53 protein-coding genes, 1 tRNA gene and 1 riboswitch (1 of these 55 cut by a window edge) are annotated in these 56113 nt (G+C 66.7%); of the genes, 20 read left to right on the forward strand and 34 right to left on the reverse strand.

The annotated features are described in order from the left end of the window. The 5 genes from CHB77_RS02640 to CHB77_RS02660 form a co-directional block, all read right to left on the reverse strand. Nucleotides 1–18, reverse strand: the start of a protein-coding gene (locus CHB77_RS02640) for an ABC transporter ATP-binding protein (protein WP_089386604.1). It extends 1065 nt beyond the left edge of the window; the window shows 18 of its 1083 coding nt (coding positions 1–18); the start codon lies at nt 16–18; its stop codon lies beyond the left edge, outside the window. Next, nucleotides 15–839, reverse strand: coding sequence for an ABC transporter permease (locus tag CHB77_RS02645; protein ID WP_089386605.1), 825 nt, complete (start codon nt 837–839; stop codon nt 15–17). The genes CHB77_RS02640 and CHB77_RS02645 overlap by 4 nt, the downstream gene beginning before the upstream one ends. After that, the gene (locus CHB77_RS02650) at nt 836–1678 is read right to left on the reverse strand and encodes an ABC transporter permease (RefSeq protein ID WP_089386720.1); all 843 of its coding nucleotides are present in this window, start codon (nt 1676–1678) and stop codon (nt 836–838) included. The genes CHB77_RS02645 and CHB77_RS02650 overlap by 4 nt, the downstream gene beginning before the upstream one ends. 83 nt (nt 1679–1761) lie before the next feature. After that, nucleotides 1762–2886, reverse strand: a complete 1125-nt coding sequence (locus CHB77_RS02655) for a polyamine ABC transporter substrate-binding protein (RefSeq protein WP_089386606.1) — start codon at nt 2884–2886, stop codon at nt 1762–1764. Between the two features lie 106 nt (nt 2887–2992). Further along, nucleotides 2993–3886 carry a LysR substrate-binding domain-containing protein gene (locus CHB77_RS02660; protein WP_089386721.1) on the reverse strand — a complete coding sequence of 298 codons (894 nt, stop codon included), beginning with the start codon at nt 3884–3886 and terminating at the stop codon, nt 2993–2995. Nucleotides 3887–3983: 97 nt separating this feature from the next. Here CHB77_RS02660 and CHB77_RS02665 point away from each other — a divergent pair, with 97 nt between their 5' ends. Beyond that, entirely contained in the window at nt 3984–4757 is a 774-nt protein-coding gene (locus tag CHB77_RS02665; RefSeq protein WP_089386607.1) for a creatininase, read from the forward strand. 46 nt (nt 4758–4803) lie between these two features. On the opposite strand, the gene CHB77_RS02670 is transcribed toward CHB77_RS02665, so the two are convergent. The 4 genes from CHB77_RS02670 to CHB77_RS02685 form a co-directional block, all read right to left on the reverse strand. Then, a complete protein-coding gene (locus CHB77_RS02670; RefSeq protein WP_089386608.1) occupies nt 4804–6018 on the reverse strand; it encodes a M24 family metallopeptidase in 1215 nt (404 codons plus the stop codon). 109 nt (nt 6019–6127) lie between these two features. Beyond that, nucleotides 6128–6682, reverse strand: coding sequence for a nucleotidyltransferase family protein (locus tag CHB77_RS02675; protein ID WP_089386609.1), 555 nt, complete (start codon nt 6680–6682; stop codon nt 6128–6130). After that, complete coding sequence (locus CHB77_RS02680) at nt 6679–7638, reverse strand: XdhC family protein (protein ID WP_242626485.1); 960 nt, start codon at nt 7636–7638, stop codon at nt 6679–6681. Before CHB77_RS02680 ends, CHB77_RS02675 begins: the two co-directional genes overlap by 4 nt. A 64-nt stretch (nt 7639–7702) precedes the next feature. Beyond that, nucleotides 7703–8380, reverse strand: coding sequence for an SOS response-associated peptidase (locus tag CHB77_RS02685; RefSeq protein ID WP_089386611.1), 678 nt, complete (start codon nt 8378–8380; stop codon nt 7703–7705). Nucleotides 8381–8489: 109 nt separating this feature from the next. On the opposite strand from CHB77_RS02685, the gene CHB77_RS02690 reads away from it, so the two are divergent. Beyond that, on the forward strand, nt 8490–8885 hold the full coding sequence (locus tag CHB77_RS02690; RefSeq protein ID WP_165456164.1) for a DUF2147 domain-containing protein: 396 nt from the start codon (nt 8490–8492) through the stop codon (nt 8883–8885). Here CHB77_RS02690 and CHB77_RS02695 read toward each other — a convergent pair. Genes CHB77_RS02695 through gatC form a run of 4 tightly spaced genes read right to left on the reverse strand, consistent with a single transcriptional unit; the run spans nt 8882 to nt 11679 of the window. Continuing rightward, entirely contained in the window at nt 8882–9529 is a 648-nt protein-coding gene (locus CHB77_RS02695; RefSeq protein ID WP_089386612.1) for an N-acetylmuramoyl-L-alanine amidase, read from the reverse strand. The genes CHB77_RS02690 and CHB77_RS02695 overlap by 4 nt on opposite strands. Beyond that, entirely contained in the window at nt 9526–9882 is a 357-nt protein-coding gene (locus tag CHB77_RS02700) for a hypothetical protein (RefSeq protein WP_089386613.1), read from the reverse strand. The genes CHB77_RS02695 and CHB77_RS02700 overlap by 4 nt, the downstream gene beginning before the upstream one ends. Before the next feature lie 31 nt (nt 9883–9913). Then, the gene (gene gatA, locus CHB77_RS02705; protein ID WP_089386614.1) at nt 9914–11395 is read right to left on the reverse strand and encodes an Asp-tRNA(Asn)/Glu-tRNA(Gln) amidotransferase subunit GatA; all 1482 of its coding nucleotides are present in this window, start codon (nt 11393–11395) and stop codon (nt 9914–9916) included. Further along, nucleotides 11392–11679 carry an Asp-tRNA(Asn)/Glu-tRNA(Gln) amidotransferase subunit GatC gene (gene gatC, locus CHB77_RS02710; protein WP_089386615.1) on the reverse strand — a complete coding sequence of 96 codons (288 nt, stop codon included), beginning with the start codon at nt 11677–11679 and terminating at the stop codon, nt 11392–11394. The genes gatA and gatC overlap by 4 nt, the downstream gene beginning before the upstream one ends. A gap of 199 nt (nt 11680–11878) precedes the next feature. Here gatC and CHB77_RS02715 point away from each other — a divergent pair. Then, nucleotides 11879–11953 (forward strand) — tRNA-Glu (locus CHB77_RS02715). 12 nt (nt 11954–11965) lie between these two features. Here CHB77_RS02715 and CHB77_RS02720 read toward each other — a convergent pair. The 6 genes from CHB77_RS02720 to CHB77_RS02745 all read right to left on the reverse strand — a co-directional run bounded on the left by CHB77_RS02720 (nt 11966) and on the right by CHB77_RS02745 (nt 20060). Then, entirely contained in the window at nt 11966–12622 is a 657-nt protein-coding gene (locus CHB77_RS02720) for a hypothetical protein (RefSeq protein WP_089386616.1), read from the reverse strand. Nucleotides 12623–12805: 183 nt separating this feature from the next. After that, nucleotides 12806–16393, reverse strand: coding sequence for a vitamin B12-dependent ribonucleotide reductase (locus tag CHB77_RS02725; RefSeq protein ID WP_089386617.1), 3588 nt, complete (start codon nt 16391–16393; stop codon nt 12806–12808). A gap of 455 nt (nt 16394–16848) precedes the next feature. After that, a complete protein-coding gene (locus tag CHB77_RS02730; RefSeq protein WP_089386618.1) occupies nt 16849–17394 on the reverse strand; it encodes a 5-formyltetrahydrofolate cyclo-ligase in 546 nt (181 codons plus the stop codon). Then, the gene (gene mgtE / locus CHB77_RS02735; protein WP_089386619.1) at nt 17391–18779 is read right to left on the reverse strand and encodes a magnesium transporter; all 1389 of its coding nucleotides are present in this window, start codon (nt 18777–18779) and stop codon (nt 17391–17393) included. Before mgtE ends, CHB77_RS02730 begins: the two co-directional genes overlap by 4 nt. After that, the gene (locus tag CHB77_RS02740; RefSeq protein WP_089386620.1) at nt 18776–19570 is read right to left on the reverse strand and encodes an inositol monophosphatase family protein; all 795 of its coding nucleotides are present in this window, start codon (nt 19568–19570) and stop codon (nt 18776–18778) included. Before CHB77_RS02740 ends, mgtE begins: the two co-directional genes overlap by 4 nt. A gap of 130 nt (nt 19571–19700) precedes the next feature. Continuing rightward, entirely contained in the window at nt 19701–20060 is a 360-nt protein-coding gene (locus CHB77_RS02745; protein ID WP_089386621.1) for a helix-turn-helix domain-containing protein, read from the reverse strand. A gap of 144 nt (nt 20061–20204) precedes the next feature. Here CHB77_RS02745 and CHB77_RS02750 point away from each other — a divergent pair, with 144 nt between their 5' ends. Then, a complete protein-coding gene (locus CHB77_RS02750) occupies nt 20205–21197 on the forward strand; it encodes an NADPH:quinone oxidoreductase family protein (protein WP_242626484.1) in 993 nt (330 codons plus the stop codon). Between the two features lie 117 nt (nt 21198–21314). Further along, a complete protein-coding gene (locus tag CHB77_RS02755; protein ID WP_089386623.1) occupies nt 21315–22061 on the forward strand; it encodes a Bax inhibitor-1/YccA family protein in 747 nt (248 codons plus the stop codon). Between the two features lie 52 nt (nt 22062–22113). Here CHB77_RS02755 and CHB77_RS02760 read toward each other — a convergent pair whose 3' ends face one another. From CHB77_RS02760 to CHB77_RS02775, 4 genes are all read right to left on the reverse strand, one after another. Beyond that, nucleotides 22114–23259, reverse strand: a complete 1146-nt coding sequence (locus tag CHB77_RS02760; protein ID WP_089386624.1) for a CaiB/BaiF CoA transferase family protein — start codon at nt 23257–23259, stop codon at nt 22114–22116. Next, nucleotides 23252–24451 carry an acyl-CoA dehydrogenase gene (locus CHB77_RS02765; protein ID WP_089386625.1) on the reverse strand — a complete coding sequence of 400 codons (1200 nt, stop codon included), beginning with the start codon at nt 24449–24451 and terminating at the stop codon, nt 23252–23254. Before CHB77_RS02765 ends, CHB77_RS02760 begins: the two co-directional genes overlap by 8 nt. Before the next feature lie 43 nt (nt 24452–24494). Next, nucleotides 24495–25766, reverse strand: coding sequence for a hemolysin family protein (locus tag CHB77_RS02770; RefSeq protein WP_089386626.1), 1272 nt, complete (start codon nt 25764–25766; stop codon nt 24495–24497). A 138-nt stretch (nt 25767–25904) separates the two neighbouring features. Then, a complete protein-coding gene (locus CHB77_RS02775; RefSeq protein ID WP_207303004.1) occupies nt 25905–26906 on the reverse strand; it encodes a TerC family protein in 1002 nt (333 codons plus the stop codon). 193 nt (nt 26907–27099) lie between these two features. Between CHB77_RS02775 and CHB77_RS02780 the strand changes: the two genes are divergently transcribed. Together CHB77_RS02780 and CHB77_RS02785 are read left to right on the forward strand one after the other, a co-directional pair. Then, a complete protein-coding gene (locus CHB77_RS02780; RefSeq protein ID WP_089386724.1) occupies nt 27100–28341 on the forward strand; it encodes an AGE family epimerase/isomerase in 1242 nt (413 codons plus the stop codon). Between the two features lie 68 nt (nt 28342–28409). Further along, nucleotides 28410–29828, forward strand: coding sequence for an alkaline phosphatase D family protein (locus CHB77_RS02785; RefSeq protein ID WP_089386627.1), 1419 nt, complete (start codon nt 28410–28412; stop codon nt 29826–29828). On the opposite strand, the gene CHB77_RS02790 is transcribed toward CHB77_RS02785, so the two are convergent. Together CHB77_RS02790 and CHB77_RS02795 are read right to left on the reverse strand one after the other, a co-directional pair. Then, a complete protein-coding gene (locus tag CHB77_RS02790; protein ID WP_089386628.1) occupies nt 29825–30394 on the reverse strand; it encodes a retropepsin-like aspartic protease family protein in 570 nt (189 codons plus the stop codon). The two genes, CHB77_RS02785 and CHB77_RS02790, sit on opposite strands and share 4 nt — an antisense overlap. Continuing rightward, on the reverse strand, nt 30391–31011 hold the full coding sequence (locus CHB77_RS02795; protein WP_089386629.1) for a MarC family protein: 621 nt from the start codon (nt 31009–31011) through the stop codon (nt 30391–30393). The genes CHB77_RS02790 and CHB77_RS02795 overlap by 4 nt, the downstream gene beginning before the upstream one ends. Before the next feature lie 150 nt (nt 31012–31161). Between CHB77_RS02795 and CHB77_RS02800 the strand changes: the two genes are divergently transcribed. From CHB77_RS02800 to CHB77_RS02815, 4 genes are read left to right on the forward strand one after another with little or no spacing between them, the layout of a single operon-like run. After that, nucleotides 31162–31461, forward strand: coding sequence for a twin-arginine translocase TatA/TatE family subunit (locus CHB77_RS02800; protein ID WP_089386630.1), 300 nt, complete (start codon nt 31162–31164; stop codon nt 31459–31461). Nucleotides 31462–31471: 10 nt separating this feature from the next. Next, nucleotides 31472–31954, forward strand: a complete 483-nt coding sequence (gene tatB, locus CHB77_RS02805; protein ID WP_089386631.1) for a Sec-independent protein translocase protein TatB — start codon at nt 31472–31474, stop codon at nt 31952–31954. A 1-nt stretch (nt 31955) separates the two neighbouring features. Then, complete coding sequence (gene tatC / locus CHB77_RS02810; RefSeq protein WP_089386632.1) at nt 31956–32798, forward strand: twin-arginine translocase subunit TatC; 843 nt, start codon at nt 31956–31958, stop codon at nt 32796–32798. Next, nucleotides 32791–33630 carry an ATP-binding protein gene (locus tag CHB77_RS02815; RefSeq protein ID WP_089386633.1) on the forward strand — a complete coding sequence of 280 codons (840 nt, stop codon included), beginning with the start codon at nt 32791–32793 and terminating at the stop codon, nt 33628–33630. Before tatC ends, CHB77_RS02815 begins: the two co-directional genes overlap by 8 nt. On the opposite strand, the gene CHB77_RS02820 is transcribed toward CHB77_RS02815, so the two are convergent. From CHB77_RS02820 to CHB77_RS02835, 4 genes are read right to left on the reverse strand one after another with little or no spacing between them, the layout of a single operon-like run. After that, a complete protein-coding gene (locus CHB77_RS02820; protein ID WP_089386634.1) occupies nt 33627–35291 on the reverse strand; it encodes a thiamine pyrophosphate-dependent enzyme in 1665 nt (554 codons plus the stop codon). The genes CHB77_RS02815 and CHB77_RS02820 overlap by 4 nt on opposite strands. Nucleotides 35292–35322: 31 nt before the next feature. Beyond that, the gene (locus CHB77_RS02825) at nt 35323–36678 is read right to left on the reverse strand and encodes a sensor histidine kinase (protein WP_089386635.1); all 1356 of its coding nucleotides are present in this window, start codon (nt 36676–36678) and stop codon (nt 35323–35325) included. After that, the gene (locus CHB77_RS02830; protein ID WP_089386636.1) at nt 36678–37340 is read right to left on the reverse strand and encodes a response regulator; all 663 of its coding nucleotides are present in this window, start codon (nt 37338–37340) and stop codon (nt 36678–36680) included. The genes CHB77_RS02825 and CHB77_RS02830 overlap by 1 nt, the downstream gene beginning before the upstream one ends. Continuing rightward, nucleotides 37340–37648, reverse strand: coding sequence for a PepSY domain-containing protein (locus tag CHB77_RS02835; RefSeq protein WP_089386637.1), 309 nt, complete (start codon nt 37646–37648; stop codon nt 37340–37342). The genes CHB77_RS02830 and CHB77_RS02835 overlap by 1 nt, the downstream gene beginning before the upstream one ends. A 168-nt stretch (nt 37649–37816) precedes the next feature. Here CHB77_RS02835 and CHB77_RS02840 point away from each other — a divergent pair, with 168 nt between their 5' ends. From CHB77_RS02840 to CHB77_RS02850, 3 genes are all read left to right on the forward strand, one after another. After that, the gene (locus CHB77_RS02840; protein WP_089386638.1) at nt 37817–38398 is read left to right on the forward strand and encodes a calcium-binding protein; all 582 of its coding nucleotides are present in this window, start codon (nt 37817–37819) and stop codon (nt 38396–38398) included. A 161-nt stretch (nt 38399–38559) separates the two neighbouring features. Continuing rightward, the gene (locus tag CHB77_RS02845; protein ID WP_089386639.1) at nt 38560–41526 is read left to right on the forward strand and encodes a hybrid sensor histidine kinase/response regulator; all 2967 of its coding nucleotides are present in this window, start codon (nt 38560–38562) and stop codon (nt 41524–41526) included. 41 nt (nt 41527–41567) lie between these two features. Then, nucleotides 41568–41700, forward strand: a riboswitch (FMN riboswitch). A 76-nt stretch (nt 41701–41776) separates the two neighbouring features. Beyond that, a complete protein-coding gene (locus CHB77_RS02850; protein WP_089386640.1) occupies nt 41777–42250 on the forward strand; it encodes a 6,7-dimethyl-8-ribityllumazine synthase in 474 nt (157 codons plus the stop codon). 15 nt (nt 42251–42265) lie between these two features. Here CHB77_RS02850 and glmS read toward each other — a convergent pair whose 3' ends face one another. Together glmS and glmU are read right to left on the reverse strand one after the other, a co-directional pair. Continuing rightward, nucleotides 42266–44083 carry a glutamine--fructose-6-phosphate transaminase (isomerizing) gene (gene glmS / locus CHB77_RS02855; RefSeq protein WP_089386641.1) on the reverse strand — a complete coding sequence of 606 codons (1818 nt, stop codon included), beginning with the start codon at nt 44081–44083 and terminating at the stop codon, nt 42266–42268. Then, entirely contained in the window at nt 44083–45426 is a 1344-nt protein-coding gene (glmU, locus tag CHB77_RS02860) for a bifunctional UDP-N-acetylglucosamine diphosphorylase/glucosamine-1-phosphate N-acetyltransferase GlmU (protein WP_089386642.1), read from the reverse strand. The genes glmS and glmU overlap by 1 nt, the downstream gene beginning before the upstream one ends. 113 nt (nt 45427–45539) lie before the next feature. On the opposite strand from glmU, the gene CHB77_RS02865 reads away from it, so the two are divergent. After that, nucleotides 45540–46214, forward strand: a complete 675-nt coding sequence (locus tag CHB77_RS02865) for an HAD hydrolase-like protein (protein ID WP_089386643.1) — start codon at nt 45540–45542, stop codon at nt 46212–46214. A gap of 2 nt (nt 46215–46216) precedes the next feature. On the opposite strand, the gene bfr is transcribed toward CHB77_RS02865, so the two are convergent. Then, nucleotides 46217–46702 carry a bacterioferritin gene (gene bfr / locus CHB77_RS02870; protein ID WP_089386644.1) on the reverse strand — a complete coding sequence of 162 codons (486 nt, stop codon included), beginning with the start codon at nt 46700–46702 and terminating at the stop codon, nt 46217–46219. Beyond that, complete coding sequence (locus CHB77_RS02875; protein ID WP_089386645.1) at nt 46650–46943, reverse strand: (2Fe-2S)-binding protein; 294 nt, start codon at nt 46941–46943, stop codon at nt 46650–46652. The genes bfr and CHB77_RS02875 overlap by 53 nt, the downstream gene beginning before the upstream one ends. 118 nt (nt 46944–47061) lie before the next feature. On the opposite strand from CHB77_RS02875, the gene queA reads away from it, so the two are divergent. The 4 genes from queA to CHB77_RS02895 all read left to right on the forward strand — a co-directional run bounded on the left by queA (nt 47062) and on the right by CHB77_RS02895 (nt 53316). Next, entirely contained in the window at nt 47062–48108 is a 1047-nt protein-coding gene (queA, locus tag CHB77_RS02880) for a tRNA preQ1(34) S-adenosylmethionine ribosyltransferase-isomerase QueA (protein ID WP_089386646.1), read from the forward strand. A gap of 77 nt (nt 48109–48185) precedes the next feature. Continuing rightward, nucleotides 48186–49448 carry an MFS transporter gene (locus CHB77_RS02885; protein ID WP_089386647.1) on the forward strand — a complete coding sequence of 421 codons (1263 nt, stop codon included), beginning with the start codon at nt 48186–48188 and terminating at the stop codon, nt 49446–49448. Nucleotides 49449–49516: 68 nt separating this feature from the next. Beyond that, on the forward strand, nt 49517–50908 hold the full coding sequence (gene lpdA / locus CHB77_RS02890; protein ID WP_089386648.1) for a dihydrolipoyl dehydrogenase: 1392 nt from the start codon (nt 49517–49519) through the stop codon (nt 50906–50908). A 113-nt stretch (nt 50909–51021) separates the two neighbouring features. Beyond that, nucleotides 51022–53316 carry a glycosyl hydrolase family 28-related protein gene (locus CHB77_RS02895; protein WP_089386649.1) on the forward strand — a complete coding sequence of 765 codons (2295 nt, stop codon included), beginning with the start codon at nt 51022–51024 and terminating at the stop codon, nt 53314–53316. A 50-nt stretch (nt 53317–53366) separates the two neighbouring features. Here CHB77_RS02895 and CHB77_RS02900 read toward each other — a convergent pair whose 3' ends face one another. Next, nucleotides 53367–53843 (reverse strand): pyridoxamine 5-phosphate oxidase, encoded by a 477-nt coding sequence (locus CHB77_RS02900; protein WP_089386650.1) that lies wholly within the window; start codon nt 53841–53843, stop codon nt 53367–53369. A gap of 225 nt (nt 53844–54068) precedes the next feature. Here CHB77_RS02900 and acs point away from each other — a divergent pair, with 225 nt between their 5' ends. After that, nucleotides 54069–56024: an acetate--CoA ligase gene (gene acs / locus CHB77_RS02905; RefSeq protein ID WP_089386651.1), complete on the forward strand. Its 1956-nt coding sequence runs from the start codon at nt 54069–54071 to the stop codon at nt 56022–56024. Nucleotides 56025–56113 lie beyond the last annotated feature (89 nt).

Consider the following 56113-nt stretch of genomic DNA (forward strand, 5'->3'; position numbering starts at 1 on the left):
CAGGGGATCTTGGGTCACGATGCGTTTTCCTTTTTGGTGGCGTCCGGGCGGCCCAGCAGCAGTTGCGCCAGGATCAGCAGCGTCATGGTGGTCACGAACACGAAGCTGCCGATGGCATTGATGCGCGGGCTGACCTGGCCTTGCAGGAACCCCAGCACCTTGACGGGCAGCGTCTCGTTCAGGCCCGACACGAACCAGGCGATGGCGAATTCGTCAAAGGACACAGCCATGGTGACGAACAGCGCCCCGAGGATCGCGGGCCGGCAAAAGGGGATGACCACATGGCGCATCGCCGCCCATTCCGACGCGCCCAGGTTCCAGGCGGCCGGTTCCAGCGACGGGTCCATCTGCGACAGCCGCAGCCGGATCACCGCCATGGCGAAGGGCGAGCAGATCACCACATGGGCGATGATGACGGCCAGCGCGTCGCCCGACAGGTTCACCCGCGACAGGAACGCCAGCATCGCCAGCCCCATGATGACCACCGGAATCGTCGGCGGCAGCAGCGCCAGCGCCAGATAGATCTGCTTGCCCAGGAAGTTGTAGCGGTAATCGGTATAGGCCGCGCCAAAGCCAAGCACGGTCGAGATCACGCTCACCACGACGCCCACCAGCAGCGTGTTGCGCAAACCTTCCCAGACCAGCGGGTCCGACGCCACCGCGCGATACCATTCGGTCGAGAAACCGCCCAGCGGGATCGACGGAAAGCGGTCCGCGTTGAACGAGAACACGAAGCTGGCCAGGATCGGTGCAAAGACGAACAGATAGGCCAGCACGACATACAGCTTCAGCGCGCCGTTGACGACCGGATTGCGGTTGGCCGGATTTTCCGTGCTCATTTGCGCCCCCGATAGGCAAAGCGGATCGACAGGAAGGCGACCGCCATCAGCGTGACGATCATGGTCAGCGCGATCACCGCCGCCCGCGGCCATTGCTGGCCCGATTTGGTGGTGTCGGTAATCAGGATCGACAGCGTGGTCGGATCGCCGCCGCCCAGATAGATCGGACTGACGAAATCGCCGAAGGACAGGATAAAGGCGAACAGCGCGGCGATCACCAGCCCCACGCGGGCGGACGGGATCACCACGGCGAACACCGTGCGCAACCTGCCGCAGCGCATGTTGTGCGCGGCTTCGATCAGGGTGCGGTCGATGAAGATCAGGCTGAACAGTTGCAGCAGCACCACCAGAGGAAAAGCCAGCGTGACGAACCCCAGCAGCGTGGCGCCCGGCGTGTTCAAAAGCCCATAGGGGCCAAGGCCGATCCAGCCCAGCATCACGTTGATGATGCCAGCGTCCGACAAAAACACCTGCCAGGAATAGATCCGCACCAGATAGCTGGTGAAGAACGGGATCACCATCAGCATGATCGCCCAGCGGCGGGCGCGGTCCGACAGCTTGAAGGAAATGGCATAGGCCACGGGAAAGGCCAGCAGGCTGGTCAGCACCGCCGCGCCCGCGGCAAGCGCCAGCGTGGTCCCGTAGGCCTGCCAGAAAATCGCCCGGCCGTACATGGTGGTCCAGTTGACGGTGTCGAAATCCGGCTGCATCCGAAAGTTGCGCACCGTCCAGAAGCTGAGCGCGATCAGGAAGACCAGCGGAAAGACGAAGAACAGAAGCTGCCAGATCAGCATCGGCAGCGAAAAGGTCAGCCCATAGGCCGAAATTCGGCGTCCCATGAATGCCTCCGGGCCGTGCGCGCGGCGGGTGGACAGCCCCCGCCGCGTCGGGGCGCCGTGCGCCCCCTGGGATACCGCGCCGCTCATGCGCCCTTGTAATCCGACCAGAAGTCGTTCCAGTCTTCCAGCGACTGCTGGACGGGCAGCTGGCGATACTGGATGCGGCCGGTGCGGATCAGGTCGATGGCGCTGCCCGGCCCATCGACCATGCCCTGCCGTTTCGCCTCGGCCGGATTTTCGGCATTCAGCACCTCCCACCCCTTCTGGTTGGGGATCAGGGCCGGATAGGCGGCCATCTGCGCCGATTTCGCCTGACCCTGGGCCGAGGTGACGTACTGGATCCACGCGCGGGCCAGATCCGCCTTGGCCGACCCCTTGCCGATGGAAAAACTTTCCGTCCATTGCAGGCCGCCCTGTTCGGGGATCACGCTGCGGACCTTGGCGCCGCTGCGTTCCAGCGTGCCGGTGATCCAGTCGCCGATGCCCGCGAAGGCCAGCATCTGCCCGTTGTCCAGCGACGAAAACGTGCCGCCATAATCGAAAAAGCCGCCGACCTGCGGGCGCAGGGTCAGGGTCTTTTCCTTCACCGCCTCCCACGCCGCCTCGTCGATGTCATAGGGGCTGGGGTTGCCGTTCAGCAGGCTCATCTGGCCCAGGTTCGGCAGGTGCCAGTCGAAATGGCCGACCTTGGCGGTCAGGCGCGGATCCCAGAACACGTCATAGGTGGATGCCTCGGCCTCGGTCAGGGCATCGGTGTTGTAGGCCACGCCCAAGAACCCGAAGCGGGTGATGACCGAATACAGTGTGTCGCCGTCCCAATGGCCGGGGAATTTCTGGAATTCCGGGAAGAATTCGTCGAAGGCGTAATCGGCTGGGTCCAGCGGCTCGATATAGCCCGCCGCGTTCAGCTGCTGGACGTATTCCGCGTCCGACAGGATCACGTCGAAGGTGCCCGGCGGGGATTGCGAGATCAGGCCCAGCATGTTGTCGCCGCCGGTATAGTATTTGGGCACGAACTTGACGTTGTTGGCGGCCTCGAATTCCGCCACCATGTCGGGTTCCGCGTGCCCGTACCAGGCCAGCATGGTCAGTTCCGTGGGGGCCGCGAAGGCGCGCCGCGACAGCATGGGCGTGGCCAGCGCCGCCGCCCCCAGTGCCAGTGCCGCGCGCCGCGAAAAGCCGGCGCCGGACGTGTGCGTCAATGTCATGTCATCACCCTGTCAGATTGTCTTTTGTTCTGTGGCACAGGCTAGGAGAGGCCGTCGCCCACACAAAATCGGTTCTTCCAATCCGCCCATTTGCGGGCGTTATCCGTCATGCCGGAACGGCGTGGACACCCGACCCGACGCGTTCCAGATCGGCCACCAGGTCGCTGACCAGTTGCAGCCCCGCCGCCGATAGGCGCGGATGCTTGTAGAACAGGCCGATGCGCAGGGGTTCCAGCGGCGGGAAGCCATCGGATTCGTCCAGCAGCCGCATTCCCGGCAGCAGCGTGGCCCGCGTCAGCGCCGTGACGCACAGCCCGTTGACCACCGCGCTTTGCAGGCCGGAAATCCCCGGCCCGGTATAGACGATGCGCCAGCGCCGTTCGATCGCGTCAAGCGCCTGGATCATCCGGGCGCGGTAATCGCAGCCCTCGGGGTGGGCGCCCAGGGGGACCGGGGAATGGGCGGGCAGGTCGAAGCCTTCGGCGGCGGCCCAGATCGGCTGTTCGGTCCACATCCGCGACAGGTATGGCATGGTGGCGGCCGTCATCACCGCCACGATGATGTCCAGGTCGTCCGACCGCAGATGCTGGTGCAGTTCGCGCGACAGGTCGCAATGCACCTCCAGTTCGACATCCGCATGGCCGTGGATGTAATGGGTCAGGGTGCCTTGCAGAAAGGCGACCGCGTAATCGGTGGGCAGGCCGATGCGCAGCACGCCGGTCTTGTCGGACCGGTGGAAATAGCGCACGGCCTCGTCGTTGATGCGCACCATCTCGCGGGCATAGCTCAGCAGCGCCTCGCCCGCCGGGGTGGGCAGGATGGCGCGGCCCTCCTGGACCAGCAGGGGGGCGCGGACCAGTTCCTCGAGCCGGCGGATTTGCAGCGAAATCGCGGGCTGGCTGCGGCCCAGGGCGGCACCGGCGCGCGAATGGCCGCCCAGTTCCACCACGGCGATGAAGGTGCGCAGCAGATCGGTTGGAAGATTGGTCAGCCCGGCCATGGATTTGCCCCCGTAATGCAAGGATTGCGACTTTATATTTCATTTCTTTTCAATCGAAAACTCTAGTCGGGGAAGCGTCAACAGACAGGGTTGCCCCATGCCGAAAAAGACAGCATTCGCCTCGGAACTGGCCTGGCCGGATTATCACGAGGCGGTCAGGGACGGCGCCACGCCGATCCTGATCCCCATCGGATCGATGGAACAGCACGGCCATCACATGCCGCTGCACGTCGATGTGCTGCTGCCCACGGAATTCGCGCGCCGCGCGGCGCTGGACATCGGCGGGCTGGTGGCGCCGCCCTTCACCTATGGCTACAAGTCGCACCAGAAATCGGGGGGCGGCAACCATCTGCCCGGCACCACCAGCCTGGACGGCGCGACCCTGGTGGCGGCCTTGCGCGACGTGATCCGCGAATTCGCCCGCCACGGCGTGCGCAAGATCTGCCTGGTGAACGGGCATTACGAAAATTCCTGGTTCATCATCGAAGGGATCGACCTGGCGCTGCGCGAATTGCGGTGGGATGGGATCACCGACATGAAGATCGTCGTGCTGTCCTATTGGGATTTCGTCGGCGAGGACGATATCGCCCGGCTCTATCCCGACGGCTTTCCCGGCTGGGCGCTGGAACATGGCGGCGTGCTGGAAACGTCCCTGATGCTGGCGTTGTATCCGCATTTCGTCGATCTGGCCCGCGCCGTCGACGTGACGCCCGCGACCTTTCCGCCCTATGACGTGTATCCGGTCAAGCCCGAATGGACGCCCGCGGCCGGCACGCTGTCGTCGCCCAAGGACGCGACGGCGGAAAAGGGCGAACTGCTGCTGGAGGTTTGCACGCGCGGCATCGCGGAGGCGCTGCGGGCCGAATTCTGACCAAAACGGGCCTGCAAACAGCAGGCCCGTTCGTCGTCGCCTCGGGTCAGTTCCGGATGATGTTGTGTTCGGGACCGAAGGGGAAACCGGTGATGTTCTCGGCCCCGTCCTCGGTCACGATCAGGATGTCGTGCTCGCGGTATCCGCCCGCGCCGGGCATTCCCTCGGGCAGCATCACCATCGGCTCCATCGACACGACCATGCCGGGCTTCAGTTCCGTCTCGATGTCCTCGCGCAGCTCCACGCCCGCCTCGCGGCCATAGTAATGCGACAGCACGCCGAAGCTGTGGCCGTAACCGAAGCTGCGGTATTTCAGCAGATCCCAGCCGCGATACATCTCGTTCAGTTCCAGCGCGATCTCGTTGCACTTGGCGCCGGGCTTGATGAGGTCCAGCCCGCGCCGATGCACGGCCACGTTCTTTTCCCAGATGTCCAGGCTGGCGTCGTCCACATGGTCGCAGAACAGCGTCCGTTCCAGCGCGGTGTAATAGCCGAAGATCATCGGGAATGTGTTCAGCGACAGGATCTCGCCCGACTGGATCTTTTTGTTCGTGACCGGGTTGTGGGCGCCGTCGGTGTTGATCCCCGACTGGAACCAGGTCCAGGTGTCCATCAGTTCGACAAAGGGAAAGGAATTGGCGATTTCCCGGATCATGGCATTGGTCGAAGCGATGGCGACCTCGTGTTCGGGCACGCCCGCCTTGACCGCGCCCGCGCAGGCGGCCCCGCCCACGTCGCAGACGCGCGCGCCTTCGCGGATCAGCTTGTGCTCCTCGGCCGACTTGATCGACCGCATCCACATCGACGGCTGGGCGATGTCCACGAATTCCACGCCGGGCAGCGCGGCCTCAAGCTGGCGGCGGTAATCCAGCGACACATGGTCGAATTCGATCCCCAGCCGCTTGACGCCCGGCGTCAGCTGCCGCACCGCGCGATAGAAATTGTCGCGCCGCCAGTCCGTATAGGTGACGTTGCCGCCGAAACTGCGCCGCCAGGGCTGGCCCCCGTCGATGCCCGCGCTGATCGTGGTCGCGGCGTTCGGCGTGATGACCATGCCGTATTTCCGCCCGAAATAGCAGTAGAGCCAGCCCGAATAGTAATTGATGCAGTGATAGGACGTGAACAACGCCGCATCGACGTTGTTCTTGTCCATCCAGCCGCGCACGTCGTCCTGACGCCGCTTCATTTCGGCATCCGAAAAGGGCGAGAAATCCTTGTCGCCGTTGTGCCATTCCATGACATGCAGCATGTCGTCGGCCATCTGTCGAATCCTCCCGTTGCAAATCTTCGGGCAACGGTAGCCATTCGCGGCACGGGGCAGAAATTTGTTTTGGTTATCCGCAGATTTGCGCGGGATTGCCAGAAAAGGCTTATCGCGGCCCGTCCAGATCGCGGGGGCGGTCGATGTCGTGTGCCATGGCGGCGGTGACGGGGATCAGACGGTGGGTGGGCAGGGCGGCGATCAGGGGGCGGGCGCCGTGATCGCCGTCCGGCAGGTTCAGCAGAGAATCAAAATCCCCCGCCGCGATCACGGCCGGGGGCAGGCGGCGGCCACCCTGGACACAGGCGCCGCTGCCCGGCAGGGCCAGCAAGGCCCGCAGCAGATCCGGGGTGATGCCGGGCATGTCGCCCAGGCACAGCAGCAGGCCCCCCGCCCGCCGGTCGCGCGCCACCCGCAGCGCCGCGCGCAGCGATTGCGACATCGGCAGGCCGGGGGCGACGTGATGCAGAGCGAACCCCGAAGGCAGGGCCGCGCCAATCGCCGGGGACGACACGACGGCCAGCAGTCCGTCGCAGCCCGCATCGCGCAGCGCCCCGGCGGCCCAGGCGATCAGGGGCCGTCCCCGCCACGGCGCCAGCAGTTTGTCGTCCGTCCCGAAGCGGGTTGACCGCCCGGCAGCCAGCAGCACGCCCAGATGCCTCATGCGGTGATCGGGACGACGACCTGATCGCCCGCCGCCATCACCACCTCGGCCAGGACCGAGATCGCCAGCAGACGCGGATCGCGTGCCGACGGAATCACGCCGACGGGTCCGCGCACCCGGTCGCGCGCGGCGGACGGAACACCCAAGGCGGCCAGCCGGTCCAGCCGGGCGGCCTGGGTCGCGCGGCTGCCCTGCGCGCCGATATAGAAGGCCGGGCGGTCCAGCAGCCGTTGCAGGATCTGGGGTTCGTAGTCGTGGTCGTGATAGAACAGCAGCGCGGCGCAGCGGTCGTCGGGCACAAGGTCCGTGAAATCGGGCAGTTCGCCCAGCCTGCGGGTCGTGCAGCCTATCGCCTGGGCCGCGCCCAGCGTTCGATCCTCGTGCGACACAAGCACATGGTCATAGCCCAGCGACTGGACCAGATCGGCAAAGACCGTGGCCTCTGGTCCCGCACCAAAGACCACGAACCGGATCGGCGCCCTGAAGGTCACGGCAAAGCCGTCCGCGTCGTCGCCCTGGTCCAGCGACAGGCGGCCCGCCTGCGACAGATGCAGCGTCGCGGGCCGGCGCGCGGCGCGGGCGCGGGACAGATCGGCCAGAACGTCGCGGTCGCGCACACGAAACAGCATGACCTCGATCGCGCCGCCGCAGGGCAGGCGCAGGTCGATGAAAGGCGAGTCCTGGCCATAGCGCAGGCGCATGGGCGTTCCGTCGGCGCGCACCGTGGCGGCGTGCAGGATCAGGTCCGCCTCGATGCAACCGGAACTGAGCGCACCGGCAAAACCGCCGTCCGGGGCGATCGCCATGGCCGTGCCGGGATTGCGATAGGCCGGGCCGTCGGTCGCGGTCAGCACCGCCATGACCGTGCCCGGTCCCATCGCCAAGGCCGATTCCCACGGATCGGCCAACGCGGGATGGCGCGGGGGCGCCAATGGCGCCGGGGGATGCTGGGTCAAGTAAACCTCCGGGGGGATGGGTCTTGAAGATAGGGGCGGCAGGGGCGGGGGCGCAAGGTGCGGGTCAGGCGCCATCGTCCCGACGGCCTTCAGCGACGATGTGCAGCAGTCCGTCATCCAGGGGGCGTTGCAGCGTCAGGGCCAGGGGCGTGGGGGCGGTCAGCCAGCGGCGCCATTCGTCGGGCCGGGTCAGGATCACGGGCATAGCCTTGGGGTGAACGGGCGCCACCGTCGCATCGGGATCGCAGGTCAGGAAACCATACAGATCAGCCGTCACCTCGCCTTCCTTCAGCTTTCTGACCGAGGTCCACCGCGTCCACAGGCCGGCAAAGAAGGCCAGCGGGCGGTCGTGGTCCAGGGCGAACCAGACCGGATGGTTGCGCGGCGCGCCGGGGCGGGCGTCCAGTTCGGAAAAGCTGGTGAAGGGCACCAGGCAGCGATGCTGCACCCCCAGCCACCGCCGCCAGTGGGCCGATCCGGTGTTGCGGATATTCGTCACACCCGGATCGGTGCGCTTGCCCTTCAGCGCAAAGGCGGGCGAGGGCATTCCCCAGCGGGCGCGTATCAGGTCATACCCGTCGGGGCTGTTTCGGATGATCGGGGCGGCGTAATCGCGAAAAATGCCGGGCTGCGGCGGCAGATTGCCCGTCCTGTCGCGCAGATCCCCGCCATCCCGCAGAACGGGGGCAAAGATGCGGCGGATGGCGTCTTGGCCTTGGGTCAGGGAATACAGGTTGCACATGGCGATCCGGTGTCGATGGCAACAGAACGCCGGCGCGGATCGGACGTTCCCCGTGCGGGCGCCGCGTGCGCCCCTTGCCAAGATGCGTCTTCCGATTATGGTTGCACGCATGAGGATCGCCACGCTTGCCGCTTTCAGCTTTGTCCTTGCCGGTCAGCCGGCGGTGGCCGCCGACCCGTTGGCGGGGATCTGGCGGACCCAGCCCGGCCGCGACGGCGGCTTCGGCCATGTGGAGATCAAGCCCTGCGGGGGCGGGCTGTGCGGGACGGTGGTGCGGACCTTCGATGCATCGGGCCAAGCCGTCGCGGCGGACGATCTGGGCGCCAGCATTCTGGTCGATGTGCAGGCGGCGGGCGACGGAACCTATGGCAAGGGCCGGATCGTCAATCCCGAAACCGGGCGCGGCTATACCGCGCGTCTGCGGCTGCGCGGCGATCGGTTGGAGGTGGGCGGCTGCATCATGATGATCTGCCGGAACGCGGGAACCTGGACACGGGTCCGCTAGGGCAGGACTGCTGCGATGTGGGCGGCGATGCGGCGGTCGGATTCGGATTCGGGACCATCCGCCCAGGGGCAAAAGCGCAGTCGGAACGCGGCAAGACGGGCCGCCGGATCGGCGGGGGGATAGCCGATCCGGGTCAGGCTGGCTTCCAGCGGCGTGTCGTGGCCTTGCTGCGCCGCCACCGCCACCGCCAGCCCTTCGCGCGCCAGCCGCTGCCAGTCGAAACGGGGGCCGGGGTCGATCTTGCGATCCGGGGCCATGTCCGAATGGGCGATCACCGCATGAGGACCGATCCGCCAGCGGGCCATGACCTGTCGCAGCAGGAAAACCAGGGCATCCATCTGGCGCATGGGAAAGGGGCGGTCGCCGGGATTGGCGATCTCGATTCCGATGCTGCGGGAATTCACGTCGTCGCGGCCCTGCCAGGATCCGGCGCCCGCGTGCCAGGCGCGGCGATCCTCGGGGACCAGGGCCTCGGTCAGGCCGTCCTCGTGGATCAGCCAATGGGCGCTGACCTGGGCCGCCGGGTCGCACAGGCGGGCACGGGCCTCGGCCGTGTCGGCCATGCCGGTGTAGTGCAGGACGATCAGTTCCGGGCGCGCGCCGCGCCGGTCGCCGTGGTTGGGGCTTGGATGGTCCCCGGTCACAGCGGCGGCTGGTCGCCCGCGCGCATGGCCGGGGGCACGATCACGACCGGCGCATTGGCGGGCCGCGTCGGGGTCGCGGCCTGCGCAGGCCGGATGGCCCGCGCCTGCCCGACGCCCATGGTCGCCGGAACCGGCACCGGATTTTGCCCGGCGATCTGGACGGCGGTGGGCGCGTAAAGAGGCCGGGCGACCGGGATGGTCTTGGGCGATTCCGCGCCCGTGACCAGGGCCGCCTCGCGCGTGGCGCGGTATTCGCCGTATCGGGTGGCCGCGAAATTGTAGTTCGGGTTCCAGCCCAGATGTTCGCCACAGCCGGCAAGCGCCAGCACCGAAAGGATCAGACAGCCGCGCATCGTGCCTCCATGACCTGCCACCGGGCCGACCCTACCACCAGCGGTCGGGCTTGGCCACAAATCCGGCGGCGCGTTCCAGAACAAGCGCGTGGTTCAACAGATCGCCTTCCTCGAACGGCCTGCCGACCAGTTGCAGGCCCAGCGGCAGACCCTGCGCGTCCTGACCCACCGGAACTGCGATGCCCGGCAGACCGGCCAGGTTCAGCGTCACGGTGAACACGTCGTTCAGATAGGCCTGCACGGGATCGGACTGATCCAGCGACCCCAGCGGGAATGCCGCGGACGGCGTGGTCGGCGCCAGGATCGCGTCGATGCCATCGGCAAAGGCCTTGTCGAAGTCGCGCTTTATCAGCGCGCGGACCTTGCGGGCGCGGTTGTAATAGGCGTCGTAAAAGCCCGCCGACAGCACATAGGTGCCGATCATCACGCGACGCTGCACCTCGGGGCCAAACCCCTCGGCGCGGGTCTTTTCGTACATCTCGGTGATGCCGTCGCCCTGGCCCAGGCGCGCCCGGCGGCCATAGCGCACGCCGTCATAGCGGGCGAGGTTCGAGGACGCTTCGGCCGGGGCGATCACGTAATAGGCGGGCAGGGCGTATTTCGTGTGCGGCAGGCTGATGTCCACGATTTCCGCTCCGGCGTCGCGCAGCATGTCCGCGCCCTTGCGCCACAAGGCGTCGATGTCGGCGGGCATCCCGTCCACGCGGTATTCGCGCGGGACGCCGATGCGCTTGCCCCGGATGTCGCCGGTCAGCGCCGCCTCGTAATCGGGGACCGGATGGTCGGCGCTGGTCGAATCCTGCGGGTCCACCGATGCCATCGCGCCCAGCATGATCGCGGCGTCGCGCACCGTCTTGGTCATCGGCCCGGCCTGGTCCAGGGATGACGCATAGGCGATCACCCCCCAGCGGCTGACCCGGCCATAGGTGGGCTTCAGACCGACAATCCCGGTAAAGGCCGCGGGCTGGCGGATCGATCCGCCGGTATCCGTCCCGGTCGCGGCCAGGCACAGGTCGGCCGCCACCGCCGCCGCCGATCCCCCCGACGATCCGCCCGGCGTCAGGTGCCGGTCATCGACCTTCCACGGGTTCACAGCGGGGCCATAGCAGCTGGATTCGTTGGCCGAACCCATGGCGAATTCGTCCTGGTTCAGCTTGCCCAGCATCACCGCGCCCGCGTTCCACAGGTTCCGGGTGACGGTCGATTCGTATTCCGGGCGAAACCCTTGCAGGATGCGGCTGGCGGCCTGGGACGGCACGCCCCGCACGCAGAACACGTCCTTGATGCCCAGCGGAATACCGGTCATGGCGGTCGCGTCGCCTGCCTTGATGCGGGCATCGGCGGCTGCGGCCATGTCGCGCGCCATGTCGGGGGTGTGATGGACAAAGGCGTTCAGCGCGTCCGCGCCGTCGATGGCGGTCAGGCAGGCTTCGGTCAGGTCGGCGGCGGTCGTGTCGCCCTTGCGCAGGGCGTCGCGCGCGTCGGCGATGGTCAGTCGGTTCAGATCGGTCATTCCACCACCTTCGGCACGGCAAAGAACCCCTCGCGCGTGTCGGGGGCGTTCGACAGGATCCGGTCTGCCATGCCGCCCGCCGTCACCACATCCTGCCGCCGTTTCAGCCGCATGGGGGTGACGCCGGTCATCGGCTCGACGCCATCCACATCGACCTCGTTCAACTGTTCCATGAAATGCAGGATGCCGTTCAATTCGCGCGCAAGGGCGGGCAAGGCGGCGTCATCGACCGCGATGCGCGCCAGATGGGCAACCTTGCGGGCCTGATCCTCGGTGATCGACATGGGCGGTGTCCTTTCGTTGGTCGGCGGTTTACAGCCCCCGCTGCGCCCCTGCAAGAACCGCAGGGGCGACAGGTCCGGCCGGGGTCCGCCTGAACGCAAGAATTTTGGCGAAGGGGCGGATTTTTCCCCTTGCGCCCCTGCGCGGCTTTCCCTAAACACCGCCCCACGCCGCCGGTCGTGACCAGTCGCGTTGCAAAGTGGCCCGTTCGTCTATCGGTTAGGACGTCAGGTTTTCAACCTGAAAAGAGGGGTTCGACTCCCCTACGGGCTGCCATTTTCCCTTCGATCACGACGACTTGCGCTTGCGCAAGCGGACAATCAGCAGGGTGCCGCTGGCCAGCAGCAGCCCTGCGGGCGGCAGGGGAACCGGGGCCGGGGCCGGCGTGATCGACAGGGCTGAAATGCCATATCCGTCAAAGCCGGGCCTTACCTTCGTGGAAAACAGGAACGCCACCTCGGTCATGGCCTGTCCGAAATCGACGGAAAGCCAGTACAGATTGGCGTTGTCCCGGCGCGCGGCGATGTCCCAGATCGGGGTCCAGTTTCCGCCACCGTCGAACGACATGGTGAAAAAGCTGTCCAGCTGGTCATGCGCGTCGGTCAGCGCAAAGGACAAGGCGGTGAACGCCGTCGGCGACCGCACCGTCCATTTCAATTCGTTGATGTCCTGGCTGTCGATCCAGTAGTCGCCCAAGGGGTCAAAGCGGCCGAAGGCGTCGGGTGCAGCCGGATCGGTCTTGACGAGGGCCGCGCAGCCATCGCCGACGACCGATCCGCCGCCGCCGCAATTCCCGATGCGTTCGAAATCGCCGACGGTCAGGTCAATGGGGCTGCCCCCGGCCGGGGCGCCCGGCAATACCGTGACGGTCGCGCTCCATGCGGGCGCCGCAAGGATGCTGGCGGACAACAGGGCGCTGCCGATGAACGAAAAAACTGTCACCATTGGAACTATCCTTCATGCGACAATGAGGCGCTTGACTTTGCCAAGCACCTGTCAATAATTATAAGTTTTTTTTGGATATGGGTCGAGTTGTCGATTCGACAGGTTCCGCCTGGAGGCGATACCTGCCGTTCTTTCAATATGTTGGGGCGCAAATCGGTCGGTTTCGCGCCCCCGCCGCTGTCATCAGCTACAGCCGCTTGTTCCCCCGCAGGTGTTGCACTTCATGCAGGTGCCGTTGCGCACGAGGGTATAGTTCCCGCATTCGCCGCAGGGATCGCCCTCGTATCCCTGCATCCGGGCCTTGGCGCGCAGGTCCAGGGCGGCAGGCTCGGCCGTCGCGATCGCGGTGGCCGATACCCCCGCCTGCAAGACCATCAGATCCTGCGGCAGGCGCTTGCGCAGGTATCCGGCGCTGCTGATCTGTTTCAGCATGGTCAGGGATTTCAATTCGGCCTGTTCGCTGACCGGGGCGACGTTCAGCCCCTCGCGCTCGCCGCCGCCCAGGTCGTCGAAGCGCGCGCCCTCGGGTTTGACATGCGCCAGGTCGGTGCGGTCCAGATAGCTGACGGCCAGTTCGCGGAACACGTAATCCAGGATCGAGGTCGCGTTCTTGATGCTGTCGTTGCCCTGGACCATGCCCGCCGGCTCGAACCGGGTGAAGGTGAAGGCGTCCACGAACTCCTCCAGCGGCACGCCGTATTGCAGGCCCACGGACACGGCGATGGCGAAATTGTTCATCATCGCCCGGAAACCCGCGCCTTCCTTGTGCATGTCAATGAAGATTTCGCCCAGTTTGCCGTCGTCGTATTCGCCGGTGCGCAGATAGACCTTGTGGCCCCCCACGACCGCCTTTTGCGTGTATCCCTTGCGGCGCTGCGGCAGCTTTTCGCGGGCGTGGCGCACGGCCTCCTTGACGATGATCCGTTCGACGATCTTTTCGGCGATGACGGTGGCCTTTTCCTGGGCGCTGCCGGTGGCAAGGATTTCCTCGGCCTCCTCGTCGTCCTCGATCAGGGCGGATGCCAGGGGCTGGGACAGCTTGGAGCCGTCGCGATAGAGCGCGTTGGCCTTGATCCCCAGCGACCAGGACAGCTCGTATGCCGCAAGCGCGTCGGCGATGGTGGCGCTGTTGGGCATGTTGATCGTCTTGCTGATCGCGCCCGAGATGAAGGACTGCGCCGCCGCCATCATGCGGATGTGGCTGTCCACCGACAGATAGCGCGTCCCGGTCTTGCCGCAGGCGTTGGCGCAATCGAAGACGGGCAGGTGTTCGGCCCGTAGATGCGGTGCGCCTTCCAGGGTCATGGTGCCGCAGACATGGTCGTTTGCCGCGTCGATCTGGGCCTTGGTGAACCCCAGGTGGCGCAGCAGGTCGAAGGTCGGATCGGCCAGCTTGCCCGCCGGGATGCCCAGCGTGCCCTTGCAGAAATCCTCGCCCAGGGTCCACTGGTTGAAGACGAAGCGGATGTCGAAGGCCGTCGCCAGCGAGGCCTCGATCTTGTCGATCTCGGCCAGGCCGAAGCCGTGACCGGCAAGGGCGGTGTGGTTGATAAAGGGCGCATTGCCCAGGGACGCATGCCCAACGGCATGGGCCACGATCTCCTCGACCTGCGCGGGGGCATAGCCAAGGGTCGCCAGGGCGGCGGGCACGGACTGGTTGATGATCTTGAAGTAGCCGCCGCCCGCCAGCTTCTTGAACTTGACCAGGGCAAAGTCCGGCTCGATCCCGGTGGTGTCGCAATCCATGACCAGACCGATGGTGCCGGTCGGCGCGATCACCGTGACCTGGGCATTGCGGAACCCGTGATCCTCGCCCAGGGACAGCGCCTCGTCCCAGGCCTGGCGCGCGATGGCGACAAGACGGGCGTCGGGGCAGTTGTCGCCGTCCAGATCCACGGGGGCCACGTTCACCGCCTGATAGGCGCCGGTGCCGTGGGCGGCTGCGCGGTGGTTGCGGATCACCCGCAGCATGTGATGGGCGTTTTTGGCATAGCCGGGGAAGGCCCCGAGTTCCGCTGCCATCCGGGCGCTGGTCGCATAGGCTACGCCGGTCATGATCGCCGTCAGCGCGCCGCACAGCGCGCGGCCCCGGTCGCTGTCGTAACCCAGGCCCATGTTCATCAGAAGCCCGCCGATATTGGCGTAACCCAGGCCCAGCGTGCGGAAGTCATAGCTGCGTTGCGCGATCTCCTTGCTGGGGAACTGCGCCATCAGCACGCTGATTTCCAGCGTCACCGTCCACAGCCGGGTGGCATGGACATAGGCGTCGGCGTCGAAGCGGCCATCTGCGAAGAAGGTCAGCAGGTTCATCGACGCCAGGTTGCAGGCGGTGTCGTCCAGGAACATGTATTCGCTGCACGGATTGCTGCCGCGGATCGGCCCATCCTCGGGGCAGGTGTGCCAGGCGTTCACCGTGTCGTGGAACTGGATGCCGGGATCGGCGCAGGCCCAGGCGGCATGGCCGACCTGATCCCACAAGTCGCGGGCGCTGACGGTCTTGGCGACCGTGCCGTCGGTGCGGCGCAGCAGTTCCCAGGGCGCATCGTCGCGCACGGCTTGCAGGAAGGCATCCGTCACCCGGACCGAGTTGTTCGAATTCTGGCCCGAGACGCTGACATAGGCCTCGGAGTCCCAGTCGGTGTCATAGGTCGGGAATTCGATGCTGTCGAAACCCTGGCGCGCGTATTGCAGCACGCGGTTGACATAGGTTTCCGGGATCATCGCCCGCTTGGCGGCGCGGATTGCGGCTTTCAGCCCGTCGTTCTTCGCCGGGTCCGTCTCGCCGTCGCCCGCGCGGATCGCGGCAAAGATGTCGTTCAGCCGCGCCTCGTGCGCCTTGGACCCGGCGACAAGGCTGGCAACCTTCTGTTCCTCGATGACCTTCCAGTTGATGAACTGTTCGATGTCGGGGTGATCCATGTCGCAGATCACCATCTTGGCCGCGCGGCGCGTGGTGCCGCCCGATTTGATGGCGCCCGCCGCCCGGTCGCCGATCTTCAAAAACCCCATCAGCCCGCTGGACTTGCCGCCGCCGGACAGCTTTTCCCCCTCGCCGCGCAGCGAGGAAAAGTTGGTGCCGGTGCCCGAGCCGTATTTGAACAGGCGCGCCTCACGGACCCACAGGTCCATGATGCCGCCCTCGTTCACCAGATCGTCGCTGACCGACTGGATGAAGCACGCATGGGGCTGGGGATGTTCATAGGCGCTGTCGGATTTCACCAGCGTGCCGGTCTGGTGATCGACGTAGAAATGGCCCTGCGACGGGCCGTCGATGCCATAGGCCCAGTGCAGCCCGGTGTTGAACCACTGCGGGCTGTTCGGGGCGGCCATCTGCCGGGCCAGCATGAAGCGCATCTCGTCGTGATAGGCACGGGCATCGGCTTCGCTGGTGAAGTATCCGCCCTTCCAGCCCCAATAGGTCCAGGCCCCGGCCAGCCGGTCGAAGACCTGCCGGGCGCTGGTTTCGCCGCCGAACCGCTGGTCGGCGGGCAAATCCGCCAAGGCCGCGTCGTCGGCCACGCCGCGCCACAGGAATTCGGGGACGCCCTTTTCCTTGACGCGCTTCAAACGGGCCGGGACGCCGGCCCGGCGAAAGTATTTCTGGGCGATCACGTCGCTGGCGACCTGGCTCCACCCCTTGGGAATTTCCACGCGGTCGTTGCGAAAGACGACCGTGCCGTCCGGGTTGCGGATTTCGCTGGTGGTGGTGGCGAAGGCGATATCGCCATACGCGCCGCCTGCGGGGGTGGTGAAACGCCGTTCGATCTTCATGGCCGTTGCCCTTTTCCGTTCGTCCCTCGGGTTCCGCGACTTGCGCCACGCGGCCATCAGCCGCCCCATGCGCCGCAGCGATGGGTTCGGACGGCCAGGCCGCCCGCTGGTTCAAATCACGAAGCGACGGGTCTTGGTGATTATCGCTCACCTGTCACCACATCTGGTATGACCAACGCCGCAGACCACAAAATTGATCCTGTTGGTCCGCCGATGCAACGATTTTATTTGGGGATAAATCGGCAGATTCCGGTTGACTCGGGCGGTGCAGAGGGGCGGAAGGATTCGTTCACAGACGCTTGCAAGGACGGATCGTCAACAGGGCGGGATCCGCGATATTCGTGGGGGTGACAGGGGGTTGGAATGGCCCGTCCCACGGTTATCCACAGCCTTGTCCCCCGACTTGGACAGGGGTTTTGCACAACCGATGCAAACTTGTCACAATCGCCATGCGCTCACCCGAACGGACGGATCGGGCCTTGGTCGGTGACGATCAGGTCCAGCGGCTGATCGAACGGCTCGGCCGGAATTTCGGCCAGTTCCTGCACCGCGAACGCCAGACCGATGGCGGTGGCATGGCCCGAATCCCGCAGCAATTGCAGGGTCCGGTCGTAATAGCCGCCGCCATAGCCGATGCGATTGCCGCCCCGGTCAAAGCCCGCCAGCGGCACGATCAGGACGGCGGGCACCAGGACGGGCTGCGAATCATCGGGATGCGCCGTCCCGAAAGGACCGGGCACCAGCGGCTGTCCTCTCCACTGGCGAAACACCAGCGGCACCGCCTTGCCGGGAACCACCGGCAGGCACAGGGGGCCGTCATGGGCATCCATGGCCGGGCGGGGATCGGCCTCGTTGCGCATGGGCCAATATCCCGCCAGAACCTGCCCACGATGCGGCGCCAGGGCGGCGATCAGGTGGCGGGTCAGCGCATCCTGGTCGCCGCCTTGGTCGCGGGCCGCCAGGGCACGGGCGCGCAGCGCGGATTTGTCCGCATCGCTCACAGCAGCATCACCGTCGCAAGTCCCAGAAAGGCAAAGAATCCCACCACGTCGGTCACCGTCGTCACGAAGGTGGGCGAGGCGAGCGCCGGATCCGCGCCCAGCTTGTTCAGGGTCAGCGGCACCAGGATCCCCGCCAGGGCGGCGATGGTCAGGTTGATAATCATCGCCAGCCCGATCACCGCGCCCAGGCCGAAGCTGCCGAACCACAGATAGGTCACGGTTCCGATGGCCAGTCCGAAGATCGCGCCGTTCAACAGGCCCACGACCGCCTCGCGCCGGATCACGCGAACCGAATTGTCCTTGGTCAGCCCCTTGGTGGCCAGCCCGCGCACGGCGACGGTCAGCGTCTGGGTGCCCGCGTTGCCGCCCATCGACGCCACGATCGGCATCAGCACCGCCAAGGCGACCAGCTGCGCGATCGACCCTTCGAACAGCCCGATCACGGATGCCGCCGCCACGGCCGTCAGGATGTTGGTGGCCAGCCAGGGCACCCGCTGCCGTGCGGTCTGCATCACGCTGTCGGTCAGGCTGGATTCGTCGCCGACCCCGGCCAGGCGCAGGATGTCCTCCTCGTGCTCTTCGTCCAGGACGGCCATGGCGTCGTCGATGGTGATGATGCCCACCAGCCGGTCGTCGCGGTCCACCACGGGGGCGGAAATCAGGTGGTACTGGTTGAAGGCATAAGCCACGTCCGCTTCCTCGGCAAAGGCGCTGACGGTGCGGAAGCTGTCTTCGGTGATGTCGCGCAGCAGCGTCGCATGGGCGGATGCCAGCAGCCGGCCCAGCGTGACATAGCCCAGCGGATGGCGGCGCGGATCGACCAGGACGATGTGATAGAACTGTTCGGGCAGCCAGTCCTCGGATTGCAGAAAGGCCACGGCCTCGCCCACGGTCCAGTGCTCGGGCGCGGTCACGACCTCGGACTGCATCAGGCGGCCCGCGGAATATTCGGGATAGGCCAGCGACTGCTGGACGGCGGCGCGGTCGGTGGCGTCCAGGGCGGCCAGGATTTCCTGCCGGTCCGGCTCGTCCATGTCCTCGACCAGATCGACCACGTCGTCGCTGTCCATCTCTCGGACGGCTTCGGCGACGACCTCGGGCGGAAGCTGGTCGATCACCTCGTCGCGGATGGAATCGGCGATCTCGGACAGGATCTCGCCGTCGATCTCGCCAGAGTAGAGGGTCAGGAAGACGCGCCGCCGGGCGGGAACAAGCCGTTCGATGATGTCGGCGATGTCGGCGCCGTGCATCGGCTCCAGCAGGGCGTTCAGCAGGCCCGCATCGCCGGCGTCGATGGCCGCGTCGATCCGGTCCAGCAATTCGCGGCGGGGCAGGAATTCGTCATCGTCGGTGTGATTGTCCGGGGCGGGCGTCTGGTCGGTCATGCCGCGCCCCCGTTCAGCAATTCCAGCGCCGCGCGGTGCAGCTCGGGCGTGGCGGCGGCGATCACCCGGCCGCCACCCTGCGCGGGGCCGCCCTGCCAGTCGGTGACGATGCCGCCCGCCGCCCGGACCACCGCCAGCGGCCCGGCGATGTCATAGGGCTGCAAGCCGGCCTCGATCACCAGATCGACCTGGCCCAGGGCCAGCAGCGCATAGGCATAGCAGTCCAGGCCGTATCGCGTCAGCCGCGCCCGTGCCGCCACGCGGCGAAAGGCCGCGGCTTCCTCGGCCGTGCCGACCTCGGGATAGGTGGTCAGCAGCGTGGCCTGCGCCAGATCGACGCCGCTGCGCACGGCCAGGGCACGGCTGGCCCCGTCCGTGACCAGATGCGCCCGGCCCAGACCGCCTTCGAACCGTTCGCGGGTGAAAGGCTGGTCGATCAGGCCATAGCGGATGTCCCGCCCGTCCGACAGCCCGATCAGCACCCCCCAGCTGGCCGCGCCGCACAGAAAGGCGCGGGTGCCGTCGATGGGATCCAGAATCCAGGTCAGGCCGCTGGTGCCGTGGGTCGCGCCGAACTCCTCGCCCAGGATGGCGTCGTGGGGGCGCAGCCGCGCCAGCACCCCGCGCATGGCGCGTTCGGCGGCGCGGTCGGCCTCGGTCACGGGGTCAAAGCCGGTCTGCCACTTGTTCTCGGCGGCCAGGCCGGCGATGCGGAAGAACGGCAGGATCGCCGCGCCCGCGGCGTCGGCCATCTGGTGCGCCGCATTGATGATGTCCTGCGCGTCCTGCATGATTGTTCCCGTGGCCCGATCCAAGGCAGGACTAACCCGAACGGGATCGTCCTGCCAGTGGCGACAGGACGGATTTGACACCCGGATCGTGTCGGGCGCGCGACACCCTTGTGCCGCGCGCCTGGAACGATCAGGCGGCGTCGGACAGGACGCGGGCCAGTTCGAAGATCTGGCGGCGCTGCGCGACGGGCATCGTGTAATAGGCGCGGACCAGTTGCAGCGCCTCCTTGTCGGCCAGGATGTCGCCCGCAATGTCGTGGGGCATGTCGCCTTCGTGCAGCCCTTCGAAGAAGAAGCTGACCGGCACATCGACGGCGCGCGCGATGTCCCACAGCCGCGAGGCCGAGACGCGGTTCATGCCGGTTTCGTATTTCTGGATCTGCTGGAACTTGATACCAACCTTGTCGGCCAGCTGTTGTTGGGTCATTCCGATCATCCAGCGACGATGGCGGATCCGCTTGCCAACATGAACATCAACACCGTGTTTCATCGTTACCACCTCTTGCAATCTAAGGAAGCACTAACCCAGGGCTTCTCAATTTTCGAGTGTTAAACTGGTTAACGCGCCCGCTTCTGACCAAAAAGACAGGTTCTGGATGGCCGTTGCGGGTCCGCACATAAGGGGATGACAGATTTGACGAAAACTTCCGTGTCCTCGGCTTCGGCTTTCATGCGAATCGCGCAGGTCGAACAACTGGGGGGCGAGCCGGTGCTGCGCAGCGTTCCGGCGCCGCTGGGGGCGGCGGACCGGGTTCTGGTGCGCATCCGGGCGGCCGCGCTGAACTTTGCCGACCTGCTGAAGGCCAGGGGCGAATATCAGGAACGCCAGGAGCCGCCCTTCGTCCCCGGTCTCGAGGGCGCCGGAGAGGTGATCGAGGCGCCGCAGGACAGCGGATTCTCGCCGGGCGACCGGATCGCGGTGCTGGCGGCGGGCACCATGGCCGAACGGATGGCCGTGCCCGTCGCGGCCTGCCGGCCCTTGCCCGCGGCGATGCGCTTTGAACAGGCCGCCGGGTTCCAGATCGCCTATGGGACCAGCCATCTGGCGCTGACCGCGCGCGCCGCCCTGCGCGAGGGCGAAACCCTGGCGGTGCTGGGCGCGGCGGGGGGCGTCGGGCTGACCGCGGTCGAGATCGGGCGGGCCATGGGGGCGCGCGTCATCGGCGTGGCGCGGGGGCCGGACCGGCTGGATGCGGTGCGCGCGGCGGGGGCCGATCACGTCGTCGACAGCGCCGACTGTCCCGACCTCAGATCCGCGCTGCGGGATCTGGGCGGGGCCGACGTGGTCTATGACGCCGTGGGCGACAGCGCCGGCGAGGCCGCATTTCGCGCCCTGAAGCCCGGCGGGCGGTTCCTGGCCATCGGCTTTGCGGGCGGCAGGCCGCCGATGCTGCCGCTGAACCATGCCCTGGTCAAGAACATCGCCATTCACGGGTTCTATTGGGGCGGCTATGCCGGACTGGATCCGCAGGCCCTGTCAGCCAGCATGGAAAGCCTGTTCCGAATGTTCGCGGACGGCCGCATCGCCCCGGCTGCGGGGCAGGTCATGGACATCGACCAGATCGCCGAGGCGTTCGCGCTGCTGCGCAGCCGCCGGTCGGTCGGCAAGATCGTCCTGACCCTGTGACATCCTTGTGAAACCGCGCCGATTTGACGCGCCTTCGGCATTGAATGAATCGCGTATCGTGCCAATATGGACCGCATATGTCGGTCACCATCCGACAGCCTTTCAGGGGAGAGATTGATGGCAGATTACAACACGTACCGCACCACGCAGCGCGTCGGCACCCGGCAGGCGGTCGTTGACGAGGGACTGCGGGCCTACATGAGCAAGGTTTATGGGCTGATGGCGGTCGGCATGGGTGTAACCGCCGTCGCAGCCTACGGAATCAGCGCCGCCGCGGTCGATGCGTCGGGGCAGCTGACGCAGTTGGGCACGGCGATCTATGCCTCGCCGCTGAAATGGGTCATCATGTTCGCGCCGCTGCTGGTCGTCTTTGCCTTCGGGGCGGCGATCAACCGGCTGTCGGTGTCGGCCGCCACGATGCTGTTCTATGGTTTTGCCGCGCTGATGGGTCTGTCGATCAGCTCGATCTTCCTGGTCTATACCGGCACCTCGATCGTGCAGACCTTCCTGGTGACGGCCATCGCCTTCGCGGGCCTGTCGCTGTGGGGCTATACCACGAAAAAGGACATCTCGGGGTGGGGCAGCTTCCTCATCATGGGGGTGATCGGCCTGATCGTGGCGTCGATCGTGAACATCTTCCTGCAATCGTCGGGGATGCAGTTTGCGATTTCCATCCTGGGCGTGCTGATCTTTGCGGGCCTGACCGCCTATGACACGCAGAACATCAAGAACACCTATCTGCAACTGGCCGGGTCGGACCGGGATTTCCTGGGCAAGACCGCCATCATGGGCGCCTTGCAGCTGTATCTGGACTTCCTGAACCTGTTCATGTTCCTGCTGTCCTTCATGGGCAACCGCGAATGATCCGCAGCGCAGCCTGACAACATCCAGCCCCCGCCCTTTCGGCGGGGGTTTTTCATTGCGTGAACCGCCATTCCCCTTGTCCCAGGGCGGGGGCGGCGCGGTCGTGGGTCAGGGGGCTGCGGCCAAGGCGGATCGGCGTGCGCAGGCCCGCGATGCCTTCCGGGGCGATCCGCAGGCCGCGCGCGGCGACCTGGGGGTCGGACAGCGCCTCGCCCACGTCGTTGACCGGGCCTGCGGGAACGCCTGCGGCCTCCAGAGCGGCGATCAGGGCGGCGCGGCTGCGACGCGCGGTGGCGGCCGCCAGCATCGGCGCCAGCCGGTCGCGATGGGCCACGCGGGCGGGGTTGGTGGCAAAGGCGGGGTCATCGGGCAGGTCGGGCAGATCCAGCACCCGGCACAGCGCCGCGAATTGCCGGTCGTTGCCGCAGGCCACGATCAGGTGGCCGTCGCAGGCCGGAAACAACTGATAGGGCACGATGTTGGGATGCGCGTTGCCCAGCCGGTGCGGCACCGTCCCGCCCAGCAGGTAATTGGTGGCCTGATTGGCCAGCACCGCCACTCCGCAATCCAGCAGCGACACATCCAGATGCTGTCCGCGTCCCGACCGCGCGCGTTCCGCAAGCGCCGCCTGCACGGCGATCACGCCGTAAAGCCCGGTGAAGATGTCGATCCAGGCCACGCCGACCTTTTGCGGCTCTCCCCCTGGATCGCCGGTCAGGTCCATGATGCCGCTCATGCCCTGGATCAGGAAATCGTAACCCGGCTGCGACGCCCGCGGCCCGTCCTGCCCGAAGCCGGTGATCGAGGCATAGACCAGCCGGGGATGGCGCGCCGACAGCGTGCCGTAGTCCAGCCCGAAACGGGCCAGCCCGCCGACCTTGAAATTTTCGACCACCACATCCGCCTGGGCGATCAGCCCATGCAGCCGGTCCAGGTCGGCCGGGTCGTTGAAGTCGCAGACCACCGAGGTCTTGCCCCGGTTCGCCGCGTGGAAATAGGCGGCGACCCGTTCGGTGGTCCCATCCGCGCGGGTTCGGTCGATGAAGGGCGGTCCCCAGCGGCGGGTATCGTCGCCCTCGGGCGATTCCACCTTGACGACCTCGGCCCCCAGGTCGGCCAGCGTCTGTCCGATCCATGGCCCGGCCAGGATGCGCGCCAGTTCGACGACCCGCAGGCCCTTCAGCGGCGGTTCAGCCAAAGGCCTGGATCCCCGTCTGCGCGCGCCCCAGGATCAGCGCGTGGACGTCATGGGTGCCTTCGTAAGTGTTCACGGTTTCCAGGTTCTGCGCGTGGCGGATGACGTGGTATTCGCTGGAAATGCCGTTGCCGCCGTGCATGTCGCGGGCCATCCGCGCGATATCCAGGGCCTTGCCGCAGTTGTTGCGCTTGACGATGGAAATCATTTCCGGCGCAAAGCGGCCCTCGTCGAATAACCGGCCCACGCGCAGGCTGGCTTGCAGACCCAGGGCGATTTCCGTCTGCATGTCGGCCAGCTTTTTCTGGAACAGCTGGGTCGCCGCCAGCGGGCGGTCGAACTGGCGACGGTCCAGCCCGTACTGGCGGGCGCGGAACCAGCAATCCTCGGCCGCCCCCATCGCCCCCCAGGAAATGCCGTAGCGCGCGCGGTTGAGGCAGCCGAACGGCCCGCCCATCCCCTCGGCGCCGGGCAGAAGGGCGTCCTCGGGAACCTCGACATCCTCCAACACGATCTCTCCGGTGACGGAGGCGCGCAGGCTCAGCTTGCCCTCGATCCTGGGCGCGGACAGGCCCCTCGTGCCCTTGTCCAGCACGAAGCCGCGCACTTTGCCGCCATGGGCGTCAGATTTCGCCCAGACCACGAAGACATCGGCGATAGGGCTGTTGCTGATCCAGGTCTTGGCGCCGTTCAGCACATAGCCGCCGTCGACCTTGCGGGCGCGGGTCTTCATTCCAGCGGGATCGGATCCGGCATCCGGTTCGGTCAGACCGAAACAGCCGATGAATTCGCCCGTCGCCAGCCGGGGCAGATAACGTCGCTTCTGGTCCTCGCTGCCATAGGCCTCGATCGGGAACATCACCAGCGACGACTGGACCGAGGCCATGCTGCGATAGCCGGAATCGATCCGCTCGATTTCCCGCGCGACCAGGCCATAGGCCACATAGGACGCGCCGACGCCGCCGTATGCGTCGTCCACGGTGACGCCCAGCAGCCCCGCCGCGCCCATCTCGCGAAAGATCTCGGGGTCGGTCGTTTCGTTCAGATAGGCGTCGGTGACGCGCGGGGCCAGCCGGTCGGCGGCAAAGGCCGCCGCGCTGTCGCGGATCATCCGTTCCTCTTGGGTCAACTGGTCATCCAGCAGGAACGGATCGGCCCAGTCGAAGGCCGCGCCCTTGTGCGAGGTGGTGGACATCCGCTTCTCCTCTCGGCGTTGGTCTTGTTTGCCGGGTTCCCCGTCACGCCTCGGACAGAGGAGAAACCAGCAGCTTGTCGATTCGGCGGCCGTCCAGGTCCACGACCTCGATCTGCCAGCCGCTCCAGGTGACGCGGGCGCCGACATCGGGCAGCACGCCCGCGCGTTCCAGCACCAGGCCCGCGACGGACTGGTAATCGCGATCCTCGGGCAAGGATACGCCCAGCATTTCGGCGAATTCGTCGGCGGGCATCCAGCCCGCGACCAGCCAGCTGCCGTCGTCGCGCTGCACGGCCTTGGGTTCGTCGTCGCCCGGTTCGGGAAAATCGCCCGCGATCGCCTCCAGCAGGTCCATCGCGGTAATCATGCCCTCGAAATGGCCGTATTCGTCATAGACCAGCAGCATGTGGGCCGGGCTGGCCTTCAATTCCTCGATGACGTTCAGGGCGGGCAGGCCTTCGCGGATGACCGGCACCTCCTGCACCAGGGGGCGCAGGTCGGCGACATCGGTCGACAGCAGGTCGCGCAGGGTGATGACGCCGATGATCTCGTCGTCGGTGCCGTCGCGGACCAGCAGGCGCGACCGGCGGCTGTCGCGGAACTTTTGCAGCACATCGGCAGGGGTATCGGCGACATCGACGGCCTCGACCTCGTGGCGCGGCGTCATCAGCCCGCGGGCAGAGCGGTCGGCGATGCGCATGACGCCCGCGATCATCTCGGTCTCGGCCGGTTCGATCACGCCGGCGGTGCGGGCTTCGGACAGCATGACCCGGATTTCCTCGTCCGAGATGCCGCGGTCGGATTCGCCTGACTGGCCCAGCAGCGCCAGCAGGGCCTTGCCGGACTTGTCCAGGATCCAGACGATGGGCGCGGCGATGCGGGAAATGAACAGGATCAGCGGCGAGATGCGGCTGGCCACGCCTTCGGGTGCCCGCAGGGCGATCTGCTTGGGCACCAGTTCGCCCACGATCAGCGACAGATAGGTAATCAGCACGACCACCCCACCCACCCCCAGCGTCCGGGCCATGGCAGGGGACAGCCCGGCCTCCATCAGCGCCTGCGCCAGCCGCGTGCCCAGCGTGGCGCCGGAAAAGGCCCCCGACAGCACGCCGACCAGGGTGATGCCGATCTGCACGCTGGACAGGAACCGGCCCGGTTCGGTGCCCAGGTCAAGGGCGATTTCCGCGCCGCGGCTGCCCTCGGCCGCCATGACCTTCAGCCGGGCGGGCCGGGCGGACACAATGGCCAGTTCCGACATGGCCAGGACGCCATTGAACATCGTCAGAAGCAGGACAATCAGGATTTCAAGAAACATCGAGCGATTGGGTCCAACACGTCGGGCTGTGTGGCAATGTGCACGAAGCGGGCGCCGGTGCAAAGGCATGAAGACCGCTTTGCCGGACATAAACGGGAAAGGGGCGCCCCGGCGGGCGCCCCGTGATCGGTGGGCGGGTTATTCACCCGGCGAATGCGACCCGATCGGCTCGGGCTTCTTGCCGTTGGTCTTCCACAGCGAAAAGGCGACGCCTGCGCCCAGGATCGCGAAGGTGATGCCCAGCGACCAGGTGGGCGGAAACTTTTCCCAGCCCATCGCATCGGCGATGAAAATCTTGGATCCGATGAACACCAACAGCAGCGACAGCGCGTATTTCAGATAGGCAAAGCGGTGCAGGATCGCGGCCAGGGCGAAATACAGCGCCCGCAGGCCCAGGATCGCGAAGATGTTCGACGTATAGACGATGAACGGATCCGTGGTGATCGTGAACACCGCCGGGACCGAATCCACGGCGAAGACCAGATCCGCGATCTCGATCATCACCAGCGCCAGCAGCAGCGGCGTGGCGAAACGCACGACCTTGCCGGTCCGGGGATGGGTTTTTTTCACGATGAACGCGTTGCCGTGCAGTTCGTCCGTAACGCGGAACCGCTTGCGCATGAACCGCACCAGCTTGTTGCCGCTGAGGTCGTGGGACGCCTCGTTCACGAACAGCATCTTGATGCCGGTGAAGATCAGGAACACCGCGAACAGGTACAGGATCCAGGCATAGTGTTCGACCAGCGTGGCACCCAGGCCGATCATGATGCCGCGCAGCACGATCACGCCCAGGATGCCCCAGAACAGCACCCGGTGCTGGTATTCGCGGGGAATCGCGAAAAAGCCGAAGATCAGCGCGATGACGAAGATGTTGTCCATCGCCAGGGTCTTTTCGACCACGAAAGCGGTCAGGTACTGGGCCATAGGCTCGGTGCCCATCTGCCAGAAGATGAAACCCGAAAAAGCCAGGCCCAGGATGATGTACATGGCCGACATGCGCAGGCTTTCCGCGACGCCGATTTCGTGGTTGTCCTTGTGCAGGATGCCCAGGTCGAACGCCAGAAGCGCGATGACCAGGGTGATGAACACCAGCCACATCCACAGCGGCGTGCCCAGAAATGTCAGAAGAAGAAGTTCCAATTTGCCCTCATCGTTGCTGTGGTGCATCGATGCCAAAGGGCTGAAGGACAGGTCCATTTGCATCGAGCACGCTCGATGCGGTCCGACATCACGGCATTGCTGCCGTCAGAGGGGCCCGGTCCCGCTGGGCGCAGACATGGCAGGGTCGGGTGGCGATTTCAAGAGGGGACCGGGGGAAAGAATGGAAAACGGAATGGAGCGCACGGATTTGGGCGATGCGGACGGTTGCCGGCCGGAGGATCCGGCCCACCGCCGGTTTTTGATCCGCGACGCCTTGGCGGCACTGGAATTCTTTGACGCAAGCGTCGGGAATGACGGCGATTTCCGGACACTGGGCCTGGCGGGGCGGCCGCTGGGGGACGGCCCGCTGGAATTGCACACCACGACGCGGCTGGTCCATTCCTATGGCCTTGCGCATCTGGCGGGGCGGGCGGACCGCGCGGGCGTCATCGACCGGGGGATGGACCTGCTGTGGCGGCGGCATCGCGATGCGCGGCACGGCGGCTATGTCTGGTCCGTGCAGGGCGATGCGGTGGCCGACGGCACGAAACTGGCCTATGGCCATGTCTTCGTGCTGCTGGCGGCATCGACCGCGAAACTGGCGGGCCATCCCGACGCGGACCGTCTGCTGGCCGATGTCGCGCAGGTGCTGGAGGATCGGTTCTGGGACAAGGGGGCAGGGCTGCTGCGCGATGAATTCACCCGCGACTGGCAGCCTTTTTCCGCCTATCGCGGCATGAACGCCAACATGCACGGGGCCGAGGCGCTGCTGGCCGCGCACGAAGCCACCGGCGGCGGTGAATACCTGGGCCGGGCCGGCGGGATTCTGGCGTTCTTCATCGGCGGACAGGCGGCCCGGAACGGCTGGCGCATCCCCGAACATTACGATGCCGCCTGGCGCCCCGATCCGGGATACGAGGGCGATCCGATGTTCCGCCCGGCGGGCACCACGCCGGGCCATTCGTTCGAGATGGCGCGGTTGCTGCTGCACTGGTGGGATCTGGCGGGGCGGCCGGGCACGGATGCCCCCGTGCAGGCGCGGCACCTGGTGGACACCGCGCTTGCCGATGCCTGGCTGCCGGGGGGCGGGCTGGCCTATACGCTGGATTTCGATGGCCGCGTGGCCCGACCCGACCGCTATTGGTGGCCCGTGACCGAGGCGATCGGCGCCCTGGCCGCGTTGCTGAAACTGGACCCCCGGCCCTGCGATCAGGACTGGTATCGCCGCCTGTGGCGCTTTGCCGACGCGCATCTGATCGACCATGGCCGGGGCGGCTGGTTCCCCGAGCCGGGGGCCGGCGACCGCCCGGCCACCGGGCAATTCCAGGGCAAGCCCGACATCTATCACGCCTTGCAGGCCGATCTGTTCCCGCTGGTCCCCGGCCTGTCGCGCCATGCGCAAGGTTTGGCCGGGGCAAGACCGCTGAAATCCTGATCGGGGGATGCAATTCCCGCCAAAGCGCATATCTGGCATCCTGACACAAAAGCGGGAATCCACCTTTCATGGCTGCACAAGACGGTTTCGCGGGTCCGATCCTGCATTTTCGGGGCTGCGACGCCAGTGGGGTGCGCCTTGCCGCCGTGACGGTCCGGCCCGAGGGCGCGGCCCCGCCCGGTCCGTTGGAAGCCGGGTCGGGGGCGGTGGCGCCGGTCCTGCTGGCGGGGGTGGCGGGCCTGTCGGTCTGGCGCCATGATTTCGCCTTGCGCGCGGACGAGGCGGGCTATCGCCTGGACGGCCGCGATCATTCCGTCGTGACGCGCCTGGACGGCGACATCCGCATCGCCTTCGTGTCCTGCAACGGCGAGGAGAACGGCGACCTGGACCGCGATTCCGCCGAACGCAACCTGATGTGGGCGCGGCTGCGGGACGACCACGCCCGCGCGCCTTTCGCCCTGCTGCTGCAAGGCGGCGACCAGATCTATGCCGATGAGGCGACGCAGGGCCATCCCCTGTCCGAAGGTTGGCCGAAGAATGTTCCCGACCACCCCTCGGGCGCCGATCTGGACGACCTGACGCGCCATCTGCAACGCCGGTTCGCCGAACGCTATCTGATGGTGCTGGCGGCCGAGGGTTGCGCGGATCTGTTCGCCAGCGTTCCGTCGCTGTCGGTCTGGGACGACCACGACATCTGCGACGGCTGGGGATCGCTGCCGGAATCCTGCACGCGGTCGGCGGTGGGGCAGGCGCTGTTCGCGGTGGCGCGGCAGATGTATCTGCTGTTCCAGCATGGCGCGACGGATGCCGACGTGCCCGCGCTGTTCCTGGATCCCGCGGGCGGAAACCTGGGCTGGCGGCGCGACCTGCCGGGCGTCACGCTGTGGGCGCCCGACCTGCGGTCAGAACGCTGCCGCGACCGGGTGATGGGACCGGCGGGCTGGACAGCGGTCGAATCGCTGCAACCCACCGGCGATCATGTCTTCATGGTGTCCAGCGTGCCGTTGCTGGGTCCGCGCCTGTCGCTGATGGAAACCCTGATGATGGCGATCCCCCGGATGCAGCATTACGAGGACGACCTGCGCGACCAATGGCAAAGCCACGCCCATCGCGACGAATGGCGGCGGATGCTGGAACAGGTGCTGCGGATGCGCCAAGCCGCCCCGGTCACGATCCTGTCGGGGGAAATCCACCTGGCCACCCGCGCCGACATGGGACCGGACGCGACGCTGATCCGGCAGCTTGTCGCCTCGGGCATCTCGCACCGGGCGCCGCCCAAGGGCTATGCCCGCGCGCTGGGGCTGTTCGCGGGCCTGGGCGATGCGCCGCTGCCGGGCCATCCGATCCGCATCCGGCCGCTGCCGGGACAGCGCCACCGCTATGTGGCGGAACGCAATTTCCTGACGCTGGATCGCCGCGACGGGCAATGGCAGGCGGTCTGGCATCTGGAGCACAGCGGATCGACCCCGCCGCTGGCGCTGGACTAGCGTTCCAGGATCAGCAGGTCGCCCTCGAAGCTGACGCGGGCGAAGGTGCGCAGATAGGACATGCCCAGCAGCGATCCGTCCAGGTCGCCGCCGATCACCCAGGCGCGGACGTTGCGGTCCACGATGTCGCCGATGGCGATCTCGTCGATGGTGACGGGGGCGGTCTGCACCCGTCCATTCGCCGTGACGGCGGTTCCGACATAGGCCAGGTCGTCGGGGTCCAGCCCGATGCGCCGGGCGTCCGCCGGGCCAAGCGCGATGGACGACGCGCCCGTATCGACCATGAAGCGCACGGCCTGCCCGTTCACCTGGGCATCCAGGTGGAAATGGCCGTCGCGGCCCACCGGGATCTCGATCCGCCCGCCGTCCAGCACCTGCTGACGCGGGGCGTTGTTGTCCATCCACCATTGGGCGGCAAGCGCCGCGCCCGCAAAGATCACTAGCCACAGCATGACCTGGCGCAGCACCTGCCCGCCCCGGCCCGCCAGCTCAAAGACCATCGCCCCGCCGATGACCACCAGCAGGACGCCGTAAAAGGCCAGTTGCATGGTGTCGTCGCCGGTCATGGAAACAATCCCGATCCTTTCAGCCCGTCGATCACGAACTGCACCGACAACGCGGCCAGCAGCATCCCCAACAGCCGGGTGACGACCATCACCCCCGTCCGGCCCAGCGCATGGGCCAGGGGCGTCGCCAGGACGAACAGCGCCATGGCGATGGCCAGCACCGCCAGCATCATCAGGTTCACCAGGATCATGTGGCCGATGCCCGGCGCCTCGCCCATCAGCAGGATCATGGCGGCCAGCGCGCCGGGACCGGCCAGCAGCGGCAGGGCCAGCGGAAAGACCGACGGATCGTGGCGCAGGGCATCGCCGTCGCCCTGATTTTCGCGCCGTTCGGTGCGTCGTTCGAACAGCATGTCCAGGGCGGTCAGGAACAGCAGCAACCCCCCCGCGATGCGGAACGCGGAAATCGAGATTCCAATGCCCCCCAGGATCGATTCGCCCGCCAGTCCGAAGATCGTCAGCAGGATCCCCGCGATCACCAGCGACCGGAATCCGATGCGGCGCCGCTGCGCGGCGTCCATGCCCGGCGTCAGCGCGATGAACACCGGCGCCAGCCCGATCGGGTCGATCACCACGAAAAGGGTAACAAAGGCGGTGACATACAGCGACAGGTCCATGGCGCCTTATCGCCCGCCCGGCGCGTCCTGCCAAGGCAACGGAATCGTGACCCGAGCCGGCCTCTCACGGAAACGGGCTTTGCAATCGCCGGGCGCAAGGAATAGATATCGGGCGCGGGCGGTCATTGCCGCGCGACTAGGGAGTTTCTGATGCTGAACAATATCGGCCTTCCCGGCCTTCTTCTGATTGCGGTTGTCGTGCTCGTGCTGTTCGGCCGCGGCAAGGTGTCCTCGCTGATGGGGGAAGTCGGCAAGGGAATCACGGCCTTCAAGCGCGGCGTGAACGACGGGGCCAAGGATGTGGATGACAGCGCGCAGATCCCGCGCGCCGTGCCCGGCGAAACCGTCCGTCCTACCGTGGCGGACCCCCTGCGTCCCGAACCCTTGCGTCCCGTGCCCGGCGAAACCGCGCGCGACGTGACGCCGCCCCGCACCACCGAGCGCGGCTGAGGCAAGGCCCATGCTGGATGTCGGCTGGTCCGAACTGCTGCTGATCGGCGTCGTCGCGCTGATCGTCGTCGGACCCAAGGATCTGCCGCATCTGTTCCATTCGCTGGGGCGGTTCACCGCCAAGGCGCGGTCCATGGCGCGCGAATTCACAAGCGCCATGGAGGATGCCGCGCGCAATTCCGGGATCGACGATGCCGCCAAGACATTGCGCGACGTCCAGTCCCTGACATCGAAAAAGGCGCTGGGCCTGGACGCCCTGGACCGCGCCGCCGACCGGTTCGAGAAATGGGATCCCAAGCTGCCCGACGGCCGGGCGCGCATCCAGCCCGACCCGGCCTCGCCCGCCGGTCCGGTTGCGACTCCAGAGGCCGCGCCGGTCCTTGTTGCGGAACCTGCGCAGGCGGCCGCGCCATCGGCGGATCCCGCCGAACCGGTCCAGCCCCGCGCGCGGCGGCTGCGCGCGGTGCGCCGCAGCGACATGAAAGACGACTGACGTGGCTGCCAAGACCGAAGACGACATCGACGACAGTTCGGCCCCCCTGATCGAACACCTGATCGAGCTGCGCACGCGGATCATCTGGTCCATCGTGGCTTTTGTGGTGGCGATGGTGCTGTGCTACACGGTCTGGAATTCGATCTACAACATCCTGACCCAGCCCATCTGCAACGCCCTGGCCGAACGCGGGCAGAACTGCCAGCTTCAGATCATCAAGTTGCAGGAAGGGTTCTTCACCGCCATCAACATCAGCTTTTTCGGCGGCTTCGTGCTGGCCTTTCCGGTGATCGGCTATCAGCTGTGGCGTTTCGTCGCGCCGGGGCTGTATCGGTCGGAAAAGGCGGCGTTCCTGCCGTTCCTGGCGGCATCGCCGATCATGTTCGCGATCGGCGCATCCTTTGCCTATTACATCATCCTGCCGATGGCCTACGACTTCTTCCTTAGCTTCCAGCAGGCCCCCGTGGTCGCCACGGTCAAGGAGGTGACGACCACCGAGAACGTCGCGGGCATCGCGTTCCAGGGGTCGATGCAGGAATACCTGACCCTGACGATGAAATTCCTGCTGGCCTTCGGTCTGTCGTTCCAGTTGCCGGTGGCGCTGACGCTGATGGGCAAGGCGGGACTGGTGTCGGCGGCGGGCCTGGGATCGGTGCGGCGCTATGCCGTGGTGGCGATCCTGGTGCTGGCGGCGGTGGCGACGCCGCCCGACGTCATCTCTCAGATGGTGCTGTTCACCGTCATCTATGGCCTTTACGAGGTGTCCATCCAGATCGTCCGCTGGATCGAAAAGAAACGCGACGCCGAACTGCGTGCCGAAGGGCTGCTGGACGAGGATGCCTGACACCCTGCGCCGCATCGCCGAGGCGTTGGAGCGTCTGGCCCCACCCCCTGTTCCCGTGCCCGATTTTTCCGACGCCGGCGCCTATGTCTGGCATCCCGACCCCGACCGGCTGGAACCCGTGGATACGGTGGCCCGCGTCGATCTGGTCCAGTTGATCGGCATCGACCGGGCCAAGCGGATCCTGCTGGACAACACCTTGCAATTCGCGCGCGGCTTTGGCGCCAACAACGCGTTGTTGTGGGGCGCGCGGGGGATGGGCAAGTCGTCTTTGGTCAAGGCCGTCCATGCCGAGGCCGTGGCCCTGGGCCTGCCGCTGGTGCTGGTGGAAATCGCCCGCGACGATCTGGGATCCGTGGGGCGGCTGCTGGCGATCCTGGGGAACGCCAGCGACAAGAGGTTTCTGCTGTTTTCCGATGACCTGTCCTTCAGCCACGACGACACGCAGTACAAGTCGCTCAAGGCCGTGCTGGACGGGGGCATCAGCGGGCGGCCGGGCAACGTGATCCTGTATGCCACGTCGAACCGCCGCCACCTGATGCCGCGCGACATGATCGACAACGAACGCGCCACCGCCATTCATCCTGGCGAGGCGGTCGAGGAAAAGGTGTCGCTGTCCGACCGATTCGGCCTGTGGCTGGGTTTCCACCCCTGTTCGCAGGACGAATACCTGGCGATGATCGACGGCTATTGCGCGGCCTATGGCCTGTCCATCGACCCGGCCGTGCTGCGGGCCGAGGCGGTCGAATGGCAGGCCACGCGCGGCGGCCGGTCGGGCCGGGTGGCCTGGCAGTTCTTCACCGACCTGGCGGGGCGGCACGGCGTCGCGGTCTAGCCCGGCTGCTTGGCCAATGCGGCCTCGCGCATCTGGGTCAGGGTCTGGCGCGGGGTCAGCGCCTCGGGCGAGATGTCCAGGTCCAGCAGGGCGCCGGTCGTCGATTGCAGCGCCCGGTCGAAAGCGGCGGCGAAATCGGCGGTCGCGCCAACCCGTTCGGCGTGAAAGCCATAGGCCTTTGCCAAGGCCACGAAGTCGGGATTGACCATGGTGGTCCCCGATACGCGGGCGGGAAAATGGCGTTCCTGATGGGCGCGGATCGTGCCGTAGATGCCGTTGTTCAAAACCAGCACGATGGGCTGGGCGCCCGCCTGCATCGCGGTCGCAAGCTCGGAACAGGTCATCTGGAAATCGCCATCGCCCGCGAAGCAGACGACGGTGCGCGCGGGATTGGCGATCTTGGCGGCAATGGCGGCGGGCAGGCCGTAACCCATCGCCCCCGACTGAGGCGCCAGAAGGCGTGCGGCGGGGCCATAGGCCAGAAACTTGTCTGGCCAGACCGCGAAATTTCCGGCGCCATGGGTGATGACCGCATCCTCGGGCAGGCGGGTGCGCAGGTGGTCCATCACCGCCACCATGTCCACGGGCGAGGGTTGGGCCGGCGCCTGCATCGATGCGCGATACCCCGCGCGCGCCGCCTTGCGCCAATCGGCCCACTGACCGGCCGCGGGCCGCAGCGCCTGGGCAAAGGCGTTCGGTCCCGCCTGGATGCCCAGGCGAGGCTGATAGACCTTGCCGATTTCCCCGTCCGAGGCATGGACATGGATCAGCGCCTGTTCCGGCTGGGGCACCCGCAGCAGGGTATAGCCGTCGGTGGTCATTTCCCCGAACCGCACATTGACGGCCAGCATCACGTCGCATTCCGCGATCAGGCGCCGGACATGGGTCGGCATGCCCACCCCCGCCTCGCCCGCATAGACGGGCGAGGTGTTGTCGAAGCGGTCCTGGAACCGGAAGGCGGCCAGCACGGGAATATCGGATGCCTCGGCAAACCGCTGCAACGCCGCCATGCCGTCCGGCGTCCAGGTGCAGCCGCCCGTCAGGATCAGCGGCCGCCGCGCCTTGCCCAGCATGGCAAGCGCGCGGTCCAGGGCCGCGGGCAGGGGGGCAGGCTCGGCGATTTCGGCCGGGCCGGTCAGGGGCGGGGCCTCGGTAGTGCCGGACAGCATATCCTCGGGCAGGGCGATCACCACGGGGCCGGGGCGCCCGGTGGTGGCGGTCTTCCAGGCACGGGCGATGATTTCGGGAATCCGTTCCACCCGGTCGATTTCCACCGCCCATTTCGCCATGCTGCCGAAGACGGCGGGATAATCGATTTCCTGGAACGCCTCGCGCCCCTTCATGCCGGTCCCGACCTGCCCCACGAACACCAGCATCGGCGCGCTGTCCTGCATCGCGGTATGGATGCCGATGGCGGCGTTGGTGACGCCCGGCCCCCGCGTGACCATGCAGATGCCGGGCTGGCCCGTCAGCTTGCCCCAGGCGGCGGCCATGAAGGACGCGCCGCCTTCGTTGCGGCACAGCACGAAATCCAGCCGCCCCTGCGTGTCGTGCAGCGCGTCCAGAACGGCCAGATAGCTTTCGCCGGGTATACCAAAGGCCTTGGTCGCGCCAAGCGCCATCAGGCAATCCACCAGCAACCCGCCGCCATTCCGTGCCATGTCGTTCCCCCGTTCATGTCAGGGGGCCAGCTTATCGCCCGGCCGGCACGGCTGCCAGTGTCAGGCGGACACACAGTCCGGGATCGGCGTTCGAAACGTCCATCCGCCCGTTGGCGGCATCCATGATGTCGCTGACGAGGGCCAAGCCGATTCCCTGGCCTTCGCCGCCTTCGTCCAGGCGCATCCCGCGTTGCGACAGCCGCGCCAGCGATTCTGCCGGTACGCCGGGACCGTCGTCGCGGATGGTCAGGATCACCCGGTCGGTTTGCGGGGCCACGACGATGTCCACCCGGCTGGCGGCGTGCTGCATGGCGTTTTCCAGAAGGGCGCCAAGCGCCTCGGTCAGGTCGTCGGGGTCGATGCGGGCGCGGGGGGCGGGGCCGGGCGCCCGGATGTCCCAGACGATTCCGGCACCCCGAGGTGTCCGGCGCAGCACCCGGATCAGGCGAGCCACGATCGCGGCAGGGTCGGCCTGGGCCGTGTGGTGATCGGACTGGATCCGGGCGCGGGCCAGTTCCCGATCGACCAGCCGCCGCATCGCGGTGACGACGATCTCGACGCTGGCCGCGATGTCCGCCTGGCCCCGGTCCCGCAGGGTGTCCGCGTCGCCCAGCAGCGCCTGAAGGGGCGTCTTGAAACCGTGGGCCAGATCGCCCGCCCGGTGCCGCGCCCGCAACAGTTCGGCATCGCGGGCATCCAGCAGCGTATCCATCTGCCGCGCCAAGGGCAGCATCTCGTCGGGCAGGTCGGTGCCGATGCGCGACCGCCGCCCGTGGGTCAGCGCCTGCACGCGAAACGCGACCTCGGCCAGGGGGGACAGGCCGACGCGGATTTGCAGCCAGGATCCGCCCACCAGCAAAAGGCCCAGAAAGGCCAGATAGGGGATCAGGTCGCCTAGAAAACCGCGCCGCGCGGCGGTCAGGGCCGCGCGGTCGGTGGCCATCAGGATGCGCAGGCGGCGCGTGTCCTGCCCGCGCCCCACCAGCAGGCTTTGTTCCACGGCCAGCAGCGGTTCGCCCTGCGGTCCCGGCAGGCCCAGCACCTCGGTTCGGCCGGGCGGCGGGGCGGGCCTGTCCATCGGCAGGGTGTAATCCCACAGCGACCGCGACCGGCGGACCTCGCCGTCCAGGGCCACCTGCCAGTAATGGCCGGAAAAGGGTTGCTGATACAGCCTGTCCGCCGGCGGCGCGGGCAGGCGGGGCATCCCCTTTGCGTCGTATTCGACGATCCCGGCAAGGGTCAGGGCGCGGGCCTCCAGATCGCCCACCGCCACCCGTTCGACATGGCGTTCGAACAGCAGCGCCAGCCCAAGCGCGGCAAGGCCCAGCGTCGCCACGATGGCAAATGCGCCGATCACCAGCAGCCGCAGCCGCAACGACCGGCGCATCAGTCCTGCGGTCCCAGATCGTAACCGAAGCCGCGCCGGGTGCGGATCATCCCTGCGCCCACCTTGCGGCGCAGGCGGGCAATGACGGCTTCCAGCGCGTTGGCGTCGCGGGCGTCGTCGTCGCCGTACAGGTGTTCCAGCAGTTCGGACGGCGTCACCGTGCGGTCGCGGTGCAGCGTCAGATAGGCCAGCAGGCGGTATTCCAGCGGCGTGACCGGCACCGGAACGCCTGAAACGGCGACCGACATCCGGTTCAGGTCCACCGCCATCTGCCCGACCTGCTGGACCGACGCGCCGCGCCCGCCCGACCGGCGCACAAGCGCGCGGGCGCGGGCGATCAGTTCCTCCATCCGAAAGGGCTTGGGCAGATAGTCGTCGGCGCCCGCGTCGATCCCCTCGACCCGTTCGGTCCAGGCGCCGCGCGCCGTCAGGACCAGCACCGGGCTGTCGCAGCCCTCGGACCGCCAGCGTTTCAGGATGGTCAGGCCGTCCAGGCGGGGCAGGCCCAGATCCAGCACGATCAGGTCATAACGTTCGGTGCCGCCGCGAAACCACGCTGTTTCCCCGTCCGCGACCATTTCCACCCGGAACCCCGCCGAGGCCAGGGCCTGCACCAGATCGGCCGCAATGCGGCGATCATCCTCGACCACAAGGGCGCGCATCAATCGTCCGTTTCGTCTTCAATGCCAAGGATCGCCCCGGTGGCCGCGTCCATGTCCACCTCGATCAGGCGGCCCTGGGCGGTAATCAGTTCGACCTCATAAACGCGCAGGCCGCGGCTGTATTCAAGCTCGACCTCGACGACCTGGCCGGGATGCTCTCCCTCCAGGCGTCGCAGGATGTCCGCCAGAGGCAGGATCTCGCCCCGTTCGACGGCACCCTGGGCCAGTTCGAAGTCGGGCATGGCGCCCGGCTGCCCGCCGGCGGGAAGGGGAAGGATCAAGGCGGCGATGGCGAACAGATGTTTCATGGCGATGGTCCGTATCGAAGATGGGCTGACATTCCGCTGACAGATCCGTCCTGACATTCGCCTGACACGCCGCGTCAGAGATCTGTCAGCGTGCCTGGGTTAGATCGATTCGCACCGAAACCCAGGCGGTCCCCGTCGGGCCGCACCTCAACGACGAAGGAAAGTCACATGGCACGCAAGATCGGCACGAACGGCGCGGACAGCATCGGGGGCACCTCGCTGTCCGATTGGCTGGCGGGGCTGCGCGGCAATGATGTCATCAACGGCTATCGCGGCAATGATGACATTTACGGCGGCGACGGCAACGACCGGCTGTACGGCGGCGACGGCAATGACGAAATCGAGGGCGGCGCCGGGGACGACCGGCTGTGGGGCCAGCAGGGTCACGACGAACTGGACGGCGATGGCGGCGACGACAGCATTTCGGCGGGCGGCGGCAACGATGACCTGGACGGCGGCAGCGGCAACGACGTGATGCATGCCGGCAGCGGCAACGACATCCTGACGGGCGGCTCCGGGGCGGACGAATTCGAATTCGAACGCGGCGACGGGCGCGACACCCTGGCCGATTTCCAGAACGGTCTGGACCGCATCGATCTGGACGATTTCAGCGCGGCGCAGGTGGCCCAGATCATCGGCGCGGCCCGCCAGCAGGGCGGCGACCTGGTGCTGACCCTGGACAGCGCCACGTCGATCACCCTCGAGGATATGCAGCGCGCCCAGCTGGATCTGAGCGACTTTTCCTTCTGATCCGCCGATTCGCGTCGGAAGAACGGCGGCGGCACCCTGCAAGGTGCCGCCTTTTTCACGCAGCGTTGCGGATTGTGCAAGACAATGGCCTTGGCCAGCTTGAAGCGACAGGGTTCCCCGCCTAGGTTCCGGCGACACTTTTCTGGATTCTGCGGTGCGACATGACGACTGAGGTGCTTTCCCGTGCGTGGCCGACCGGCAACAGCGTCTGCGGTGAGCTTGTGCGCCGGTTCGACTGGTCGCGGACCTCTCTGGGACCGATCGACCAATGGCCGCAGAATCTGCGCATCAAGGTCAATTCGCTGGTCAATTCGCCAATCCCCCAAGTCCTGATGTGGGGCCGCGATCATGTGATGATCTACAACGACAGCTATGTCGAGATCGCCGGAAACTATCACCCCAAGGCGCTGGGCGGAAAGGTGCCCGACATCTGGCCCGAGATCTGGGATTTCAACAGCACGATCCTGGAACGCGGCCTGGAGGGAGAGGTCCAGGCGTTCCGCGAACAGACGATGGTTCTCAACCGCAGCGGCGCGCCCGAAACCGTCGTCTTCGACCTGTTCTATACCCCGATCTACAATGACGACGGGACGGGGGTCGATGGCGTCCTGTGCACGGTCCTGGAAATCACCAAGACGGTGCGCGCCCGCGAGGCCCTGGCCGAAAGCCAGGCCGAACTGTATCATCTTGCCGATGCCCTGCCGATCCTTGTCGGCTTCATGGACAAGTCGCTGACCTTCCGGTTCGCCAACCAGTGCTATCTGGACATGCTGGGCGTTACCCGCGAACAGGTCATTGGCAGCCAGATCACCGATGTTCTGGGCGCCGAACAGGCGGCCGTGATCGAGGACATGCTGCACCACGCCCTGTCGGGCGAAACGGTCAATGTCGATGCCACCGTCCGCCTGCCCGGCAAAGGCCCCAGGGCGTTCGAGATGCGCTGCCTGCCCCGCAAGACGCGCGACGACCGGATCGACGGCGTCTATATGATCCTGATCGACATCGAGGATCGCAAGCAGACCGAAATCCGCCTGCGCAACAGCAACGACCGCTTCAGTGCGGCTGTGGACGCCATTCACAGCGTGCTGTGGACCAATTCGGCCGATGGGCGGATGGTCGGCGAACAGCGCGGCTGGGCGGCGCTGACGGGACAGGGCCAGGACGAATATCAGGATTACGGCTGGGCCGATGCCGTCCATCCCGACGACCGCGCGGGCACGATCGATGCTTGGCACAAGGCCGTGCAGGCGCGGGCCACCTTTGAATGGGAACATCGGGTTCGCGGCACCGACGGGGACTATCGCATCTTTGCCATCCGCGCCGTGCCCACCCTGGGTGCGGCGGGCGAGATCGTGGAATGGGTCGGCGTCCATACCGACATCACCGAACAGCGCATGAACGAAGCGCAACTGCTGGCCCAGGCCGAGGATTTGCAGCGCCAGGTTGCCCACCGCGAACGCGCCGAGGACCAGTTGCGGCGCTTGAACGAAAACCTGGAAGCCCGCGTCGCGGACGAAATCGACCGCCACCGCAGGACCGAACAGGCCTTGCACCGTTCCCAAAAGATGGAATCCATGGGCCAGCTGACCGGCGGCGTGGCGCATGATTTCAACAACCTGCTGCAAGTGATCGCCGGAAATCTTCAGATGCTGGCAAAGGATGTCGAGGCCGATCCCAAGGCGGGCCAGCGGGTCGAGAACGCCCTGTCCGCCGTGACGCGCGGGGCCAAGCTTGCCAGCCAGCTTCTGGCGTTCGGGCGCCGCCAGCCGCTGGAGCCCAGGGTGATCCAGCCCTGCCGTCTGGTCGGAGAGATGGACGAATTGCTGCGCCGGTCGCTGGGCGAGACGATCGAGGTGCAGGTGATCGTGCCCGAAAACCTGTGGAACATCTGCGTGGACCGGGCACAATTGGAAAGCGCGTTGCTGAACCTGGCGATCAACGCCCGCGACGCCATGGACGGTCCCGGCCGCCTGACCATCGAGATGGCCAACACCCAGCTGGACGAGGTTTACGCGCGGGTGGCGGGCGATGTGTCGGCAGGTGATTATGTCATGCTGGCCGTGACCGATACCGGCTGCGGCATGACCCCGGACGTGCTGGACCGCATCTTCGATCCGTTCTTTTCCACCAAGCCCGAAGGCCGGGGGACCGGCCTTGGCATGTCGATGGTCTATGGCTTCGTCAAGCAATCGGGCGGGCATGTGTCGGTGTACAGCGAGCCGGGCGATGGCACGACGGTGCGCATCTATCTGCCGCGTTCGGAAAGCGAGGAGGAAGCCGACATCCCGCTGTTCGACGGCCCGGTCGTGGGCGGCACCGAAACCGTCCTGGTCGTCGAGGACGACGAGGCCGTTCGGGCCACCGTGGTCGATCTGCTGGGATCGCTGGGATACACGGTGCTGACCGCGCGCGATGCGCAGGCGGGGCTGGCGGTGGTGGAAAGCGGATTGCACATCGACGTGCTGTTCACCGACGTGGTGATGCCCGGCACGCTGTCCAGCCGCGAAATGGCGCGCCGCGCGCAAGAGGTCATTCCGGGGCTGGGGGTGCTGTTCACCTCGGGCTATACCGAAAATTCCATCGTTCATGGCGGCAAGCTGGATCCGGGGGTCGAGCTGTTGTCGAAACCCTATCCGCGCGAAGCCCTGGCCCGGCGGCTGCGCCATGTCATCGCCAATGCCCAGCAGATCCGGCAGGCGGCCGGGGCCGGACATGCGCCCCAGCCGGCGGCGCCCCGGCCCGCGCCCGCGGCGGCGGTGCCCGCGACGGATCGCGGCCTGTCCATCCTTCTGGTCGAGGACAACGGTCTGATCCGCGCCGATACCGCCATCATGCTGGAGGAGATGGGTCACGCCGTGACCCAGGCGGGAAAGGCCGCCCCGGCCCTTGCCTGCCTCGAGGACAAGACCTTTGATCTGCTGCTGACCGATCTGGGCCTGCCGGACATGAACGGCAACGATCTGGCGCAGCGCGCCGTGGCGATCCAGCCGGGGCTGGCGGTCGTCTATGCCACCGGCGACAGCCAGTTGCCCGCGAACTGCCCCGCGCAGACCGTCCTGTTGTGCAAGCCCTATGGCGAAGACCAGTTGCGCGGCGTCGTCAACGAAGCCCTGGGCCGGATTGCCTGAGCCAAGCCCCTTGGCGGAACCAGTATCGCATGTTATCTAGGGGATGTTCTCAGGGCGGGGTGCAATTCCCCACCGGCGGTCACAGCCCGCGAGCGCCCGTCGGCAACGATGGGGTCAGCAGATCCGGTGAAACTCCGGGGCCGACAGTTACAGTCTGGATGAAAGAGAACCGTGGCCGCGTCCTGTCCAAAGGGGCGGTCATGGCTCGTGTCCTGGGACCGTACGCACGCTAACGTAAGGTTCCTGAAAGATGACCCACAAGACCCCCCGTATCGCTTTCATCAAGGCCCGCTGGCATTCCGACGTGGTTGATCGCGCCCATGACGGTTTTCTGGCCGAACAGCAGCGCCTGATGCCCGGCGCCGAAGTGGTGGCCTATGACGTGCCCGGCGCGTTCGAGATGCCGTTGCTGGCCAAGAAACTGGCCCAGACCGGCACATACGACGCCGTGGTCGCCGCCGCCCTGGTCGTCGATGGCGGCATCTATCGCCATGATTTCGTGGCCGCAGCGGTCGTGACCGGCCTGATGACCGCCGGCCTGGAAACCGGCGTCCCGTGTTTCTCGGTGTCGCTGACGCCGCACAATTACCAGGAAACCGACCTGCTGACCGGCTTTTTCCGCGATCATTTTGTCAAGAAGGGCGCCGAGGCCGCGAACGCCGTCCACCAGATTCTGGAACTGGACGCGCGTATCGCCGCCGAGGGGCGCGCGAACGTCGCCTGACGCCGCGCGCCGTCCTTATTCCACCGTGACCGATTTCGCCAGGTTGCGCGGCTGGTCCACGTCGGTGCCCTTGGCGACCGCCGTGTGATAGGCCAGGTACTGCATCGGGATCGCATACAGGATCGGCTGGAACGCCCCGCCGCCCGACGGCATCCGCAACGTCGCCTGGGTGCCGTGCCGCGCCGCCGCCAATCCCGCGTCGTCCGACACCAGCAGGATCGGCCCGTGGCGGGCCATGACCTCTTGCATGTTCGACACGGTCTTTTCGAACAGCGCGTCATGCGGCGCCAGCACGATCACCGGCACGTCGCGGTCGATCAGCGCGATCGGCCCGTGCTTCAGTTCGCCCGATGCATAGCCTTCGGCGTGGATATAGCTCAGTTCCTTCAGCTTCAGCGCGCCTTCCAGGGCCACCGGATACAGCGCCCCGCGCCCTAGGAACAGCACGTCGCGCGCCTGCGACAGCCATTCGGACTGGTCGCGGCAGGCGTCGGACAGGGCCAGGGTCTGCTGCATCAGGGCCGGAATGCTGCGCAGGTCCGCCAGATGCGCGGTCAGTCGCGCATCGTCGATGCGGCCCCGGTCGCGGGCGGCCTTCAACGCCAGGATCGCCAGCACCGTCAACTGGCAGGTAAAGGCCTTGGACGACGCGACGCTGACCTCGATCCCCGCCAGCGTGGGCAGGGCGATGTCGGCGTCCCTGGCGATGGCCGAGGTTCCGACATTGACCAGCCCCACCGTGCGGACGACGTGGCCGCGCGCGTAATGCAAGGCGGCCAGCGTGTCGGCGGTCTCGCCCGACTGGCTGACGGCGATGAACCAGCTGCTGGGCGACAAGGGCGGCTCGCGATAACGGAACTCGGACGCCACGTCGATGTCGCAGGGCAGGCCCGCCAGTTGTTCGAACCAGTATTTCGCCACATGGCCTGCCAGATGCGCCGTGCCGCAGCCGACCAGGCTGATGCGGTCGACGCCCTGGAAATCCAGCCCCTCGGGCAACACGACCCGGTCGCCCTTGACGTAATGGTTCAGCACATCGCCGATCACCACGGGCTGTTCGGCGATTTCCTTGGCCATGAAATGCCGATACCCGCCCCGGTCGATGGCGGTGGCCCCGGTGTCGATGCGGGCTTCGGGGCGGTGGGTCTGGTTGCCGTCGGCGTCGAAGACCTGCACGCCCGCGCGGGTCAGGACCGCGTGGTCGCCGTCCTCCAGATAGGTGATGCGGTCGGTGAAGGGCGCCAGCGCCACGGCGTCCGACCCCAGAAACATCTCGCCCGTGCCGTGGCCGATGGCCAGCGGGCTGCCCTTGCGGGCGGCGACCATCAGATCCCGTTCGCCGTCAAAGATGAAGGCCAGGGCGAATGCGCCCCGCAACCGGGCCAGCGTCCTGCGCGCGGCATCCACAGGCGAGGCGCCCCCGTCCATGTAATGGGCCGTCCACAAGGCCACGGTTTCCGTGTCGGTCTGCGACTGCGGCTGGATGCCCAGGGTCGCCAGTTCCTCGCGCAGGTCGCGGAAATTCTCGATGATGCCGTTGTGGACCACGGCCACGGGGCCGGACTGGTGGGGGTGGGCGTTCACCTCGGTCGCGGGGCCGTGGGTGGCCCAGCGGGTGTGGCCGATGCCGATATGGCCGGGCAGGGGATCGTGGACCAGCCGGTCCGACAGGTTCACCAGCTTGCCCACCGCGCGCCGCCGGTCCAGGCGGCCGCCGGCGTCCACCGTCGCCACGCCCGCGCTGTCATAGCCGCGGTATTCCAGCCGCCGCAGGGCGTCGACCAGTTGCGGGGACACCTCGTGCGACCCCAGGATACCGATGATGCCGCACATCAGCGGGACTCCTTTTTCGCGCGCAGGGCGGCCATCAGGCGGGTGGCCAGGCCGGGCTTGGTGGTCTGGCGCGCGCGGCCGATGGCCAGGGCGCCGTCGGGCACGTCCTGGGTGATGACCGACCCCGATCCGGTCATGGCATCATCGCCCACGCGCACGGGCGCCACCAGCATCGTGTCGCTGCCGATGAAGGCGCGGGCGCCGATGTCGGTGCGGTGCTTCATCACGCCGTCATAATTGCAAGTGATGGTGCCTGCGCCGATGTTCGTATGCTCGCCCACATGCGCGTCGCCCAGATAGGTCAGGTGGCCGACCTTGACGCCTTCGTCCAGCACTGCGTTCTTGATTTCCACGAAATTGCCGACATGCACGTCGCCGCCCAGTTCCGCGCCGGGACGCAGGCGGGCAAAGGGACCGACGTTCGCCCCGGACGAGACATGGCAGCCTTCCAGATGGCAGAAGGGCAGGATCTCGGCCCCCGATTCCACCGTCACGCCGGGACCGAAGACGACACTCGGACCGATCACGGCATCGCGGCCGATCACCGTGTCCAGGGCGAACCAGACCGTCGCCGGATCGCACAGCGTCACGCCATCCTCCAATGCGCGCCGCCGGGCACGGTCCTGGAACGTCGCCTCGGCCTCGGCCAGTTCCGCGCGGGTGTTGATGCCCAGGGTTTCGGATTCGTCGCAAGTGACGACATCGGCGCGCCGCCCTTCCGCGCGGGCCAGCGCCACCAGATCGGTCAGGTAGTATTCCCCGGATGCGTTCCGGTTCGTAAGCCGCACGATCAACTGCCGCAGCAGCGACGCATCCAGCGCCATGACCCCGGAATTGCACAGCGCGATGTCGCGTGTCGCCGCATCCGCGTCCTTGTATTCGACGATCCGGTCCAGCCCCCGCGCGCCGACGATCAATCGGCCATAGCGGCCCGGCTCCTCGGCCTCGAACCCCAGCACCACCAGATCCGAGGGATGAGAGGCCAAGGCCAGAAGCGTGTCTTCGCCGATAAAGGGGGTGTCGCCATAAAGGACGATCACGCGCCCCTCGAACCCCTCAAGCTCGGGCAGGGCCTGGCGGACGGCGTGGCCGGTGCCAAGCTGTTCGGCTTGCAGGACGATCCGCGCGTCCGGGTCGATCCTGGCCACGGCCTTCGTCACCTGATCGGCGCCGTGGCCCGCCACGACGATCACCTGTTCGGGGTCCAGAACGCGCGCGGCCGCAAGCGCATGGCCGATCAGAGGCACGCCCGCCAGCCGGTGCAGCACCTTGGGCAGGTCGGACTGCATCCGGCTGCCCTGTCCGGCCGCCAGAACCACGATTGCCAGGGATTTCTCTGCCATGCCCGTTCCATTGTCTGTTCAAATCCGCTGACGGGCGTTCTAATCGGGGCGGGGCGTGGGGGAAAGCCCCGCGCGTTCACCTTTGGTGTCGGATCGTTGCGGAAAGGAACAGCATGGCGGGAACGGTGGTTTTCGATCTGGACGGAACGCTGGCCGACACCTCGGCCGACCTGATCGCGGCGGCCAACGCCTGCTTCAGGGCGCGCGGGCTGGATGTCGCGCTGGATCCGCTGGCCGACGCGCTGACCGCGTTCCACGGCGGGCGGGCGATGCTGCGGGCGGGATACGGGCGGATAAACGGCGACCTGCTGTTGCCGCCGGGCGCCGAGGAGGAGGACTATCCCCGCCTGCTGGACCATTACGGCGCCAACATCGCCGTTCACACCCGGCTGTATCCGGGGGTCGAGGCCGCGCTGGATGTGCTGGAGGCCGACGGACACGTTCTGACCGTCTGCACCAACAAGCCCGGTTCGCTGGCGGAAACCCTGCTGGACGCGCTGGGCGTGCGCCACCGTTTCGCATCGATGATCGCCGCCGACACGCTGCCGGTCCGCAAGCCCGATCCGCGTCCCTATCGGGCGGCGGTGGAACGGGCAGGGGGCAGCGTCGCGGCGTCGTTCCTGGTGGGCGACACCGAAACCGACCGCAAGACCGCAACGGCGGCGGGGGTCAGGGTCGCGCTGGTGTCCTTTGGGCCGGAAGGCGAGGCGATTTCCCGGCTGGCCCCCGACGCGCTGATCGGGCATTTCGACGAATTGCCCGATCTGGCCCGGCGCTGGCTGGGATAAGATTATTCCGCCTTGTCGGCCGGTTTGGCGTTCAGGTGGCCATAGTTCTGGGCGCCGATGGTGTCGAACAGGTGCAGCTGGGTTTCCAGGAAATCGATATGGCCTTCCTCGTCCTTGATGAGGTCGTCGAATAGAGCCTTGGACACCTGGTCGTTGATGCTGGAACAGTATTCCCGCGCCTCCAGATACAGGGTGCAGGCGTCGTGTTCGGCGGCCAGGTCGGATTCCAGCGTTTCCTTGAGCGTCTGGCCGATGCGCAGCGGATCCAGCTTTTGCAGGTTCGGATGGCCTTCCAGAAAGATAATGCGCGCGATCAGCCGGTCGGCGTGGTGCATTTCCTCGATGGATTCGGCGCGGGACTTGTCGGCGATGCGGCCGAAGCCCCAGTCTTCCTGCAACCGGTAATGCAGCCAGTACTGGCTGACGGCGGTCAGTTCAGACCGCAGCGCCGCGTTGAGATACTCGATGACCTTTGCGTCGCCCTTCATGGTGGGTATCCTTTGCGATGTCTGATTTCGCCCGCAAGATCGGCGGTGCCACCATCAGATTACCGCAGTGACGCATGGTGTCCAGAAAGAGCGGCATGCACCCCCCGCAATCGGCGCGTTTGCCAAGCGCGTGATAGATCTTTCCGGGGGTGATGATGGTCTGCGGATCGGCGCTGCGCATCCAGTCGATGGCCGCCTTGATCTGGTGGTCCGAAATCTGGGTGCAGTGGCAGACGATCATCGGCGCGCTCCGTGTTGAGGGAGACATAGCGATTCTGTCGGGTTTGTAAAGCTGACTTTTTTGCTTGGGTCGCGGCGGCGTCTTGACCCGTGGGGCGCGCGGGCGCAAAAGCCCGGCCATGAAGCTGTCCGATTTCGATTTCGACCTGCCGCCCGCGCTGATCGCCACGCGCCCGGTCCGCCCGCGTTCGTCGGCGCGGCTGCTGGTGGCGCAGGCAAGTGCCATCGCGGATCATCGGGTCAGCGATCTGCCCGGCATCCTGCGGGCCGGCGACGTGCTGGTGCTGAACGATACACAGGTCATTCCCGCGCGCCTGACCGGCACGCGCGCGCGCCCGACGCCGCAGGGCGAGGCCGTGGCCGGGATCGAGGTCACGCTGCTGGAACCGGCAGCCCAAGGCTGGCGCGCCTTGGCCAGACCCCTGCGCAAGCTGCGCGTGGGCGAGGTGATCCGGTTCGGCGACGCCTTGTCCGCCGAGGTCGTCGAGATCGCCGGGGGCGAACTGTTGCTGCGCTTTGACGCCCATGGCGATGCCTTCGACGCGGCCTTGGCGCAGGTCGGCGCGATGCCGCTGCCGCCCTATATCGCCGCGCTGCGGGCGCCGGACGATCAGGACCGCGACGATTATCAGACCGTCTGGGCCGCGCGCCGGGGCGCCGTCGCCGCGCCCACCGCCAGCCTGCATTTCGACGCGGACCTGCTGGACCGACTTGCCGCGCAGGGCGTTCAGTTCGTCCACGTCACCCTGCATGTCGGCGCGGGCACGTTCCTGCCCGTCAAGGTGGACGACGTGACCACCCACCGGATGCACGCCGAATGGGGCGAGGTCGGGGCGGACGCCGCCGCCGCCATCAACCGCGCCAAGGCCGAAGGCCGCCGCGTGATCCCCGTGGGCACGACCGCGCTGCGGCTGATCGAATCGGCGGCCAGGCCGGACGGGCGCATCGCGCCGTTCCGGGGCACGACCGACATCTTCATCTATCCCGGCTATCGTTTCCGCGTGACCGACGGGCTGATGACGAATTTCCACCTGCCGAAATCGACGCTGCTGATGCTGGTGTCGGCGCTGATGGGGCAGGACCGGATCCGGCGGGTCTATGACCACGCCGTGACGCAGGGTTATCGGTTCTTCAGCTATGGCGATGCGTCGCTGCTGATCCCCTAGGGTCGCTTTCCGGGTGGCCGAAACGCCGCGAATGGGTCAGATGTGGTCGCATCCCGACACCCGGCGAAAGACCCCCGATGCTGTCCGTGCTGCGAACCACATGGCCCCTGTTCCTGGGCATCCTGCTGCTGATGGTCGGCAACGGGATGCAGGGCACGCTGCTGGGCATCCGCGGCGGGATCGAGGGGATTCCGACCTTGCAGATGTCGGTGGTCATGTCGGGTTACTTCGCGGGCTTCCTGCTGGGCAGCCTGACGGTGCCGGGCTTCATCAGGAACGTCGGCCATGTGCGGGTCTTCGCGGCGCTTGGCTCCATGATCTCGTCCGTTCTGGTGCTTTACGCGGTGGAACCCAACTGGATCTGGTGGACCATCCTGCGCATGATCGTCGGGTTCTGCTTTTGCGGGGTCTATATCACGTCCGAAAGCTGGCTGAACGCGGGATCCACCAACGAAAACCGCGGCCAGACGCTGTCGGCCTATATGATCGTGCAACTGCTGGGGATCGTCGCGGCGCAGGCGCTGCTGAACACCAGCGATCCGGGCGGCTACATGCTGTTCATCGTGGCCTCGGTCCTGGTGTCCTTTGCCTTCATGCCGATCCTTTTGTCGGCCCGGCCCGCGCCGCAGTTCCAGACCATCAAGCGCATGTCCTTTGCCCGGCTGTATCGCGCGTCCCCGCTGGGCTGCGTGGGGATCTTCCTGATGGGGGGCGTGTTTGCCGTCCTGTCGGGGATGTCGTCGGTCTGGGGGGCGACCATCGGGCTGTCGGTCGCGCAGATATCGCTGTTCGTGGCCGCCAGCTATGCGGGCGGGCTGGTGCTGCAATATCCGATCGGCTGGATTTCCGACCGCTACGACCGGCGCAAGCTGGTGCTGATCCTGGCGGCGGCGGGCGCGATCACCGGCGTGGCCGCCATCGCGGCCCAGCCGGGAACGCTGGGGCTGGTCGTCGCGGGGGCGCTGATGGGGGGCATCGCCAACCCGATCTATGCGCTGCTGCTGGCCTATACCAACGATTATCTGGACCAGTCCGACATGGCGTCGGCGTCGGCAGGGCTGCTGTTCATCTATGGCATCGGGTCGATGGGCGGGCCGATCATCACCGGCTGGCTGATGGAGGTGATCGGCCCGGACGGGTTCTGGGTCTACATGGCGGTGCTGCTGGCTCTGCTGACCGCCTATGCCGGCTGGCGCACGACCCGACGCCGCGCGCTGACCCCCGACGAACAGGGCAATTTCGCCGTCATCACCCCCAATGCCACAACCGTCGCCGCCAGCGCCGCGCTGGACGAACGGCAGTCCGATCCGGCGGACAGGCGGTCTTCTGACGCGGCGTAATCGGGCTGCTTGTTCCCCCCCGGCGATTGGTTTAACGCTGAACTATCGTGACCTGACGGGGAAGACTTATGGCCCAGAATTTCGACATGGTGGTGATTGGTGCCGGACCGGGCGGCTATGTCGCCGCGATCCGGGGCGCGCAGCTGGGCCTGAAGGTGGCCTGCATCGAACGCGAGCATCTGGGCGGCATCTGCCTGAACTGGGGCTGCATCCCCACCAAGGCGCTGCTGCGGTCGGCCGAGGTGTTCCACCTGATGCACCGTGCCAAGGATTTCGGGCTGTCGGCCCAGGGGATCGGCTTTGACCTGGACAGGGTCGTGGCCCGGTCGCGCGGCGTCGCCAAGCAGTTGACCGGCGGCATCGGCCACCTGTTCAAGAAGAACAAGGTCACCACCATCATGGGCGAGGCGCGGCTGACTGCGCCTGGAAAGATCAGCGTCAAGACCGACAAGGGCACCGAGGAGGTGACGGCCCCGAACATCGTCCTGGCCACCGGCGCCCGCGCCCGCGAACTGCCGGGGCTGGAACCGGACGGCAAGCTGGTCTGGAACTACAAGCACGCGCTGGTGCCGCCGCATATGCCCAAAAAGCTGCTGGTGATCGGATCGGGCGCCATCGGCATCGAGTTCGCCAGCTTCTTCAACACGCTGGGCGCCGAGACCACGGTGGTCGAGGTGATGGACCGCGTGCTGCCCGTCGAGGATGCCGAGATCAGCGCATTCGCCAAGAAGGCCTTCGTCAAGCAGGGCATGAACATCCTGGAAAAGGCCACGGTCAAGACGCTGGACCGCAAGGGCAGCACCGTGACCGCTCATATCGAAACGGGCGGCAAGGCCGAGACGCGGAATTTCGACACGGTGATTTCCGCCGTGGGCATCGTCGGCAACGTCGAAAACCTGGGGCTGGAGGATCTGGGCGTCAAGGTGGACCGCACCCATGTCCTGACCGACGAATACTGCCGCACGGGGGTGCCCGGCCTTTATGCCATCGGCGATGTGGCCGGTGCGCCCTGGCTTGCGCACAAGGCCAGCCATGAAGGCGTGATGGTGGCCGAACTGATCGCCGGCGGGCATCCGCATCCGGTCAAGCCGTCCAGCATCGCGGGCTGCACCTATTGCCACCCGCAGGTCGCGTCGGTCGGCCTGACCGAGGCCAAGGCCAAGGAGCTGGGCCACGATGTCAAGGTCGGCCGCTTTCCCTTTATGGGCAACGGCAAGGCCATCGCGCTGGGGGAACCGGAAGGGATGATAAAGACCGTGTTCGACGCCAAGACCGGCGAGTTGCTGGGCGCCCACATGGTCGGCGCCGAGGTGACGGAGCTGATCCAGGGCTATATCATCGGCCGCCAGCTTGAGACGACCGAGCAGGATCTGATGGAGACGGTATTCCCGCACCCGACCCTGTCCGAGATGATGCACGAGGCGGTCCTGGACGCCTATGGCCGGGCGATCCATTTCTGATTGCCGTTGCGCGGGGCGCGGCCGCAACGCCCGCCCCGTCAAGACCCTGTTAACCGTTTCGTAACTATCTCTTTGCGCGTGCGCCGCCTTGCCGCGGTTGAAGGAGATGGGTCATGAACATTGCGATCACCAACGGGCTTTTGCTGATGCCGCCCGCCTTTCGGGGCGGACTCAACGCGTGGTCGCGCACGGACGGCACCCCCGGCAGCCCGACCTGGGCATCCGCCGACAACGGCGCCCTTGTTCCGGCCGACCAGGATTTCGGCACCTGCCTCGAAGTGATGAAGCAGCAGACCACGACCTCGATCCGCTTCATGGGCGAAACGCCGATGATCCCCGGCGTCTATCTGCGGGTGTCGGCCCGGATCAAGGCGGTGGCGGGGGCCTTGTGCAGCGCGCGGATCGCCGGGTGGGCGGGCAATGGATCGCGCGCGCGCGTCACCGGCCTGATCGAGACCGGGCCGTCCGTGCCCCTGACCGCCTATGGCGACGTGGTGGAGATCAGCGCCATCGTCGGGGTCGGATCGCGGCGGGGCGTGGACATGGCCTGGGGCACGGCGCCGGTCTATGGCCATTTCGGGCTGGATCTGGTCGGCGCCAACGGCGGCGCCTTTCGCATCGAATCGATCCGCATCGACGACGTGACGGCGGCCTTCATCCCGTCGCTGATCGACTGGGTGGACGTGCGCGATTTCGGGGCCAGGGGCGACAATGTGACCAACGATCGCGCGGCCTTTGTCGCCGCCGATCAGGCCGCGAATGGCGGATCGATCCTGGTGCCCGAGGGCACGTTCTTCATCAGCGGCGATCTGGGCATCAACAGCAGGGTCCGCTTCAAGGGCACCCTTCGCACGCCCGCCGAAACGCGGGTGTCGTTCTTGCAGGATTTCGATTTTCCGACCTATGCGGCCGCCTTCGGCGACGAGACGCTGGGCATGAAAAAGGCGTTGCAGGCGTTGTTCGGCTATACCGACCATGTGGCGCTGAACCTGTGCGGGCGCCGCGTCGATCTGACCGAACCGCTGGAAATCGGCGCCCTGGCCCCCGGCCTGACCGGGTTTTCCAACCGCCGGGTGATCTGCAACGGCAGCATCAGCGCCAAGGCGGGAACGGCCTGGGACAGCAGCCGATGGACCAGCACCGCCACCTATGACCCGGCCCAGCCGTTGCGCCTGTCGAATGTCGCCAATGTCGCCGCCATCGAGATCGGCAGCCGCGTCACCGGCCCCGGCGTGGGGCGCGAGGTCTATGTCAATGCCAAGGATGTCGCCGCCCGCATCCTGACCCTGTCCCAGCCCTTTTTCGGCGGGGCGGGAACCCGCAGCTATACCTTTGAACGCTTTCGCTATCTGTTTGATTTTTCGGGCGTGGAACAGGTGTCGCGCCTGAATTTCGTTGATCTGGACCTGAACTGCGAAGGCGTCGCCAGCGGCATCATGCTGCCCCCCAAGGGCGAGATGATCGCCCTGCGCGACTGCTACATGACCAAGCCCAGGGATCGCGGCATCACCTCGATCGGGCGGGGCTGCCAGGACATGCTGGTGGACCGCTGCCAGTTCCTGTCCAACGAAATGGACCTGCCCGCGCAGCAGCGGACCACCATCGCCATCAACGTGAACGCCAACGACGTGAAGATCCGCGACAACCGTTTCGTCCGGTTCGCGCATTTCATGGTGGCCAGCGGCGGCGGGCACATCATTTCCGGCAATCACTGGTTCCAGGGCGACGGATCGGGCGAGGGGCTGCGGTATGCCGGGCTGGTGCTGACGCGGCCGAACGTGCAGACCACGATCAACGGCAATTACATCGACAACGCCTCTGTCGAATGGACCAACGAGCACAGCGCCGAACCGGATTTCACAGGCGACGAATTCAGCTTTGGCGGGCTGACCATCACCGGCAACACCTGCCTGTGTTCCAACACGGCGGCCTGGTTCACCTGGCTGACCGTCAAGCCCTTCGGAACCGGGCATTTCGTCCATGGCCTGACCGTGACCAGCAACGTGTTCAAGGCGCTTTACGGCGATGTGGACCGGATCGAGCGGGTCGACACGTCGATCGCCGATCTGGACTATAACAACATGCGCAACCTTCAGTTCGCAGGAAACACCTTCAACGGGGTTCGGAACTATGTCTCCAACCCGCTGATGTTGCAGCACAACCAGACGGCATCGGCGGCCATCTGGACCCTGCCGGTGATCGAGGGGCTGCCCTTCAGGGGCTGGGCCAAGTCGGTGCAGTCGGTGATCGCCGAAACCCCCATCACCAACGCCAGCGGCGCGCGCATCGATTCCGCGCCTTGGGTGCAGACCGAAGTCGGTCCCGGCAGGCGGCAGATCCAGTTGAACTGGCCCGTCGCCGCAAAGGGCCGCGTCAGCGTCTATGCCCGGATGGACCGCCCGCAATAAGGCCCCCGATCCCGGACCCTCCACCGCCGCGGCCTCTCGCGGCGGTTTTTTCAGGCGATACCCAAGTCGGTCGGCGTCAGGCGGAAGGCCGCGCCAAAACCCGCATTCAGGAACGCCGACCGCGGCGCCAGGCGCCAGAACCCGAAATCCGGCAGGTCGATGAACGCCGCCGCCTTGGGATGCGCCGCAAGCCAGCGGTTCCGCAACCCGGCCGGATCGGCGACGGGCCGGGCGGCCACCTGCACGGACAGGCGGGGCCAGGTCATCGGATCCCCTCGGTTCCCAGGCGCATCCACAAATATCGCCGCGCGGGGATCGGCCGCAAGCGCCCGGCTGTGGACCGCCAGCCCCGACAGCAGCGCCACCGGCGCGCCGGTGGCGTCGATCTGGCAGGCGATCCTGGACAGATGCGGATGGCCGGTGTCCGGGTCGTTGACGGCCAGCACGGCATGGCGCATCGCCCCCAGAATCTGCCGGGCGGCCTGCCGCGCATTGTCGCCAGCGGTTCGGACCGGATCCCTGGACATGGGCCAAAGGCTGCGACGGTGCCGTCCGGTTTGCAAGCCTTGTGAAAGATTTACAAAATATATGCCCTATTCGTCAATTTGTTTTCAAAATTCTCTTTTCGTTAAAATCACTTAACAGACATGCCGGGATATGATTAACATTCTCAGGGGTCGGTGCGCGGTCTGCGGCGCGTGACCGAAACAGGGCCGGACCCGTTGCGGGACGCAACAGCGAGGAGGGGGAGAATGAGCCACGAAACGATTGAAAAGCATCCAATTCCGGCGGGTTTCGAAAACGCCCACGTAGGCCCGGCCGACTATGCCCGGCTGTATGCCGAATCGATCGCCGACCCCGAATCGTTCTGGCGCCGCGAAGGCCGGCGGCTGGACTGGATCCACCCCTACAGCGTCGTCAAGAACACCGACTTCACCTTTGGCGCGGTGTCGATCAAGTGGTTCGAGGACGGCATCCTGAACGCCTCGGTCAACTGCATCGACCGGCATCTGCCCGCCCGCGCCGACCAGACCGCGATCATCTTCGAACCCGACGATCCCGCCACGCCCGCCCGGCACATCACCTATGCGCAGCTGTCGGAAAAGGTGAACCGCTTTGCCAATGTCCTGCTGAGCCAGGGCATCATGCGCGGCGACCGGGTGGTGATCTATCTGCCGATGATCCCCGAGGCGGCCTATGCCATGCTGGCCTGCGCGCGGATCGGGGCGGTCCATTCCATCGTCTTCGCGGGCTTTTCCCCCGATGCGCTGGCCAACCGCATCAACGACTGCGGCGCCAAGGTGGTCATCACCGCCGACACCGCGCCGCGCGGCGGGCGCCGCACGAACCTCAAGGCCAACACCGACGCGGCGCTCCTGCATTGCTCGGACCGGGTGCGCTGCCTGGTGGTCAAGCACACCGGCGACCAGACGACCTGGATCGACGGGCGCGACGTGGACGTGAAGGCGCTGATGGAGACCGCCAGCCCCGATTGCCCGCCCCGCCCCATGGGGGCCGAAGATCCGCTGTTCATCCTGTACACCTCGGGATCGACCGGAAAGCCCAAGGGGGTGGTCCATACCACGGGCGGCTATCTGGTCTATGCGGCGATGACGCACCAGTACACCTTCGACTACAAGGACGGCGACGTCTTCTGGTGCACGGCGGATGTGGGCTGGGTCACGGGCCACAGCTATATCGTCTATGGCCCGCTGGCCAACGGCGCGACCACCGTGATGTTCGAAGGCGTGCCGACCTGGCCTGACGCGGGCCGTTTCTGGGAGGTGTGCGCCAAGCACAAGGTCACGCAGTTCTATACCGCGCCGACCGCGATCCGGTCGCTGATGGCCAAGGGCACCGATCCCATCCGGGGCCACGACCTGTCCAGCCTGCGCATCCTGGGCACCGTCGGCGAACCCATCAACCCCGAGGCCTGGAACTGGTATAACGACAACATCGGCAAGGGCCGCTGCCCGATCGTGGACACCTGGTGGCAGACCGAAACCGGCGGCCACCTTATCACGCCCCTGCCCGGCGCCATCGAGACCAAGGCCGGCTCCGCGACGCTGCCGTTCTTCGGCATCCAGCCGGTGATCCTGGACGCCGCCACCGCGCAGGTCCAGGACGGCAATCCGGCCGAGGGGGTGCTGTGCATCGCTGACAGCTGGCCCGGCCAGATGCGCACCCTGTGGGGCGATCACGGCCGCTTCATGGAGGCGTATTTCCAGCAGTACCCCGGCTATTACTTCACCGGCGACGGCTGCCGGCGCGACGAGGACGGCTATTACTGGATCACCGGCCGCGTCGATGACGTCATCAACGTCAGCGGCCACCGCATGGGCACGGCCGAGGTCGAATCGGCCCTGGTCGCCCATGAAAAGGTCGCCGAGGCCGCCGTGGTCGGATACCCGCATCCGCTCAAGGGGCAGGGCATCTATGCCTATGTCACGCTGATGAACGGCGTCCAGCCCAGCGACGACTTGCGGGCCGATCTGGAAAAATGGGTCCGCATGGAAATCGGTCCCATCGCCAAGCCCGACCTGATCCAGTGGGCGCCCGGAATGCCCAAGACCCGGTCCGGCAAGATCATGCGCCGCATCCTGCGCAAGATTGCCGAAAACGACTATGGCGCCCTGGGCGACATCTCGACCCTGGCCGAACCCGAGGTGGTGGACGATCTGATCGCCAACCGGATGAACAGGGCCTGACCGCGCCGGGGGCCGCGCCCCCGCGACCATGACAGGGCGGCCTCCGGGCAGGAGGATCCGGGTGCCGCCAGACCAGCCTGACGAGCGAT

This window comes from Paracoccus sediminis, assembly GCF_900188295.1.
Lineage (GTDB): Bacteria > Pseudomonadota > Alphaproteobacteria > Rhodobacterales > Rhodobacteraceae > Paracoccus > Paracoccus sediminis.

Excerpts from the sequence above, each read along its gene's own strand:
- CHB77_RS02780 (WP_089386724.1), top strand. The coding sequence starts at position 27,100 with ATGGAGCGCACGGATTTGGGCGATGCGGACGGTTGCCGGCCGGAGGAT.
- CHB77_RS02740 (WP_089386620.1), bottom strand. The coding sequence starts at position 19,570 with ATGCAGGACGCGCAGGACATCATCAATGCGGCGCACCAGATGGCCGAC.
- CHB77_RS02645 (WP_089386605.1), bottom strand. The coding sequence starts at position 839 with ATGAGCACGGAAAATCCGGCCAACCGCAATCCGGTCGTCAACGGCGCG.
- CHB77_RS02850 (WP_089386640.1), top strand. The coding sequence starts at position 41,777 with ATGACCCACAAGACCCCCCGTATCGCTTTCATCAAGGCCCGCTGGCAT.
- CHB77_RS02670 (WP_089386608.1), bottom strand. The coding sequence starts at position 6,018 with ATGGCCGACGACATGCTGCATGTCATGGAATGGCACAACGGCGACAAG.
- CHB77_RS02830 (WP_089386636.1), bottom strand. The coding sequence starts at position 37,340 with ATGCGCGCCCTTGTGGTCGAGGATGATCGCCGCATTGCGGCCGATCTG.
- bfr (WP_089386644.1), bottom strand. The coding sequence starts at position 46,702 with ATGAAGGGCGACGCAAAGGTCATCGAGTATCTCAACGCGGCGCTGCGG.
- gatC (WP_089386615.1), bottom strand. The coding sequence starts at position 11,679 with ATGTCGATCACCGAGGATCAGGCCCGCAAGGTTGCCCATCTGGCGCGC.
- CHB77_RS02700 (WP_089386613.1), bottom strand. The coding sequence starts at position 9,882 with ATGCGCGGCTGTCTGATCCTTTCGGTGCTGGCGCTTGCCGGCTGTGGC.
- CHB77_RS02865 (WP_089386643.1), top strand. The coding sequence starts at position 45,540 with ATGGCGGGAACGGTGGTTTTCGATCTGGACGGAACGCTGGCCGACACC.
- acs (WP_089386651.1), top strand. The coding sequence starts at position 54,069 with ATGAGCCACGAAACGATTGAAAAGCATCCAATTCCGGCGGGTTTCGAA.
- CHB77_RS02770 (WP_089386626.1), bottom strand. The coding sequence starts at position 25,766 with ATGTTTCTTGAAATCCTGATTGTCCTGCTTCTGACGATGTTCAATGGC.
- CHB77_RS02900 (WP_089386650.1), bottom strand. The coding sequence starts at position 53,843 with ATGTCCAGGGATCCGGTCCGAACCGCTGGCGACAATGCGCGGCAGGCC.
- CHB77_RS02820 (WP_089386634.1), bottom strand. The coding sequence starts at position 35,291 with ATGGCACGGAATGGCGGCGGGTTGCTGGTGGATTGCCTGATGGCGCTT.
- CHB77_RS02840 (WP_089386638.1), top strand. The coding sequence starts at position 37,817 with ATGGCACGCAAGATCGGCACGAACGGCGCGGACAGCATCGGGGGCACC.
- CHB77_RS02785 (WP_089386627.1), top strand. The coding sequence starts at position 28,410 with ATGGCTGCACAAGACGGTTTCGCGGGTCCGATCCTGCATTTTCGGGGC.
- CHB77_RS02665 (WP_089386607.1), top strand. The coding sequence starts at position 3,984 with ATGCCGAAAAAGACAGCATTCGCCTCGGAACTGGCCTGGCCGGATTAT.
- mgtE (WP_089386619.1), bottom strand. The coding sequence starts at position 18,779 with ATGACCGACCAGACGCCCGCCCCGGACAATCACACCGACGATGACGAA.
- glmU (WP_089386642.1), bottom strand. The coding sequence starts at position 45,426 with ATGGCAGAGAAATCCCTGGCAATCGTGGTTCTGGCGGCCGGACAGGGC.
- CHB77_RS02685 (WP_089386611.1), bottom strand. The coding sequence starts at position 8,380 with ATGTGCAACCTGTATTCCCTGACCCAAGGCCAAGACGCCATCCGCCGC.
- tatB (WP_089386631.1), top strand. The coding sequence starts at position 31,472 with ATGCTGGATGTCGGCTGGTCCGAACTGCTGCTGATCGGCGTCGTCGCG.
- CHB77_RS02725 (WP_089386617.1), bottom strand. The coding sequence starts at position 16,393 with ATGAAGATCGAACGGCGTTTCACCACCCCCGCAGGCGGCGCGTATGGC.
- CHB77_RS02895 (WP_089386649.1), top strand. The coding sequence starts at position 51,022 with ATGAACATTGCGATCACCAACGGGCTTTTGCTGATGCCGCCCGCCTTT.
- CHB77_RS02800 (WP_089386630.1), top strand. The coding sequence starts at position 31,162 with ATGCTGAACAATATCGGCCTTCCCGGCCTTCTTCTGATTGCGGTTGTC.
- gatA (WP_089386614.1), bottom strand. The coding sequence starts at position 11,395 with ATGACCGATCTGAACCGACTGACCATCGCCGACGCGCGCGACGCCCTG.
- CHB77_RS02765 (WP_089386625.1), bottom strand. The coding sequence starts at position 24,451 with ATGTCCACCACCTCGCACAAGGGCGCGGCCTTCGACTGGGCCGATCCG.
- CHB77_RS02690 (WP_165456164.1), top strand. The coding sequence starts at position 8,490 with ATGAGGATCGCCACGCTTGCCGCTTTCAGCTTTGTCCTTGCCGGTCAG.
- CHB77_RS02885 (WP_089386647.1), top strand. The coding sequence starts at position 48,186 with ATGCTGTCCGTGCTGCGAACCACATGGCCCCTGTTCCTGGGCATCCTG.
- CHB77_RS02720 (WP_089386616.1), bottom strand. The coding sequence starts at position 12,622 with ATGGTGACAGTTTTTTCGTTCATCGGCAGCGCCCTGTTGTCCGCCAGC.
- CHB77_RS02660 (WP_089386721.1), bottom strand. The coding sequence starts at position 3,886 with ATGGCCGGGCTGACCAATCTTCCAACCGATCTGCTGCGCACCTTCATC.
- queA (WP_089386646.1), top strand. The coding sequence starts at position 47,062 with ATGAAGCTGTCCGATTTCGATTTCGACCTGCCGCCCGCGCTGATCGCC.
- CHB77_RS02875 (WP_089386645.1), bottom strand. The coding sequence starts at position 46,943 with ATGATCGTCTGCCACTGCACCCAGATTTCGGACCACCAGATCAAGGCG.
- CHB77_RS02835 (WP_089386637.1), bottom strand. The coding sequence starts at position 37,648 with ATGAAACATCTGTTCGCCATCGCCGCCTTGATCCTTCCCCTTCCCGCC.
- glmS (WP_089386641.1), bottom strand. The coding sequence starts at position 44,083 with ATGTGCGGCATCATCGGTATCCTGGGGTCGCACGAGGTGTCCCCGCAA.
- CHB77_RS02825 (WP_089386635.1), bottom strand. The coding sequence starts at position 36,678 with ATGCGCCGGTCGTTGCGGCTGCGGCTGCTGGTGATCGGCGCATTTGCC.
- CHB77_RS02675 (WP_089386609.1), bottom strand. The coding sequence starts at position 6,682 with ATGAGGCATCTGGGCGTGCTGCTGGCTGCCGGGCGGTCAACCCGCTTC.
- CHB77_RS02845 (WP_089386639.1), top strand. The coding sequence starts at position 38,560 with ATGACGACTGAGGTGCTTTCCCGTGCGTGGCCGACCGGCAACAGCGTC.
- CHB77_RS02650 (WP_089386720.1), bottom strand. The coding sequence starts at position 1,678 with ATGGGACGCCGAATTTCGGCCTATGGGCTGACCTTTTCGCTGCCGATG.
- CHB77_RS02795 (WP_089386629.1), bottom strand. The coding sequence starts at position 31,011 with ATGGACCTGTCGCTGTATGTCACCGCCTTTGTTACCCTTTTCGTGGTG.
- lpdA (WP_089386648.1), top strand. The coding sequence starts at position 49,517 with ATGGCCCAGAATTTCGACATGGTGGTGATTGGTGCCGGACCGGGCGGC.
- CHB77_RS02745 (WP_089386621.1), bottom strand. The coding sequence starts at position 20,060 with ATGAAACACGGTGTTGATGTTCATGTTGGCAAGCGGATCCGCCATCGT.
- CHB77_RS02815 (WP_089386633.1), top strand. The coding sequence starts at position 32,791 with ATGCCTGACACCCTGCGCCGCATCGCCGAGGCGTTGGAGCGTCTGGCC.
- CHB77_RS02755 (WP_089386623.1), top strand. The coding sequence starts at position 21,315 with ATGGCAGATTACAACACGTACCGCACCACGCAGCGCGTCGGCACCCGG.
- CHB77_RS02790 (WP_089386628.1), bottom strand. The coding sequence starts at position 30,394 with ATGACCGGCGACGACACCATGCAACTGGCCTTTTACGGCGTCCTGCTG.
- CHB77_RS02655 (WP_089386606.1), bottom strand. The coding sequence starts at position 2,886 with ATGACATTGACGCACACGTCCGGCGCCGGCTTTTCGCGGCGCGCGGCA.